54 protein-coding genes (2 of these 54 running past the window's edge) are annotated in these 55,756 nt (G+C 71.7%); 28 read left to right on the plus strand and 26 right to left on the minus strand.

The genetic code is table 11. The annotated features are described in order from the left end of the window. The 6 genes from ACLVWQ_RS09740 to ACLVWQ_RS09765 form a co-directional block, all read left to right on the plus strand. Nucleotides 1–319, plus strand: the 3' portion of a protein-coding gene (locus tag ACLVWQ_RS09740) for a phosphatidylglycerol lysyltransferase domain-containing protein (RefSeq protein ID WP_414108095.1). It extends 1,574 nt beyond the left edge of the window; 319 of the gene's 1,893 nt are visible here — the last part of the coding sequence; its start codon lies off the left edge, out of view; its stop codon occupies nt 317–319. Nucleotides 320–365: 46 nt separating this feature from the next. Further along, nucleotides 366–1,244, plus strand: coding sequence for a dihydropteroate synthase (folP, locus tag ACLVWQ_RS09745; protein WP_414107898.1), 879 nt, complete (start codon nt 366–368; stop codon nt 1,242–1,244). Continuing rightward, complete coding sequence (locus ACLVWQ_RS09750) at nt 1,241–1,744, plus strand: nuclear transport factor 2 family protein (RefSeq protein ID WP_414107899.1); 504 nt, start codon at nt 1,241–1,243, stop codon at nt 1,742–1,744. The genes folP and ACLVWQ_RS09750 overlap by 4 nt, the downstream gene beginning before the upstream one ends. 325 nt (nt 1,745–2,069) lie before the next feature. Next, entirely contained in the window at nt 2,070–2,429 is a 360-nt protein-coding gene (gene folB / locus ACLVWQ_RS09755; RefSeq protein ID WP_414107901.1) for a dihydroneopterin aldolase, read from the plus strand. Next, on the plus strand, nt 2,426–3,034 hold the full coding sequence (gene folK / locus ACLVWQ_RS09760) for a 2-amino-4-hydroxy-6-hydroxymethyldihydropteridine diphosphokinase (RefSeq protein ID WP_414107903.1): 609 nt from the start codon (nt 2,426–2,428) through the stop codon (nt 3,032–3,034). The genes folB and folK overlap by 4 nt, the downstream gene beginning before the upstream one ends. Nucleotides 3,035–3,076: 42 nt before the next feature. Further along, the gene (locus ACLVWQ_RS09765; RefSeq protein WP_414107904.1) at nt 3,077–3,562 is read left to right on the plus strand and encodes a DUF3180 domain-containing protein; all 486 of its coding nucleotides are present in this window, start codon (nt 3,077–3,079) and stop codon (nt 3,560–3,562) included. A gap of 3 nt (nt 3,563–3,565) precedes the next feature. On the opposite strand, the gene ACLVWQ_RS09770 is transcribed toward ACLVWQ_RS09765, so the two are convergent. From ACLVWQ_RS09770 to dacB, 7 genes are all read right to left on the minus strand, one after another. After that, on the minus strand, nt 3,566–4,444 hold the full coding sequence (locus tag ACLVWQ_RS09770) for a hypothetical protein (protein ID WP_414107905.1): 879 nt from the start codon (nt 4,442–4,444) through the stop codon (nt 3,566–3,568). Between the two features lie 183 nt (nt 4,445–4,627). Then, complete coding sequence (folE, locus tag ACLVWQ_RS09775) at nt 4,628–5,236, minus strand: GTP cyclohydrolase I FolE (protein ID WP_414107906.1); 609 nt, start codon at nt 5,234–5,236, stop codon at nt 4,628–4,630. 143 nt (nt 5,237–5,379) lie between these two features. Then, a complete protein-coding gene (gene ftsH, locus ACLVWQ_RS09780) occupies nt 5,380–7,422 on the minus strand; it encodes an ATP-dependent zinc metalloprotease FtsH (protein WP_414107907.1) in 2,043 nt (680 codons plus the stop codon). A 221-nt stretch (nt 7,423–7,643) separates the two neighbouring features. After that, the gene (gene hpt, locus ACLVWQ_RS09785; RefSeq protein ID WP_414108096.1) at nt 7,644–8,204 is read right to left on the minus strand and encodes a hypoxanthine phosphoribosyltransferase; all 561 of its coding nucleotides are present in this window, start codon (nt 8,202–8,204) and stop codon (nt 7,644–7,646) included. A 106-nt stretch (nt 8,205–8,310) separates the two neighbouring features. Beyond that, nucleotides 8,311–9,426, minus strand: a complete 1,116-nt coding sequence (gene tilS / locus ACLVWQ_RS09790; RefSeq protein ID WP_414107908.1) for a tRNA lysidine(34) synthetase TilS — start codon at nt 9,424–9,426, stop codon at nt 8,311–8,313. A gap of 172 nt (nt 9,427–9,598) precedes the next feature. Further along, nucleotides 9,599–10,723, minus strand: coding sequence for a zinc-dependent metalloprotease (locus tag ACLVWQ_RS09795; RefSeq protein WP_414107909.1), 1,125 nt, complete (start codon nt 10,721–10,723; stop codon nt 9,599–9,601). 535 nt (nt 10,724–11,258) lie between these two features. Further along, the gene (gene dacB, locus ACLVWQ_RS09800; protein WP_414107910.1) at nt 11,259–12,905 is read right to left on the minus strand and encodes a D-alanyl-D-alanine carboxypeptidase/D-alanyl-D-alanine-endopeptidase; all 1,647 of its coding nucleotides are present in this window, start codon (nt 12,903–12,905) and stop codon (nt 11,259–11,261) included. A 79-nt stretch (nt 12,906–12,984) separates the two neighbouring features. On the opposite strand from dacB, the gene ACLVWQ_RS09805 reads away from it, so the two are divergent. Together ACLVWQ_RS09805 and ACLVWQ_RS09810 are read left to right on the plus strand one after the other, a co-directional pair. Further along, a complete protein-coding gene (locus ACLVWQ_RS09805; RefSeq protein ID WP_033321679.1) occupies nt 12,985–13,476 on the plus strand; it encodes an inorganic diphosphatase in 492 nt (163 codons plus the stop codon). Nucleotides 13,477–13,608: 132 nt separating this feature from the next. Further along, entirely contained in the window at nt 13,609–15,276 is a 1,668-nt protein-coding gene (locus tag ACLVWQ_RS09810; protein WP_414107911.1) for a threonine/serine ThrE exporter family protein, read from the plus strand. A gap of 124 nt (nt 15,277–15,400) precedes the next feature. On the opposite strand, the gene ACLVWQ_RS09815 is transcribed toward ACLVWQ_RS09810, so the two are convergent. Further along, entirely contained in the window at nt 15,401–16,396 is a 996-nt protein-coding gene (locus tag ACLVWQ_RS09815; protein WP_414107912.1) for a DedA family protein, read from the minus strand. 142 nt (nt 16,397–16,538) lie between these two features. Between ACLVWQ_RS09815 and ACLVWQ_RS09820 the strand changes: the two genes are divergently transcribed. After that, on the plus strand, nt 16,539–16,904 hold the full coding sequence (locus tag ACLVWQ_RS09820; protein WP_414107913.1) for a YbjQ family protein: 366 nt from the start codon (nt 16,539–16,541) through the stop codon (nt 16,902–16,904). A 117-nt stretch (nt 16,905–17,021) separates the two neighbouring features. Further along, a complete protein-coding gene (locus ACLVWQ_RS09825) occupies nt 17,022–18,440 on the plus strand; it encodes a glutamate decarboxylase (RefSeq protein ID WP_414107914.1) in 1,419 nt (472 codons plus the stop codon). Between the two features lie 96 nt (nt 18,441–18,536). On the opposite strand, the gene ACLVWQ_RS09830 is transcribed toward ACLVWQ_RS09825, so the two are convergent. The 3 genes from ACLVWQ_RS09830 to ACLVWQ_RS09840 form a co-directional block, all read right to left on the minus strand. Continuing rightward, a complete protein-coding gene (locus ACLVWQ_RS09830; RefSeq protein ID WP_414107915.1) occupies nt 18,537–19,151 on the minus strand; it encodes a PadR family transcriptional regulator in 615 nt (204 codons plus the stop codon). A 94-nt stretch (nt 19,152–19,245) separates the two neighbouring features. Next, nucleotides 19,246–20,706 (minus strand): aldehyde dehydrogenase family protein, encoded by a 1,461-nt coding sequence (locus ACLVWQ_RS09835; RefSeq protein WP_414107916.1) that lies wholly within the window; start codon nt 20,704–20,706, stop codon nt 19,246–19,248. Between the two features lie 127 nt (nt 20,707–20,833). Then, entirely contained in the window at nt 20,834–21,658 is an 825-nt protein-coding gene (locus ACLVWQ_RS09840; protein WP_414108097.1) for a helix-turn-helix domain-containing protein, read from the minus strand. Nucleotides 21,659–22,000: 342 nt separating this feature from the next. On the opposite strand from ACLVWQ_RS09840, the gene ACLVWQ_RS09845 reads away from it, so the two are divergent. Then, nucleotides 22,001–22,498, plus strand: a complete 498-nt coding sequence (locus tag ACLVWQ_RS09845) for an ATP-binding protein (protein WP_414107918.1) — start codon at nt 22,001–22,003, stop codon at nt 22,496–22,498. Nucleotides 22,499–22,653: 155 nt separating this feature from the next. On the opposite strand, the gene ACLVWQ_RS09850 is transcribed toward ACLVWQ_RS09845, so the two are convergent. The 5 genes from ACLVWQ_RS09850 to rpmG all read right to left on the minus strand — a co-directional run bounded on the left by ACLVWQ_RS09850 (nt 22,654) and on the right by rpmG (nt 25,051). Next, nucleotides 22,654–22,872 (minus strand): DUF397 domain-containing protein, encoded by a 219-nt coding sequence (locus tag ACLVWQ_RS09850; RefSeq protein ID WP_414108098.1) that lies wholly within the window; start codon nt 22,870–22,872, stop codon nt 22,654–22,656. A 312-nt stretch (nt 22,873–23,184) separates the two neighbouring features. Beyond that, nucleotides 23,185–23,415: a 30S ribosomal protein S18 gene (gene rpsR, locus ACLVWQ_RS09855; protein ID WP_414107919.1), complete on the minus strand. Its 231-nt coding sequence runs from the start codon at nt 23,413–23,415 to the stop codon at nt 23,185–23,187. Between the two features lie 3 nt (nt 23,416–23,418). After that, complete coding sequence (locus ACLVWQ_RS09860) at nt 23,419–24,579, minus strand: GTP-binding protein (RefSeq protein WP_414107920.1); 1,161 nt, start codon at nt 24,577–24,579, stop codon at nt 23,419–23,421. Beyond that, nucleotides 24,579–24,881, minus strand: a complete 303-nt coding sequence (locus tag ACLVWQ_RS09865; RefSeq protein ID WP_414107922.1) for a type B 50S ribosomal protein L31 — start codon at nt 24,879–24,881, stop codon at nt 24,579–24,581. The genes ACLVWQ_RS09860 and ACLVWQ_RS09865 overlap by 1 nt, the downstream gene beginning before the upstream one ends. Nucleotides 24,882–24,886: 5 nt before the next feature. Then, a complete protein-coding gene (gene rpmG / locus ACLVWQ_RS09870) occupies nt 24,887–25,051 on the minus strand; it encodes a 50S ribosomal protein L33 (protein ID WP_100568502.1) in 165 nt (54 codons plus the stop codon). A gap of 76 nt (nt 25,052–25,127) precedes the next feature. On the opposite strand from rpmG, the gene rpmB reads away from it, so the two are divergent. From rpmB to ACLVWQ_RS09885, 3 genes are all read left to right on the plus strand, one after another. Then, a complete protein-coding gene (gene rpmB, locus ACLVWQ_RS09875; protein WP_414107924.1) occupies nt 25,128–25,364 on the plus strand; it encodes a 50S ribosomal protein L28 in 237 nt (78 codons plus the stop codon). Then, a complete protein-coding gene (rpsN, locus tag ACLVWQ_RS09880; RefSeq protein WP_414107925.1) occupies nt 25,364–25,669 on the plus strand; it encodes a 30S ribosomal protein S14 in 306 nt (101 codons plus the stop codon). The genes rpmB and rpsN overlap by 1 nt, the downstream gene beginning before the upstream one ends. A gap of 275 nt (nt 25,670–25,944) precedes the next feature. Further along, nucleotides 25,945–26,433 carry a hypothetical protein gene (locus ACLVWQ_RS09885; RefSeq protein WP_414107926.1) on the plus strand — a complete coding sequence of 163 codons (489 nt, stop codon included), beginning with the start codon at nt 25,945–25,947 and terminating at the stop codon, nt 26,431–26,433. On the opposite strand, the gene ACLVWQ_RS09890 is transcribed toward ACLVWQ_RS09885, so the two are convergent. After that, on the minus strand, nt 26,411–28,639 hold the full coding sequence (locus tag ACLVWQ_RS09890; protein WP_414107927.1) for an FUSC family protein: 2,229 nt from the start codon (nt 28,637–28,639) through the stop codon (nt 26,411–26,413). The genes ACLVWQ_RS09885 and ACLVWQ_RS09890 overlap by 23 nt on opposite strands. Before the next feature lie 165 nt (nt 28,640–28,804). Between ACLVWQ_RS09890 and ACLVWQ_RS09895 the strand changes: the two genes are divergently transcribed. After that, entirely contained in the window at nt 28,805–29,359 is a 555-nt protein-coding gene (locus ACLVWQ_RS09895; RefSeq protein ID WP_414107929.1) for a DUF4232 domain-containing protein, read from the plus strand. Between the two features lie 133 nt (nt 29,360–29,492). Here the strand turns inward: ACLVWQ_RS09895 and ACLVWQ_RS09900 are convergent, their stop codons facing one another. Both ACLVWQ_RS09900 and ACLVWQ_RS09905 read right to left on the minus strand, forming a co-directional pair. After that, nucleotides 29,493–29,720 (minus strand): hypothetical protein, encoded by a 228-nt coding sequence (locus tag ACLVWQ_RS09900; RefSeq protein ID WP_414107930.1) that lies wholly within the window; start codon nt 29,718–29,720, stop codon nt 29,493–29,495. A 189-nt stretch (nt 29,721–29,909) separates the two neighbouring features. Next, complete coding sequence (locus ACLVWQ_RS09905; RefSeq protein ID WP_414107931.1) at nt 29,910–31,160, minus strand: DUF2786 domain-containing protein; 1,251 nt, start codon at nt 31,158–31,160, stop codon at nt 29,910–29,912. A gap of 97 nt (nt 31,161–31,257) precedes the next feature. Between ACLVWQ_RS09905 and ACLVWQ_RS09910 the strand changes: the two genes are divergently transcribed. The 9 genes from ACLVWQ_RS09910 (at nt 31,258) to pcaB (ending at nt 43,964) form a co-directional block, all read left to right on the plus strand. Beyond that, entirely contained in the window at nt 31,258–31,989 is a 732-nt protein-coding gene (locus ACLVWQ_RS09910) for a Clp protease N-terminal domain-containing protein (RefSeq protein WP_414107932.1), read from the plus strand. Nucleotides 31,990–32,085: 96 nt separating this feature from the next. Then, on the plus strand, nt 32,086–33,813 hold the full coding sequence (locus ACLVWQ_RS09915; protein WP_414107933.1) for a bifunctional 3'-5' exonuclease/DNA polymerase: 1,728 nt from the start codon (nt 32,086–32,088) through the stop codon (nt 33,811–33,813). A gap of 205 nt (nt 33,814–34,018) precedes the next feature. Beyond that, complete coding sequence (locus ACLVWQ_RS09920) at nt 34,019–34,966, plus strand: M56 family metallopeptidase (protein ID WP_414107934.1); 948 nt, start codon at nt 34,019–34,021, stop codon at nt 34,964–34,966. A 126-nt stretch (nt 34,967–35,092) separates the two neighbouring features. Continuing rightward, nucleotides 35,093–36,079, plus strand: coding sequence for an NADPH:quinone reductase (locus ACLVWQ_RS09925; protein ID WP_414107936.1), 987 nt, complete (start codon nt 35,093–35,095; stop codon nt 36,077–36,079). An 818-nt stretch (nt 36,080–36,897) separates the two neighbouring features. Beyond that, nucleotides 36,898–37,440, plus strand: a complete 543-nt coding sequence (locus tag ACLVWQ_RS09930) for an SRPBCC family protein (protein WP_414107937.1) — start codon at nt 36,898–36,900, stop codon at nt 37,438–37,440. Between the two features lie 86 nt (nt 37,441–37,526). After that, entirely contained in the window at nt 37,527–39,098 is a 1,572-nt protein-coding gene (locus ACLVWQ_RS09935; protein WP_414107938.1) for a class I adenylate-forming enzyme family protein, read from the plus strand. A 113-nt stretch (nt 39,099–39,211) separates the two neighbouring features. Beyond that, the gene (locus tag ACLVWQ_RS09940; protein WP_414107939.1) at nt 39,212–40,480 is read left to right on the plus strand and encodes an FAD-dependent monooxygenase; all 1,269 of its coding nucleotides are present in this window, start codon (nt 39,212–39,214) and stop codon (nt 40,478–40,480) included. Further along, nucleotides 40,477–42,459, plus strand: coding sequence for an FAD/NAD(P)-binding protein (locus tag ACLVWQ_RS09945; RefSeq protein ID WP_414107940.1), 1,983 nt, complete (start codon nt 40,477–40,479; stop codon nt 42,457–42,459). Before ACLVWQ_RS09940 ends, ACLVWQ_RS09945 begins: the two co-directional genes overlap by 4 nt. After that, nucleotides 42,456–43,964, plus strand: a complete 1,509-nt coding sequence (pcaB, locus tag ACLVWQ_RS09950; protein WP_414107941.1) for a 3-carboxy-cis,cis-muconate cycloisomerase — start codon at nt 42,456–42,458, stop codon at nt 43,962–43,964. The genes ACLVWQ_RS09945 and pcaB overlap by 4 nt, the downstream gene beginning before the upstream one ends. Nucleotides 43,965–44,363: 399 nt before the next feature. Here pcaB and ACLVWQ_RS09955 read toward each other — a convergent pair whose 3' ends face one another. The 5 genes from ACLVWQ_RS09955 to ACLVWQ_RS09975 all read right to left on the minus strand — a co-directional run bounded on the left by ACLVWQ_RS09955 (nt 44,364) and on the right by ACLVWQ_RS09975 (nt 50,667). Beyond that, nucleotides 44,364–46,271, minus strand: coding sequence for an anthranilate synthase family protein (locus ACLVWQ_RS09955; protein WP_414107942.1), 1,908 nt, complete (start codon nt 46,269–46,271; stop codon nt 44,364–44,366). Continuing rightward, nucleotides 46,268–46,891 carry an isochorismatase family protein gene (locus tag ACLVWQ_RS09960; RefSeq protein ID WP_414107944.1) on the minus strand — a complete coding sequence of 208 codons (624 nt, stop codon included), beginning with the start codon at nt 46,889–46,891 and terminating at the stop codon, nt 46,268–46,270. Before ACLVWQ_RS09960 ends, ACLVWQ_RS09955 begins: the two co-directional genes overlap by 4 nt. A 119-nt stretch (nt 46,892–47,010) precedes the next feature. Further along, nucleotides 47,011–47,781 carry a 2,3-dihydro-2,3-dihydroxybenzoate dehydrogenase gene (locus tag ACLVWQ_RS09965; RefSeq protein ID WP_414107945.1) on the minus strand — a complete coding sequence of 257 codons (771 nt, stop codon included), beginning with the start codon at nt 47,779–47,781 and terminating at the stop codon, nt 47,011–47,013. A gap of 129 nt (nt 47,782–47,910) precedes the next feature. Beyond that, entirely contained in the window at nt 47,911–49,119 is a 1,209-nt protein-coding gene (locus tag ACLVWQ_RS09970; protein ID WP_414107946.1) for a 3-deoxy-7-phosphoheptulonate synthase, read from the minus strand. Nucleotides 49,120–49,512: 393 nt separating this feature from the next. Further along, on the minus strand, nt 49,513–50,667 hold the full coding sequence (locus tag ACLVWQ_RS09975) for an IS701 family transposase (RefSeq protein ID WP_414107947.1): 1,155 nt from the start codon (nt 50,665–50,667) through the stop codon (nt 49,513–49,515). A gap of 506 nt (nt 50,668–51,173) precedes the next feature. Between ACLVWQ_RS09975 and ACLVWQ_RS09980 the strand changes: the two genes are divergently transcribed. Continuing rightward, nucleotides 51,174–51,521: a hypothetical protein gene (locus ACLVWQ_RS09980; RefSeq protein ID WP_414107948.1), complete on the plus strand. Its 348-nt coding sequence runs from the start codon at nt 51,174–51,176 to the stop codon at nt 51,519–51,521. Between the two features lies 1 nt (nt 51,522). On the opposite strand, the gene ACLVWQ_RS09985 is transcribed toward ACLVWQ_RS09980, so the two are convergent. After that, nucleotides 51,523–52,170: an NAD(P)-dependent oxidoreductase gene (locus ACLVWQ_RS09985; protein ID WP_414108099.1), complete on the minus strand. Its 648-nt coding sequence runs from the start codon at nt 52,168–52,170 to the stop codon at nt 51,523–51,525. Between the two features lie 125 nt (nt 52,171–52,295). Between ACLVWQ_RS09985 and ACLVWQ_RS09990 the strand changes: the two genes are divergently transcribed. Both ACLVWQ_RS09990 and ACLVWQ_RS09995 read left to right on the plus strand, forming a co-directional pair. Continuing rightward, the gene (locus ACLVWQ_RS09990) at nt 52,296–53,078 is read left to right on the plus strand and encodes a TetR/AcrR family transcriptional regulator (RefSeq protein WP_414107949.1); all 783 of its coding nucleotides are present in this window, start codon (nt 52,296–52,298) and stop codon (nt 53,076–53,078) included. Between the two features lie 255 nt (nt 53,079–53,333). Then, entirely contained in the window at nt 53,334–54,335 is a 1,002-nt protein-coding gene (locus ACLVWQ_RS09995; protein ID WP_414107950.1) for a 3-oxoacyl-ACP synthase III family protein, read from the plus strand. A 290-nt stretch (nt 54,336–54,625) separates the two neighbouring features. On the opposite strand, the gene ACLVWQ_RS10000 is transcribed toward ACLVWQ_RS09995, so the two are convergent. Then, entirely contained in the window at nt 54,626–55,306 is a 681-nt protein-coding gene (locus tag ACLVWQ_RS10000) for an NAD(P)H-dependent oxidoreductase (protein WP_414107951.1), read from the minus strand. Between the two features lie 203 nt (nt 55,307–55,509). On the opposite strand from ACLVWQ_RS10000, the gene ACLVWQ_RS10005 reads away from it, so the two are divergent. Then, nucleotides 55,510–55,756: the 5' portion of a YybH family protein gene (locus ACLVWQ_RS10005; RefSeq protein WP_414107952.1), read on the plus strand. 158 nt of this gene lie beyond the right edge of the window; 247 of the gene's 405 nt are visible here — the first part of the coding sequence; it begins with the start codon at nt 55,510–55,512; its stop codon lies off the right edge, out of view.

The following is a 55,756-nucleotide window of genomic DNA, read 5'->3' on the forward strand; positions in this document are numbered from 1 at the left end:
GGCCCTGGCCCGCGGCGAGAAGATCGGCGCGGGCCCGGTCCTACGGGTCTGGCGCGGCCTGCTGCTGTTCCTGTCCCGCTGGTTCCAGATCGAGTCGCTCTACAAGTTCAACGCGAAGTTCCGCCCCGGCTGGGAGCCCCGCTTCGTCGTCTACCGCACCTCCCGCGACCTGCCCCGCATCGGCCTCGCGGCCCTGCGGGCCGAGGGCTTCGTGAGCCTGCCCCTGGCCCGCGCCCTGCCTCGCGTCCTGCGCCGCCGCCCCCGAGCGCCCCGCCCCTGCGCCCACGCCGTACCGGAACGCGGCATACGGGCGGCATGACCGAGCCCGTCCGGCCGGGCACCCCCTTGGGCCTAGGCTGGGCGGTATGAGCAAGAAGAGCGGGCGAGGCCAGGTCGCAGGGCTCCCGGCATGGGACCGCTGCGCGGTCATGGGCGTCGTGAACGTGACCCCCGATTCGTTCTCGGACGGCGGCCACTGGTTCGACACGACCGCCGCCGTCAAGCACGGCCTCGACCTGGTCGCGGAGGGCGCGGACCTGGTCGACGTGGGAGGCGAGTCCACCCGCCCCGGCGCCGCCCGCGTCGACGAGGCGGAGGAGCTCAAGCGCGTCATACCCGTCGTCCGCGGCCTCGCCGCCGAGGGCGTCATGGTCTCCGTCGACACGATGCGGGCGTCCGTCGCCGAGCGTTCGCTCGCCGCGGGTGCCGTCCTCGTCAACGACGTCAGCGGCGGACTCGGCGACCCCGCGATGATCCCGGCCGTCGCCGCCTCGGGCGCCCCCTTCGTGGTGATGCACTGGCGCGGCTTCCTCCAGGGCAGCACCGTGCGCGGCTCGTACGAGGACGTCGTCTCCGAGGTCGTCGACGAGCTGCACGCACGCGTGGAGGCCGTTCTGGCCGGCGGCGTCGCCCCGGACCGCGTCGTCGTCGACCCGGGCCTCGGTTTCTCCAAGGAGGCCGAGCACGACCTCGTCCTCCTCGCCCACCTGGACCGACTCCGGGAGATCGGGTACCCCGTGCTGGTGGCCGCGTCCCGCAAGCGGTTCCTCGGCCGCGTACTGGCGGGCCCGCAGGGTGCCCCGCCGCCCGCCCGCGAGCGGGACGCCGCCACCGCCGCGGTCTCCGCGCTCGCCGCCCACCAGGGCGCCTGGGCCGTCCGCGTCCACGAGGTACGGGCCACCGCCGACGCCGTCCGGGTCGCTCGGGCCGTGGAGGGCGCCAGGACCGCCGAGGGAGCCCGGTGAGCGCCCCGCACACGGACGTCGAGCAGGTCGAACTCGCCAACACCTCCTTCTACGAGTCCCTGGAGGAGGGCGACTTCGAAGGGCTGTCCGCGCTCTGGCTGACCCCGTCCGACCTGGGTCACGACGAGGAGTACCACGACCCGGCGCAGGCCGGCGAGATCTCCTGCGTCCACCCCGGCTGGCCGGTCCTCAACGGCCGCGGCGAGGTCCTGCGGTCGTACGCGCTGATCATGGCGAACACCGAGTACATCCAGTTCTTCCTGACCGACGTGCACGTCTCCGTCACCGGTGACACCGCCCTGGTGACCTGCACGGAGAACATCCTCAGCGGCGGCCCCCCGCCCGAGGACAGCGACGAACTCGGACCGCTCGTGGGCCAGCTCGTCGTCGCCACGAACGTGTTCCGCCGCACCTCGGACGGCTGGAAACTCTGGTCGCACCACGCCTCGCCGGTCCTGGCCGACACGGACGACGACGAGCCGGACGACCCGTCCCCCTGAGGTGTACGGGCCAACGGAGACGGCCGGTACCCGCCGTGTACGTTGGTGATCGTGGCGCCGGTCACGGGCCGGCACGCGGCACGGTCATATGACGGGAAGCGGTTACCGGTCGGCCGGTCCGGACATCATCGAGACACGGCGGGCGCGCCCGGTGTACCCCCGGTGTCCTGCCGGAGCACGTCCGGTGCACCCGTCCCGGCCGCCGCGTGGACACGGGGCCCCGTGGACCGGCCGTGTCAGTGCCCGCAGGTAGATTCGTTCGAGGCCGGTGTACCACCCGCACCTGTACGACCGGCCCTCACCGACAATTGCAGGAGTGATTCGCGTGGATCGTGTCGCGCTGCGCGGCCTCAGGGCCCGTGGTCACCACGGTGTCTTCCCCAAGGAACGCGAAGAGGGCCAGACCTTCATCGTGGACCTCACGCTGGGCCTGGACATCCGGCCCGCCGCGGCCGACGACGACCTCACGAAGACCGTGCACTACGGCATCGTGGCGGAGGAGGTCGTGGCCGTCGTCCAGGGTGAGCCGTTGAACCTCATCGAGACCCTCGCCGAGCTCATCGCCCAGACCTGTCTGAAGCACGAGGGGGTCCAGGAGGTCGAGGTGTGCGTCCACAAGCCGGACGCCCCGATCACGGTGCCCTTCGACGACGTGACCGTCACCATCACCCGGAGCCGAGTATGACCGCGTTCACCGAGGGCCAGAGCGACCCGACCGTCCAGCCGGTTCCCGCCTCCGTGGTGGAGCAGGTGGACGCCGCCGACACGACCCTCCACAACCCCAAGCGCGCCGTGATCGCCCTCGGCTCGAACCTCGGCAACCGCCTGGAGACCATCCAGGGCGCCATCGACGCCCTGGAGGACACCCCCGGTGTCCGCGTCAAAGCGGTCTCCCCGGTGTACGAGACGGAGCCGTGGGGCGTGGCGCCGGACAGCCAGCCGTCATACTTCAACGCGGTGATCGTCCTGAAGACGACCCTCCCGCCGTCCTCGCTCCTGGAGCGGGCCCACGCGGTCGAGGAGGCCTTCCACCGGGTGCGGGACGAGCACTGGGGCCCGCGCACGATCGACGTCGACATCGTGGCGTACGCGGACGTGGTCTCCGACGACCCGACGCTGACCCTGCCCCACCCGCGCGCCCACGAGCGCGCCTTCGTCCTCGCCCCCTGGAACGACGTGGAGCCCCAGGCCCAGCTGCCCGGCCGCGGCCTCGTGGCCCAGCTGCTCGACCTGGTCCCCCGTGACGGTGTCGCGCCCCGGGCCGACCTGGAACTCCAGCTGCCCGACTAGTCGTTAAGGTCAGGACGCAACCGCAACCGCGAGAGGAACTGAGTGAAAGAGCTGCGCATCAGGACGCTGGCAGCGGTGTTCCTCGTGGCCGGGGTGCTGTCCTGGGCAGGTGCCCGCCTGTGGAACTCGGTGGGCACGCTCCCCCGGGTGCCCCTGGCGGCCCCCGTCGTCCTGGCTCTGATCGCCGTGGTGCTGCTGGCCACGGCGCTGTCCCTGCGGACCCGGCTGAAGGCCCAGCGCGAGCGCCGCCCCGGCGCCAAGGGGGTCGACCCCATGATGGCCGCCCGCTCGGTCGTCTTCGGCCAGGCCAGCGCCCTGGTGGCCGCCCTGGTCTCCGGGATGTACGGCGGCACGGGAGCGTTCCTCCTGGAGTCCCTCGACATCCCCGCCCGCCGCGACCAGGCCATCTACGCGGGCTTCTCGGTCCTGGCAGGCATCGCCGTCATAGCGGCCGCCTTCTTCCTGGAACGAGTCTGCAAACTCCCGGAGGACGACGACACGAACGGCGCCGCGGCCCCGGCGTCGTAGTGGTCACCACGGCTGCCTGGCCAAGTGACCATTGACCAGGAAGCCGGGATGAGGGTCGAGCCGGAACGCATAGAGCGTGTACGGCTTGCTGCCGGCAGTCCGCGGACGCACTTCGCGGACCTGAACCCATGACGACTCTCTGAGCTGGAGCGGATGCCTCTCGGGTTTGAACGTGCCACGTGACGGCCAGCTGTCCATGACGACGAGGTGAGACGCCAGGCCGTTGGTTCGAGGTGTGAACCTCGCACCGACAACCTCGGACAGCTCCCTCAGGAACGGTACGTTCGCACTGACCAGGACCCGTCCGGCCCACCTCTTGCTTCGGTACCCGTCGCCGTCGGTATAGCCGTCCAGGAACCCCTCGAAGCTCTCCATGTCGGTGAGAACGACCCGTGGGAAGCCCTGCCGCATGTGGTGCGCGTCCCCGCCCACGTACTGACGCATCAGGTCCGCCAAATAGGAAGAGACGACGCGGACACGGAACCCCGGCGCTTCACGCCGCAGATACCCCGACGGACGAGTGACGGACTCGATCCGAGCATCCAGTCCCGTCACGCCGGTCAGGCACTTCGCATACCTCTCGGCGAATGATCTGTCGTTGACCACCAACGACACATAGTTCCTGCCGGTCGTCCCGTCCGAGCACGTGGCTCCGATCAGATAACCGAAGTCATAGCCGGGCCGCACGGTCAGCCGTGCACGGCAGAGTTTCCTCGCGGGGGTCCAGGCGAGAACAGTGCCCTCCGCGTCTCTTGCATGGACCCAGCCGTCAGGGGTGCCCAACAGCTGGTCCGACGAGACCGTGAACGTCACCTGATCGGTGACAACGTCCACGACCTCCCGTACATGGGTGGCCGCCACCTCCGTGACGGTCGTGCGCACTGTGCGTCCTCCGTCCAGCGTCCATAAACAGGACCCCACTCGGACGTCACACGCACGCGCCCGCCCGCCGACCACGTTGACCGTCTGCCTGCTGGGCAACCCGTACCCCATCGCGATCCTCCCTGTTCAGGGATCAACTCCGCTGATCGGGGACCGTATCGGGCACCACTGACATCTATCGGGTCAGCGCGCCATTATCAGACTCATCGCCTCGGATCGGGTCGTGGCATCTCGAAGCTGTCCACGCACCGCCGATGTCGTGGTCTTGGCTCCCGGCTTGCGGATGCCCCGCACAGACATGCACATGTGCTCGGCCTCGATGACGACGATCGCACCACGCGCCTCCAGGATCCGCGTCAGAGAGTCGGCGATCTGCGTGGTGAGCCGTTCCTGCACCTGCGGACGCCGGGCGAACACCTCGACGAGCCGGGCGAGCTTCGACAGGCCGGTGATCTTGCCGGTGCTCGCCGGGATGTACCCGACATGCGCCACGCCATGGAACGGCAGCAAGTGATGCTCGCACAGACTTACGATTTCGATGTCCTTCACCAGGACCATCTCGTCGTGCCCCAGGTCGAACGTCGTCGTCAGAACGTCCTCAGGCTCCTGCCACAGCCCTGCGAAGAGCTCTCGATACGCCCGCGCCACCCGCCCCGGTGTCTCGCGCAGCCCCTCGCGGTCCGGGTCCTCGCCGACCGCGATCAGCAGTTCCCGTACGGCGTTCTCGGCGCGCTTCTCGTCGAACTCGCCGATCCTGCCCTCGCCGCCGTCCAGCCTCACCGGGTCCGTCATCTGGTGCCTCGTTTCTGTGCCTCTCACACGTGGGGACCACGCGTACCGCGACCGGGCATACGAAGATGCCGTGCCCCCCAGGCTAGAACCTGGGGGGCACGGCATTCATTCCGGGCCTGGTGAGGCCACCGGGAGCCGGGTTGTCAGCTCTCCGGGGTGGGGTCCTCGGGGACCGCCTCGGTCTCCGGGAGCGCCTCCTTGGAGGTGTTGACGCTCGCGGTGATCGCGGGGCTCGAACCGTTCGTCCCGTTCGTCAGTGACAGCTCCCTGGGGGAGAGCACCGGCGGGCGGGTGGACGGCGTACGGCGGGAGGAGCCGGTCCACGCGGGGCGGGCCGGACGCTTGACGATGGGAGCGAAGACCTCGGCGATCTGCTCCTTGCTCAGCGTCTCCTTCTCCAGCAGCTGGAGCACCAGTGCGTCGAGCACGTCGCGGTTCTCGACCAGGATTTCCCAGGCCTCGTTGTGCGCGTTCTCGATGAGCTTCTTGACCTCTTCGTCGACGAGCGCGGCGACCTCTTCCGAGTAGTCGCGCGGGTGCGACATCTCCCGGCCCAGGAAGGGCTCGGTGTTGTCGCCGCCGAACTTGATGGCGCCGAGGCGCTCGGTCATGCCGTACTGCGTGACCATCGCGCGGGCCGTGGTGGTGGCCTTCTCGATGTCGTTCGCGGCACCGGTGGTCGGGTCGTGGAAGACAAGCTCCTCGGCCGCGCGCCCGCCCAGCATGTAGGCCAGCTGGTCGAGCATCTCGTTGCGGGTCGTGGAGTACTTGTCCTCGTCCGGCAGGACCATCGTGTAACCGAGAGCACGGCCCCTGGAGAGGATCGTGATCTTGTGGACCGGGTCGGAGTTCGGTGAGGCCGCCGCGACCAGGGCGTGTCCGCCCTCGTGGTACGCGGTGATCTTCTTCTCCTTGTCCGACATGATCCGGGTCCGCTTCTGCGGGCCCGCGACCACACGGTCGATCGCCTCGTCCAGCATCTCGTTGTCGACGAGCTTCAGGTTGCTGCGCGCGGTGAGGAGCGCGGCTTCGTTCAGCACGTTCGACAGGTCCGCTCCGGTGAAGCCGGGCGTGCGACGGGCGACGGCCGACAGGTCGACGTCCGGCGCGACCGGCTTGCCCTTCTGGTGGACCTTGAGGATCTCCAGACGGCCCAGCATGTCCGGGCGGTCGACCGCGATCTGGCGGTCGAAGCGGCCGGGACGCAGGAGGGCCGGGTCGAGGATGTCCGGTCGGTTCGTGGCGGCGATCAGGATCACGCCGCCCTTCACGTCGAAGCCGTCCATCTCGACGAGCAGCTGGTTCAGCGTCTGCTCGCGCTCGTCGTGACCGCCGCCGAGACCGGCGCCGCGATGGCGGCCGACCGCGTCGATCTCGTCCACGAAGACGATCGCCGGGGCGTTCGCCTTGGCCTGCTCGAACAGGTCACGGACTCGGGAGGCACCGACACCGACGAACATCTCGACGAAGTCGGAACCCGAGATCGAGTAGAAGGGAACGCCCGCCTCGCCCGCGACGGCGCGTGCGAGCAGCGTCTTGCCCGTACCGGGAGGCCCGTACAGGAGCACGCCCTTGGGGATCTTGGCGCCGACGGCCTGGAACTTCGCCGGCTCCTGGAGGAACTCCTTGATCTCGTGGAGTTCCTCGACGGCCTCGTCCGCGCCCGCCACGTCGGCGAACGTCGTCTTCGGGGTGTCCTTGGTGATGAGCTTCGCCTTGGACTTCCCGAACTGCATGACGCGGGAGCCGCCGCCCTGCATCTGGTTCATCAGGAACAGGAAGACGACGACGATGAGGACGAAGGGGAGCAGGGACAGCAGGATGCCGACGAACGCGTTCTGCTTGGTCGGCGAGACCGTGTAGCCGTCGGGGATCTGCTTGTTCTGGTACTTGTCCTGGAGGGTGGTGGCCAGGTTCACGCCCTGGTCGCCGATGTAGCTCGCCTGGATCTTCGAGCTTCCCTCGATCTTTTCGCCGTCTTTTAGTTCGGCCTTGATGATCTGCTCGTCGCCAGTGGTGATCTTGGCCTGTTTGACCTTGTTGTCACTGATCGCCTGGACGACCTGGCCTGTGTCCACCGTCTTGTAGCCGCCGGACGAGCCGACGACCTGCATCAACACGACCACGGCAAGGACGGCCAGCACGATCCACATGACCGGCCCACGGAAGTATCGCTTCACGTCCATCCATACGGAGCGGTGTCGCCCCGTCCCTCCTGCCATAGTGAGTTTGATAAGACTGTTCTTCGGACGGTACCCCAGCATTGTCACCCGAGGCCGCACGGTCCGGCTGACAAACCCCGTCCACGTATGCTCCAACGGCGCGAAAGCCGCTGGGGTTCCCGGCTGTCCTACAGGGGTTCGACCCCTGCGGGCCGGACGTCACCCGTCCAGCCGTCCAGGATGCCTCAGCCGCCGTAGACATGGGGCGCGAGCGTACCGACGAACGGGAGATTCCGGTACTTCTCCGCGTAGTCGAGGCCGTACCCGATGACGAATTCGTTCGGGATGTCGAAGCCGACCCACTCCACGTCGATCGCGACCTTCGCGGCCTCCGGCTTGCGCAGCAGTGTGCACACCTTGAGCGACGCGGGCTCGCGGGAGCCGAGGTTGGAGATCAGCCAGGACAGCGTCAGACCGGAGTCGATGATGTCCTCGACGATCAGGACGTGCTTGCCCTTGATGTCGGTGTCGAGGTCCTTGAGGATCCGCACCACTCCGGAGGACTGGGTGCCCGCGCCGTACGAGGAGACGGCCATCCAGTCCATGGTGACGGGGGTGGACAGGGCCCGGGCCAGGTCCGCCATGACCATCACGGCGCCCTTGAGGACACCGACGATCAGCAGGTCCTTGTCCGCGTACTCCGCGTCGATCTTCGCGGCCAGCTCGACCAGCTTCGCGTCGATCTCTTCCTTGGTGATGAGCACCGACTGGAGGTCGGTGCCCAGGTCTTTCGCGTCCACCCGCATCACTTTCGGTCGTCCCACCGGCTGCTTCCCGGCCCTCCGCGAGGAGGGGCCGTTCCCCGAAGGGGTTGCCCTTCGGGGGAGCCGCCGTCCGAAGGGCGACTCTTTCTCAGCCTTGCCGAATCACCAGTCTGCCACCCTGCCGCTGGGCGACGACTTTGCCCGGGAGGTTGATGCCTCCCTGGCCCCGCCAGCCCGTGATCAGCCGGTCGATCTCCTCGATGTGCCGGGCGAACAGCGAACCGGCGGGCGCCCCGGCCTCGATGGCGGCGCGGCGCAGGATGCGGCGGCGCACGGCGGGCGGCAGGGCGTACAGCTTGGCGCACTCCAGGAGGCCCGCCGCGTCCCGCACGGAGGCCTCGGCCTGACCGGCCCACGCGTCGAGTGCGTCGGCGTCGTCGCGGGACAGCTGGGCCGTGCGGGCGAGCGCCTCGACGACGCCCTTGCCGAGCGCCTTCTCCAGCGCGGGCAGCCCTTCGTGGCGCAGCCGGGAACGGGTGTACGCGGGGTCGGCGTTGTGCGGGTCGTCCCAGACGGGCAGCGACTGGACCATGCAGGCCTTGCGGGCGGTCTGCCGGTCCAGGTGCAGGAACGGGCGGCGGTAGCGGCGGTCGGCGCCAGGGCCTCCCGAGACGGCGGCCATGCCGGACAGGGAGCGGGTCCCGGAGCCGCGGGCGAGGCCGAGCAGGACGGTCTCGGCCTGGTCGTCGCGGGTGTGGCCGAGCAGGACGGCGGCGGCGCCGTGCCGCTCGGCCACCGCGTCCAGGGCCGCGTACCGGGCGTCGCGGGCGGCGGCTTCGGGGCCGCCGTCGCGGCCGACGGTGACCGCGACGGCCTCCGCGGGGGCCAGTCCCAGTTCGGTGAGCCGCAGGACGACCTCGTCGGCGCGCAGGTCGGACCCGGGTTGCAGACCGTGGTCCACGGTGACGCCGCCGGCGCGGATGGCGAGCTTGGGTGCTTCGAAGGCGAGGGCGGAGGCGAGCGCCATGGAGTCGGCGCCGCCCGAGCACGCGACGAGGACGAGCGGCGCGCGCGAGGGCGTGCCGGGGACTCGCTCAGGAGCGCGATCGGTGCGATCAGTGCGCTCGGATCGATCAGCGTGATCGGCGCGATCGGTGTGGTCGGCACGACCGGGAAGGTGATCGGGGACGTGATCGGTGAGGACGTCGTGGAGTACGCGGCGGACCGCCAGGCGTATCGCCGCGACCGCAGGATGGGGACCCATGTCCGGTTCCCTTCATGAAATTGTCGGGGGGTGAGCCCGGGATCGGTCACTCAGAGTGTCTCGATGGTGACAGAACCGGGCCGTTCCCCGAGCATCGCACGCCTACCCATGGCTCACGGTCCCTCGGACGGGTGATTGGAGGGGCGTTCGTCTGCCGTCGGCCGGATTCAGTTCACGACTCTGTCCTGCGGTGCACCCGCGCGACCCAGTCCGCCGGTTTGGCGATCTCCGACTTGGTGGGCAGCGTGTTCGGCGAGGTCCACACACGGTTGAACCCGTCCATGCCGACCTCGTCGACGACCGCGCGTACGAAACGCTCGCCGTCCCGGTACTGACGCAGTTTCGCGTCCAGGCCCAGGAGCTTGCGCAGGGCGAGGTCGAGGCGGGAGGCGCCGTGGGCCCGCCGCTGCTGGAACTTCTCCCGGATCTCGGCGACGGACGGCACCACCGCGGGGCCGACGCCGTCCATCACGAAGTCGGCGTGGCCCTCCAGGAGGGACATCACGGCGGTGAGCCGGGCGAGGATCTCCCGCTGGGCGGGGGTCTGCACGATCTCGACGAGGGAGCGCGACTCGTCGGCCTCCTCGCTCTCGGGCCGGTTGCCCGCGAGGGACTGGGCGGCCTCCCGGACCCGTTCCAGGACGGTCATGGGGTCGACCTCGGTCTCGCCCAGGAAAGACTGGATCTCGCCCTCGATGTGGTCACGCAGCCAGGGCACGGCCGTGAACTGCGTGCGGTGGGTCTCCTCGTGGAGGCAGACCCAGAGCCTGAAGTCGTGGGGCTGGACGTCGAGTTCGCGCTCCACGTGCACGATGTTCGGGGCCACCAGGAGGAGCCGGCCGCCGCCGTTCGCGCCGGCCGGGAGTTCCCGGGTGGCCGGGGCGAACGTCTCGTACTGGCCGAGCACCCTGGAGGACAGGAAGGACAGCAGCATGCCCAGCTCGACGCCGGTGACCTTGCCGCCGACGGCGCCGAGTACGGCGCCGCCCGGGGTGCTGCCGCGGCGTTCCTGCATCTTGTCGAGCAGCGGTTTGAGGACCTCCCGGAACCCGGCGACGTTCGCCCGGACCCAGCCAGGACGGTCGACCACGAGGACGGGGGTGTCGTGGAGTTCGTCGCCGCCCATCCGCGTGAAGCCGCGGACGTGCTCCTCCGACGCCTTGGCATGCCGGCGCAGCTCCGCGACGACGGCCCTGGCCTCGTCGCGGCTCACCTCTGGGCCCGGTCGTACGAGCCGGGTCGCGGTCGCCACCGCGAGATTCCAGTCGACCATCTCGGCACCACCGATGCTCGTCATGCAGTCAACCGTACGTGAGCGCTGCCGCTGGGGGCAGTGGTGGACCGCGGGGGTGCGGCTGCGTCGATCGGCTGCGGGTGCGCCGTGGCCGGGCGCGCAGTTCCCCGCGCCCCTTGGTGGGCGCTGCCCCTGACGGGCTCGTCAGAAGAGGCACCTGTGGCCCCAGCAGTGGGGGTGACGCTGCGCCGGACGGCCGCGGGTGCGCCGTGGCCGGGCGCGCAGTTCCCCGCGCCCCTTGGATGGCGCCGCCCCTCACAGGCTCGTCAGAAGAGGCACCTGTGGCCGCAGCAGTGGGGGTGGCGCTGCGTCGGACGGCTGCGGGTGCGCCGTGGCCGGGCGCGCAGTTCCCCGCGCCCCTTGGTGGGCGCTGCCCCTGACGGGCTCGTCAGAGGAGGCACCTGTGGCCGCAGCAGTGGGGGTGCGGCTGCGTCGATCGGCTGCGGGTGCGCTGTGGCCGGGCGCGCAGTTCCCCGCGCTCCTTGGTGGCCGGTGCTGCCCCCTCTGGCGCAGCGCCACTGACGGGGGCGGTGTGGGCTCAGTTGCAGCCGCAGGTTGCCAAGGTCGAGGCCAGGGTGTCCAGGGCCTGCTGGGTCGTTGTGGGGTTCGTGGGTGGGTCGGATTCGGTCAGGAAGGCGAAGGCCAGGAGGTGGCCGTCCTTGTCCACGACCGTGCCCGCCAGCGTGTGCACGCCGGTCAGGGTGCCCGTCTTGGCCCGTACGAGGCCGGTGCCGGGCTGTCCCGCGTACCGCGTGCTGAGGGTGCCGGTGAAGCCGGCGACGGGGAGGCCGGTGAGGACCGGGCGCAGCTCGGGGCGGTCCGGGTCCGCGGCCTTGGTCAGCAGGGCCGTGAGCAGGTCCGCGGTGAGCTTGTCCGCGCGGTCCAGGCCGCTGCCGTCCGCGAACCGCGCGCCCTTGAGCGGTAGCCCGAGCTTCTTCAGCTCGGCGCGGGTCGCCGCGGCGCCGCCGTCGAAGCTCGCCGGTTCGCCGGAGACGAGGGCGCTCTGGCGGGCGAGGGCCTCGGCGATGTCGTTGTCGCTGCTGGTCAGCATGCGTTCGACCAGGGCCGACAGGGGCGGCGACTGCACCTCGGCGAGGTCCTCGGCGCGGTCGGTCGCCTTGGAGTGGCCGGGCACGGTGGTCCGGACGCCGCGGTCCGCCAGGAACTCCGCGAACTTCTTCGCCGCGTCGGCCGCCGGGTCCGCGCTGCGGTCCGCGGGGCCGCTGGAGGAGTCGTCCAGGCGGCCCTCGTCGGCCATCAGGGCGGTGACCGGGGCGAGGTTGGTGTTGGGGCCGATGGGGTGCACCTCGCTTCCCTCGTACAGCGAGGTGTCGTACGAGAGCGTCACCTCGGGGGCCTTGCCGCCCTTGCCGCCGCCCTTGCCGCTGGTGCGGTTCTTGAGGGCGCGGGCCGTGTCGTCGGCCAGGGCGCGCAGGCTCGCGTCGCCGTTCGCCTGCGCGCGGGCGGTCAGCGTCGGGTCTCCGCCGCCGACGAGGACGACCTCCTCGGTGCCGGGTTCGAGGACCGTCCTGGTGGTGATGCGGTGGTCGGGGCCGGCCGCGCCGAGCGCCGCGACCGCCGTGGCGATCTTCGTGGTGGAGGCCGGGGTCAGCGGGTCGTCCGCCCCTCTGCCGAACAGACGTTCGCCGGTGGTCATGTCGACGACGGCGCCCGTACGGTCCGATCCCAGCGCGGGGTCGGCGAGCAGCGGTCCCAGGACGTCCGCCAGAGCACCCTCGCCGGGGGCGGGTACGGAGCCCTTGGCGCGGCCGAGACCGGCGAGCACGGACAGGGCGCTGGGTGCGGGCGCCGGCGCCTTTCCGGACGTACCGGGCACCTGGCCGTGATCTGTGCCACCTGCCCGCTCCCACGATGCGGCCCGGTCGCGCTCCGCCGTACGCTGACCGGTGGAGTCCCAGGGTCCGGTCGTGCTGACCACGGTGGCCGCGACGACGAGTCCTAGGGTGGCGGCGCCCGCCGTGAACTGCACGGTCGACAGCCGCCCGACCAACGGCCCGACAGCCTCCGTCGCCCGGCTGACCAGCGGCTTCACGGCTCCTGCGGCCCGGTCGAGCGGTGGCTTCACGGCCGCCGCGGCCCGCCCGAGTTGCGGTCTCACGGATCGCGCGATCCGCACCACATGCGGTCTCGCGGCCCGCCAAGCCTTCAGCTCTGGCACGACCACCAGCCCCTTTCGCGATCACACACCTGCGTGAGGGACACTTAACCACCAGAACTATGTGCTGATCATGGAGGAGCCACCGGTGGAGTTCGACGTCACGATCGAGATTCCGAAGGGTTCACGGAACAAGTACGAGGTGGACCACGAGACCGGTCGGATCCGTCTGGACCGTCGCCTCTTCACCTCGACCAGCTACCCGGCCGACTACGGCTTCGTCGAGAACACTCTCGGCGAGGACGGCGACCCGCTGGACGCCCTGGTCATCCTGGACGAGCCGACCTTCCCCGGTTGCCTCATCCAGTGCCGCACGATCGGCATGTTCCGTATGACGGACGAGGCCGGCGGCGACGACAAGCTGCTGTGCGTTCCCGCGCACGACCCGCGCGTGGAGCACCTGCGGGACATCCACCACGTGTCGGAGTTCGACCGTCTGGAGATCCAGCACTTCTTCGAGGTCTACAAGGACCTTGAGCCGGGCAAGTCCGTCGAGGGTGCCAACTGGGTGGGCCGTACGGACGCCGAGGCCGAGATCGAGCGGTCGTACAAGCGCTTCAAGGAGACCGGCGGTCACTGACCCCTCGTTCTCCTGCGGGCCGCGCGACCTCGACCGGGGCGCGCGGCCCGTTTGTGTGTCGGTTTGTGTGATGGTGCGCATACTGGGCGTACTGGAGGTGCGACCGGGAGCGGATGGGTGCGGGAGCAGTGGGTGACTGAGCCGGAGGCCGAGGACCGTAAGCCGCCGTCGGACGAGGCGCGCAGCGCGTTCGTCCCGCCGAGCGGTGTGGTGGCGCAGGCACCGCCGGTCGAGGAGGAGTCGTCGACGACGTCCGAGTTCGCGCTGCCCAGTGGTTACGACGTCTCGCAGACGCACACCAGCGCCGCCGCCGAGTCCGAGGGGTCGGCGTTCAGCACTCCGCGGACGTACGGCGGCTCCCGGCGGGCGCCGCTCGCCTTCACCCCGCCCGGGGGCATTCCGCGGGTCGATCTGACCACGGACACGCCCTGGCAGGACCGGATGCGCACGATGCTGCGCATGCCGGTCGCCGAGCGGCCCGTGCCGGAGATCGTGCAGAAGACGGAGGACGAGGGTCCGGCCGTGCCGCGCGTCCTCGACCTGACCCTGCGCGTCGGGGAGTTGCTGCTCGCGGGCGGTGAGGGCGCCGAGGACGTGGAGGCGGCGATGTTCGCCGTCTGCCGTTCCTACGGCCTCGACCGCTGCGAGCCGGGTGTCACCTTCACGCTGCTGTCCATCTCGTACCAGCCGTCGCTGGTCGACGATCCGGTGACCGCGTCGCGGACCGTGCGGCGCCGGGGCACCGACTACACGCGGCTGGCGGCCGTGTACCAGCTCGTCGACGACATCAGCGACGACGAGACCGAGGTGTCCCTGGAGGAGTCCTACCGGCGGCTCGCGGAGATCCGCCGCAACCGGCACCCGTACAGCGGCTGGGTGCTGACCCTCGCCACCGGGCTGCTCGCGGGCGCGGCCTCCGTGCTCGTCGGCGGTGATCTGATCGTGTTCGTCGCGGCGGCGGTCGGCGCGATGCTGGGCGACCGGCTGGCGTGGCTGTGCGCGGGGCGCGGGCTGCCGGAGTTCTACCAGTTCACGGTGGCCGCGATGCCGGCCGCCGCGATGGGTGCCGCGCTCACGGTGGCGCACGTCGACGTGCGGGCGTCCGCGGTGATCACCGGTGGGCTGTTCGCGCTGCTGCCCGGACGGGCGCTGGTGGCGGGCGTGCAGGACGGGCTGACCGGTTACTACATCACCGCGGCGGCCCGGCTCCTGGAGGTCATGTACTTCTACGTCGGCATCGTCATCGGGGTCCTGGTGATCCTGTACTTCGGTGTGACGCTGGGCGCCGAGCTCAACCCGGACGCGGCCCTGAAGTCCGCGCAGCGGCCCCTGTGGCAGATCGCCGCGTCGATGCTCCTGACGCTCGCCTTCGCGGTCCTGCTCCAGCAGGAACGATCCACCGTGCTGATAGTGACCCTCAACGGCGGGGTCGCGTGGAGCGTGTACGGCGCGATGCACTACGCGGGCGAGATCTCACCGGTCGCCTCGACGGCCGTGGCGGCCGGGCTGGTGGGGCTGTTCGGGCAGCTGATGTCGCGCTACCGGTTCGCGTCCGCGCTGCCGTACACGACCGCCGCGATCGGGCCGCTGCTGCCGGGCTCCGCCACGTACTTCGGGCTGCTCGCCATCGCCCAGAACGACGTGGACGAGGGGCTGGTGTCGCTCACCAAGGCGGCCGCGCTGGCGATGGCCATCGCGATCGGGATGAACCTGGGGTCGGAGATCTCCCGGCTGTTCCTGCGGCTGCCGGGGGCCACGGCGGGGGCGCGGCGGGCGGCGAAGCGCACCCGCGGGTTCTGAGGCGGGCGGGTTCCGAGGCGGGTCGGCCGACGGCCGGTGTTCGGCTGCCGGTCCGCCGTGGCCGGGCGCGCGGTTCCCCGCGCCCCTTCGGGGCACGGGGTTCGGGTTCGCCTACCCGGCCTGCTCAGTTCCTCGGGTACTCCTGGCCGTACGGGTACGGCTGCTGCGGGCTCTGCTGGTACTGCTGCTGGTCCTCGGGGTACTGCTGCTGGGGGTACTGGGGGGCGTACGGCTCGTTGCCGTACGGCTGCTGTTGGCCCTGCTGGTAGTAGTCCTGGCTCTGGTTGCCGTACTGGTCGTTCTGGTGGTTCTGGTCGCCGTAGCCCTGGTGCTGGTCGCCGTAGCCCTGGTTCTGCTGGTCGTACCGCTGGTCGTAGCCGTTCTGGTGGGTCTGCGGGATCTGGCGGAGCTGGGCGGTGCGGTCGTCCATGAGGGGGGCGGCCGAGGGCACGGGGGCGCTCTGGGGCTCGGAGGTCTGCGCCGTGTCGTTCTTCGACTTGTTCGACTTACCGCGGGCCCGCAGGAACTCGATGATGATCGGGACCACCGAGATGAAGACGATCAGGAGCAGGATCGGCTCGATGTTCTCGTGGACGAAGTCGATGCTGCCGAGCCAGGAGCCGAGCAGCGTGACACCGGCGCCCCAGAGGACGCCGCCGATCACGTTGAAGATCAGGAACGAGCGGTACTTCATGCCGCTGACGCCGGCGATGATCGGCGTGAACGTGCGCACGATGGGCACGAAACGGGCCAGTACCAGCGACTTCGGGCCGTGCTTCTCGAAGAACTCGTGTGCCTTGGTGACGTTCTCCTGCTTGAAGAGGCGGGAGTCCGGCCGGGTGAAGAGCGAAGGACCGACCTTCTTGCCGAACATGTAGCCCGCCTGGTCGCCGAGGATCGCGGCGACACAGATCAGGGCGATGGCGCCCCACAGCGGGAAGTCCAGGGTGTTGGCGGTGATCAGCATGCCCGCCGTGAACAGCAGCGAGTCACCCGGCAGGAAGAACCCGATGAGCAGGCCGGACTCGGCGAAGACGATCAGGAGCAAGCCCCAGATGCCGAACGAGTCGAGCAAGTAGTCCGGATCCATCCAGCTCGGGCCAAGGGCGAACGTCGTCACGATTCCGGGGCTCCTGGGGGTGGTGGATTCGGCGGCAGGCGCAGGTGTGGCCGACCAAAGTTATCAACGTGCCACGACGTGGCCAGGTTCCACTGGCTCCTACGGGATGCACTGTGCCCCGACTGGGACAAAGCTGTGAGCCATGGGTATCGAAGAATACGGCGGCGGTCAGGGCCCCGCGCCCGACGTGCTGGTCGTGACGACGAACGACGTACCCGGGTACCGGGTCGAGCAGGTCATCGGTGAGGTCTTCGGGCTGACCGTCCGCTCCAGGCATCTGGGCAGTCAGATCGGCGCGGGACTGAAGTCGATGATCGGCGGCGAGCTGAAGGGCCTCACCAAGACGCTGGTGGAGACCCGCAACCAGGCGATGGAACGGCTCGTCGAGCAGGCACGGGCGCGCGGCGCCAACGGTGTGCTGATGTTCCGGTTCGATGTGACGGAGGCGGCCGACGTCGGCACCGAGGTGTGCGCGTACGGCACGGCCGTGGTGATGGTGAAGGAATAGCGCGACCCTTGCGGTAAGGGGCGCCCGCCGTTGCGGACGCCCCTTACCGGGCGTCCGGGCGTCAGGATGTCCGTACGCACGGACATCCTGACGCCCGCCCCGAGGACAGGAGGCATCATGCCGCTGCACAAAGGCCCCGCGAAGTCCGACGACGACAGGTTCCCCTCGACCGTCAACCCCTTCTACGGGGAGGCGAATCCGGTCGGCGGGATGACGCAGGCCCCGCCGCAGCACCGGCTGCCCGAGGGACCGCTGACGCCCTCCACCGCCTACCAGCTGGTCCACGACGAGCTGATGCTGGACGGCAACTCGCGCCTCAACCTCGCGACCTTCGTCACCACGTGGATGGAGCCGCAGGCCGATGTGCTGCTCGGCGAGTGCCGGGACAAGAACATGATCGACAAGGACGAGTACCCGCGCACGGCCGAGCTGGAGCGCCGGTGCGTGGCGATGCTCGCCGACCTGTGGAACGCGCCGGATCCGTCCGCCGCGGTGGGCTGTTCGACGACGGGGTCCAGCGAGGCGTGCATGCTCGCGGGCATGGCCCTCAAGCGCCGCTGGACCAGGCGGAACGCGGACCGGTATCCGGGGCCGGGAGCCCGCCCGAACCTCGTCATGGGTATCAACGTGCAAGTTTGCTGGGAGAAGTTCTGCAACTTCTGGGAGGTGGAGGCGCGCCAGGTGCCCATGGAGGGCGACCGCTTCCACCTCGACCCGCGGGCCGCCGCCGAGCTGTGCGACGAGAACACCATCGGGGTCGTCGGCATCCTCGGCTCCACCTTCGACGGGTCGTACGAGCCGATCGCCGAACTCTGCTCCGCACTGGATGAGTTGCAGTCGCGAACGGGACTGGACATCCCCGTCCATGTGGACGGCGCGTCCGGCGCGATGGTCGCCCCCTTCGTGGACGAGGACCTGGTCTGGGACTTCCGGCTGCCGCGGGTCGCCTCGATCAACACCTCGGGGCACAAGTACGGGCTGGTCTACCCGGGCGTCGGCTGGGCGCTGTGGCGCTCGGCCGCCGAGCTGCCGGACGAGCTGGTCTTCCGGGTGAACTACCTGGGCGGCGACATGCCGACCTTCGCGCTCAACTTCTCCCGGCCCGGGGCCCAGGTGGTGGCGCAGTACTACACGTTCCTGCGCCTGGGCCGTGAGGGTTACCGGGCGGTCCAGCAGACGACCCGGGACGTGGCCCGGGGCCTCGCCGAGCGGATCGGGGCGATGGACGACTTCCGACTCCTCACCCGGGGCGACCAGTTGCCGGTGTTCGCCTTCACCACGGCCCCGGACGTCACGGCGTTCGACGTCTTCGACGTGTCGCGCCGCATGAGGGAGCGTGGCTGGCTGCTGCCCGCGTACACCTTCCCCGCCAACCGGGAGGACCTGTCCGTCCTGCGGGTGGTCTGCCGCAACGGCTTCTCGTCCGACCTGGCCCAGCTGTTCACGGAGGACCTGGCCCGCCTGCTGCCGGAACTGCGCCGCCAGCCGGGACCACTGGCACGGGACAAGGGGGCGGCGACGGGCTTCCACCACTGAGGAGAGCGCCCCCGGCTCGCCTCGCGCCGGCCCTCGTCGTCGCCGCCCCCGCCTGGGCGGCCTTCGTCGGTCCCCTCAAGCGCTCCGCGCGCTGACCTAGGCGTACGGGTTCTTCTCGCCCTCCGCGAGTACCCCCACGAACGGCTCACCTTCCTCGCCCGCGAAGCGGTACGCGCCGCCCTTGATGCGCTGGATCAGGCCGCGGGTCCACTCGGCGCCCGTGTCGGCGGAGTGGACCCAGAAGTTCATGATCTCGCCGATGTGACCGAGCTGTTCGGGGCCGTCCTCCGGTACGTAGTGCTCGGTGACGGCCGTGCGCCACTCCTCGATGCCGCGCACCCGCTCCTCCAGGAGGTCGAGCGCCTCATCTCGGCGGAGGTCCACCACGAAGCCGAGGGCCGCCGAGAGGATGTCCGGTTTCTGGTCGTACGAGGTCAGGGACGCGCGCAGGAGGGTGAAGTACTCCTGGGTGCCCTTCTGAGTGATCTCGTACTCCGTGCGCGGCGGGCCGCCGGCCGTGGAGGGCGCGATCTCGTGGGCGATCAGCATGCCCTGCTTCGCCATCTGCTTGAGCGCGTGATAGATCGAGCCCGGCTTGGCGTTGGACCACTCGTGCGCGCCCCAGTACTCCAGGTCGTTGCGCACTTGATAGCCATGGGCCCGGCCGTGCTGCCGTACGGCACCCAGGACGAGAAGGCGGATCGCTGACATGTTGTCAAGCGTAGGGTGCCCCCGCCCGCCCCGGGCGACTGGCCCGGCCGGTCCGGGCCCCGGAAGGGGGACCGGACGGGACCGGAGGCGGCGGTCAGAACGGGAAGAAGCTGCGGCCGTGCTGTACCGAGATCCACTTCTGGGTCGTGAACGCCTCCACCGTCGCCTCGCCGTTCAGGCGGCCGGTGCCCGAGGACTTCTCGCCGCCGAAGGCGACCAGCGGCTCGTCGTGCACGGTGCCGTCGTTCACGTGGAACATGCCCGTGTCGATCCGCTTGGCGAAGGAGACGCCGCGCTCGACGTCCGCGGTGTGCACGGCGCCGCTCAGTCCGTACGGGGTGTCGTTGACGATCCGGACCGCCTCCTCCTCGCCGTCGAACGGGACGAGGAGCGCCACGGGGCCGAAGATCTCCTGCCGGAGGATGGCGGAGTCGGCGGGCAGGCCCGTCAGGACCGTCGGCCCGACGAGGTTGTCGGTGGTGGTGCCGTGCACGAGGGCGGTCGCGCCCTGGGCGAGCGCCTGGTCCACGACGGCCGAGACGGCGTCCGCCTGCGAGGAGTTGATGAGCGGGCCGATGACGGTCTCCGGGTCGCTCGGGTCGCCGACCTTCAGCGTCCTGACCTTGGCGACGAACTTCTCGGTGAACTCCGCCTCGACGGACCGGTCCACCAGGACCCGGTTCGCCGCCATGCAGACCTGGCCCTGGTGCACGAACCGGCTGAAGACGGCGGCGTCCACGGCGTAGTCGACGTCCGCGTCGTCGAGTACCACCAGCGCGCTGTTGCCGCCCAGTTCGAGGACGGCGCGCTTGAAGTGCGAGGCGCAGACGGTGGCGACGTGGCGGCCGACCTTGTCGGAGCCGGTGAAGGAGATGACCTTCGGGACCGGGTGCTCGATGAACGCGTCGCCGATCTCCGCGATGTCGGTGATCACGACGTTGAGCAGACCGGCCGGCAGACCCGCGTCCTCGAAGATCTTCGCGACCAGGGAACCGCCCACGATCGGGGTGTTCTGGTGCGGCTTGAGGACCACGCCGTTGCCGAGCGCCAGGGCGGGCGCCACGGACTTCAGCGACAGCAGGAACGGGAAGTTGAAGGGGCTGATCACACCGACGACGCCGACCGGGACGCGGTAGAGGCGGTTCTCCTTGCCGTCACCGGGCGAGGGCAGGATCCTGCCCTCGGGCCGCAGCGCGAGGTTGACCGCCTCGCGCAGGAACTCCTTCGCGAGGTGCAGTTCGAAGCCGGCCTTCAGCCGCGTGCCGCCGAGCTCCGCGACGATCACCTCGGTGATCTCCGGCTCGCGCTCCTCGACGATCCGCAGGACCTTCTCGAACACGGCACGGCGCGTGTACGGGTTCGTCGCCGCCCAGTCCCGCTGGGCGCGGGCGGCGGCCCGGTAGGCCTGATCCACCTCGTCGGCGGTGGCTATCGTGATCGAGGCGAGCTTCTCGCCGTCGTAGGGATTGAAGTCGATGATGTCCCAGGAGCCGGTACCCGGTCGCCATCGGCCGTCGATGTACTGCTGAGCCAGGTCGGTGAAGTAGGACGACATGTGATCCCTCAATCCCCTTGCCGCGATCCCTTGTCACAGCCCCGTGCTGCCCAAGGCGACAGCCCGATCGACTTCACGCGCCTTCACGCGTCTTCACGGTCTGATCACGAGTCATCGTACTGACGTTTCAAGAGAGTTGGAGCAGTCCTCTGAGCAAGTCGCGGCTCTCGTCGGGGCCCGGACTGTCCTGCTGCAGCTCCTTCATCGCCTTCTCGTACTGGGCGACGTCCTCGCGCTTGTCCAGATACAGCGCGCTGGTGAGCTGCTCCAGATACACCACGTCGGACAGATCGGACTCGGGGAAGCTGAGCACCGTGAAGGCGCCGCTCTCCCCCGCGTGCCCGCCGAAGCTGAACGGCATGACCTGGAGCCGTACGTTGGGGCGCTGGGAGATGTCGATGAGGTGCTGGAGCTGACCGCGCATCACGTCCCGGTCGCCGTACGGCCGGCGCAGCGCGGCCTCGTCGAGGACCACGTGGAACTCGGGCGTGCTCTCCGAGACGAGGTACTTCTGGCGCTCCATGCGCAGCGCCACCCGCCGCTCGATGTCGGCCCCGCTCGCGCCCTTCATCCCGCGGGCGACGACGGCGCGCGCGTACGCCTCGGTCTGCAGCAGGCCGTGCACGAACTGGACCTCGTACGACCGGATCACGGCCGAAGCCCCCTCCAGGCCGACATAGGTCGGGAACCAGCTGGGCAGAACATCGGAGTAACTGTGCCACCAGCCCGCGACATTGGCCTCCTTGGCGAGCGACAGCAGTGACTTGCGCTCCGCCTCGTCGGCGATCCCGTACAGCGTCAGCAGATCCTCGACGTCCCTCGTCTTGAAGCTCACCCGGCCCAACTCCATACGGCTGATCTTCGATTCGGAGGCCCGGATCGAGTAACCGGCCTTCTCCCGGGTGATCGCACGCGATTCACGCAGCCGCCTCAGGTGCGAGCCGAGCAGCATGCGGCGTACCACCGATCCCGACTCCTGCGTACTCACGTTCGCCAGCCTCCCCAACCGTCTTCAAGGGCCGCAGTCTGCCACTAAAACACTTCAAGCAGTACTCGTTCGGTTACAGAAACGGCAAGCTTTCAAAGGAGATGCGTAGGAAACGACAAGGAGAAGACAAGCCAGACCCAGAAATGTGACGGCCGGATGGCGGAAAAAATGACCAAGAAGCGCCACGGGATGGTCAATTCGGGCGCGTGCACGTGCATCTGCCCTTGCATCTGCTGAACGCATTCGGAACGATGGTCTCGCGCCACCGCTGCATCGCAACGACCGCGAACCCCGGGAGTGCCTCGCATGGGGACGAATGGATCGACCGTGCTCGAGCCGTTAAGGCAGGGGCTTCCGCCACTGGATCCCTCGACCGTGTCCAACGCCGCCTCCTGCGCCCTCCCGCCCCGGTACGAAGCGGTGCGCGACGCCCGGCAGTTCACCCGCCGCACCCTGGACCAGTGGGACGTGGGCAACCGATTCGACGACGTCTGTCTGGTGGTCTCGGAACTCGTCACCAACGCGCTGCGGCACGCGCTGCCCGCGGACACCCCCCGCCCGGCCGACCAGGACCAGCCCGTGCGGCTGCACCTGATGCGGTGGACCGGGAGACTCGTGTGCGCGGTGCGCGACCCCAGTCACGACAGTCCGGTCGCGGGCGACTCCGACGACATCGCGGCGGAGTCGGGACGTGGCCTGTTCCTGGTGGAGTCCTTCGCCGACGGCTGGGGATGGCACCCGCTGGCCGGCTCGCTCAACGGCAAGGTCGTCTGGGCGCTGTTCCGGCTGGGATCTTCGGCGTGACGGACCGCGGCGCCTTTCGGCGTCGCGTTTCTACGCGCGTCCCGGGTGTCGGCGAAGGCTCCGGCTCCGGCTCCGGCGCACACTGAGCGGCGGCGTCCGCGACAGCCGCCGCGACGGCTCCGGCGGCCGCGAAGGCCCCCGCCGCCGGCCCGCCGTCAGCCCGCTATCAGGTGGTCGAACTCCCCGTCCTTGATGCCCAGGAGCATGGCCTCGATCTCCGCGCGCGTGTAGACGAGGGCCGGGCCCTCGGGGAAGCGCGAGTTGCGTACGGCCACCTCGCCGCCGGGCAGCCGGGCGAACTCCACGCAGGAACCCTGCGAGTTGCTGTGTCTGCTCTTCTGCCAGGCCGCCTCATGCAGCTCCGTGGCAGCCATGCCGTTGTACACGTCGTGGTCCACAGGTCGCTCCCCGGTGGTGCATTGGCGTCTGTTGCCATTGATGCAGTGGTCAACTGCACCGGATCATAGCTGTCTTCACATGCAGATGCATGGGCAGATGCACGTGCACGGGGGGTGTTCTCCTGGTTACACATTTGACGGTCGCGAAGCCCGAATCGTTCCCGCGCCACCCCCTGTCCATGGAAGAGACGCGCGCCGGGCCCCTCCTGTTCCGAAACGGCCCCGCCCTGCCCGATGAGTCACCGGGCAGGGCGGGGCCGCCTTGTACGCAGGGGCAGTTGGGGTCGGCTATCTCGACGCGTACGGCAGCAGGGCCATCTCGCGGGCGTTCTTGATCGCACGGGCCAGCCGGCGCTGCTGACGGGCGGAGACCCGGGTGACCCTGCGACTGCGAATCTTTCCGCGGTCGGAGATGAACCTCCGCAGCAGGTCCGTGTCCTTGTAGTCGATGTACGTGATCTTCGCCGCGTCCAGCGGATTGGGACGGGGCGTCGGCTTGCGGCCGGGGTCACGGGCCATGGGTCAGACCTCCAGGAGGGTGTCGAAGGCGGGCCGGAGCCGCTGCCAGGCGGTGCGGCCCCCGGCGTACTCCGCGTCGGTCAACAGGCAGGACTCCAGGAGGAGTTCGAGTCCGTCGCGGTCCAGGCCCGGCGAGGTGAAGACGAGGTGCTGGCAGCGGTCGCCGTGCTCCGGGTGCCAGTCGAGCGCGGCGGCGGCCCGGCGCACCGGGGGAACCAGGTCCCACGCCGCGTCCGGCAGGGACGCCATCCACGGCCCGGCGCCCTCCACGCACAGGGCGCCGCCGGCCGCGTCCCAGTGCAGCAGGGTGTCGGGCCGGTCCGCGAGCCAGAACCGCCCCCGGCTGCGGGCGGCGGAGCAGGTCAGGTCCTCCAGCGCCGCGTACAGCCGCTCCGGGTGGAACGGCCGGCACCGGTGCCATACGAGGGTGGCGACCCCGCACTCGTCGGCCTCGGCCGGCAAGAGCGCGCAGGCCGGGTGCTGGGCCGCGGCGGCGGCCTCCACGTCGAACCCGGCGAGGGCGGCGTCCGCGAGCGCCGAGGACGCGATCGGTGGAGCGGTGCCTGCGTCCGCGGCGGCCGGGATCGGTACCCGGCGGGCCGTCGGGTGGAGCTGGGCCAGCAGGGCGTGGTCCTCGTCGTCGGCCTCCGCCGAGTCGACGAGGGCCAGGACCGGGGCGTACTCCAGTTGCCGGGCGAAGGTGTCGGCGACGGTGCGCTGGTCGGTCGCGGCCGCGGCGAGGCCCACGTCGGCGAGGTCGTCGCCGTTGCCCAGGCAGGGCAGCACCAGGGCGGGGTCGACCGCGGTGATCACGCCGGTGAGGCGGAGTCCGGCGCCCGCGACCACCTCGGCCATCGCCTTGGGCTCGACCGAGTCCCAGAGCTCGACGACCGCCAGGCGGGTCAGACCGTCCGCCGCGAGCCGCTCCAGCTCCGGGACCAGGTCCTCGCGCAGCGCGCAGCACGCGCAGTCGTTGACCAGCGGAGCCTCACCGGCCGAGACGATGCCGGTGCGGTCGCGGACCGTGCGGACGACCGTCCCCTCCACGGCCGTCGCGAGGTCGTGGTGCAGCGCCACGGCACCCGGCACCTCGGCGAGCAGCCGCTCCACCGTCTGCCTGCGCGCATCGGCGTGCAGCCCGCCGACGACGGCGACGGACAGCATCAGCGGCCCCCGCTCTCACTGTCGCGCCCGCTGCCGTACCCACTGCCGCTCCCGCCGTCGCGCCTGCCGAAGCGGCGCTCGAAGCGCTCCACTCGGCCGGCCGTGTCCAGGACGCGGGCCGTGCCCGTGTAGAAGGGGTGGCTCACGTTCGAGATCTCGACGTCGACGACCGGGTACGTGTTGCCGTCCTCCCACTCGATCGTCTTCTCGCTCGTCATGGTCGAGCCGGTCAGGAAGGCGTGGTTCGCGGCCCGGTCCCGGAAGACGACGGGCCCGTACGCCGGGTGGATTCCCTCGCGCATGACGCTCAGCGCTCCTCTCGGAAGTCGACGTGCCGGCCTGCGACCGGGTCGTACTTGCGCAGGGTCAGCCGGTCGGGGTCGTTGCGGCGGTTCTTGCGGGTGACGTACGTGTAGCCGGTCCCGGCCGTGGACCGGAGTTTGACGACCGGGCGGAGTTCGTTGCGTGCCATGTGGCTAGTATATGAAAACGAATCCCATTACCAATAACCCCAAGACAGGGAAAGACAGAGAGGTACGTCACTCACCATGTCCGCGCACTGCATGCTGACCGGGGCCCGGCCGGGCTTCGGCAACGCCATCTCCCACTCGCACCGGCGTACGTCGCGCCGCTTCGACCCCAACATCCAGAGCAAGCGCTACTGGCTGCCGAGCGAGGGCCGGTACGTACGGCTGAAGCTGAGCACCAAGGGCATCAAGACGGTCGACGTCCTCGGCGTCGAGGCCGCCGTGGCCCGGATCCGCGCCCGTGGGGTGAGGGTCTGATGGCCAAGAAGAGCAAGATCGCGAAGAACGAGAAGCGCCGGGAGATCGTCGCCCGGTACGCCGCGCGCCGGGCGGAGCTGAAGGAGATCGTCCGCCGCCCCTCCTCGACGGACGCCGAACGGCTGGACGCCAGGCGGGAGTTGGAGCGCCAGCCGCGCGACGCCAGCGCCACGCGCGTACGCAACCGGGACAGCGTGGACGGACGGCCGCGCGGGTATCTGCGGACGTTCGGGCTGTCGCGCGTGAATCTGCGCGAGCAGGCGCACAAGGGGTTCCTGCCGGGGGTGCGGAAGTCCTCCTGGTAGGCGCGAGCGTCGGCGGCGGGGGTCCGGCTGGGGTGTCGGCGGCGGGTGTGTGGGGGCGGGTGTGTGGGGGCGGGCCGCGCGGTTCCCCGCGCCCCTTTCGGGGCGCGCCCGTCGCCCAGGAGGCCGAAAGGAACGGCTGATAGCTTGCTGCGGTCGTTCCGGTGGCATCGGCGCCACCGGCGACTCGTCCGGCCAGACCCCTGGGGGCTTCAGTGAATTCGGCGACTTCGGCGACTTCGGCCATCCGCTCTCGCGAGCGGGGGCGGATCACGGCCGTGGCGGCGGCGTTGACTGCCGCGCTCGTCCTGACCACGGGGTGCAGCGGTGACGGCGACGACGGTGGCGGTGACTCGCCCTCCGGGACGAGCGCGGCGCCGACCGGGTCGGCGGACACCGGCGGGAGCTCCGGTGACGGCTCCAGCGACAGCTCCGGTGGCGGTACGGCCAAGGCCGACGCGTTGGAGGGCAGCTGGCTGACCACCAAGGACGGCAAGGCCGTGGCCCTGATGATCACCGGCGAGCAGGCCGCGCTGTTCTCGACGAGCGGGTCCGTGTGCAGCGGCGGCGCCGAGGAGAGCGGGGGCATGCGGATGCTCGCGCTGAAGTGCACCGACGGGAACAAGGACCGCGCCGAGGGCATGGTCGACTCCGTCAGCTCCACGACCCTGAAGGTCACCTGGGAAGGCTTCGGCGAGGAGACGTACACCAGGTCCGAGGGCGGGAGCCTGCCGTCCGGGCTGCCTACGGCGAGTCCGGGTTCCTGACACCGCCGGCTTCGGCTTCTCGGGCGGCGGAGTCCGGCGGGTCCGCCGGGTCCGGCGGCCTCGTGGACGATCCCGTCCCGTCGAGCGTCATGGGCAGTACGGCGCTGTCGAGGGCCTCGGACAACTCGATGAGGGCGTCGAGGACGCGGAGCGCGGCGTCGCGTACGAACGTGTCGTTGTCGGGGGTGGCGGGCGCCCCGGGGTTCCCGCTCGTCACCTCGGCGTCCTCCGCGTCCCAGGCCTCCACCGCGGTGCGTACCGCGTCCCACGTGGGGATCCGGCGCTCGCGGACGGCCTTGGCGCCCTGCTCGGTGGTCTCGCGCAGGGCCTCGGCGAGCGCGGCGGCTCTCGGGACCGGACTCGCGCCGCGTTCCGGGAGATGGGCCTCCAGGAGCATCGCGAAACGGCCCAGTTGGGCCACCGCGTCCTCGGCGTCGTCGGCGGCGGTCCTGGACAGGCCCCGGTGGCGGACCGGCTCGGCGGTGGCCCGCGCCACGGCGGTGTGCCAGGACGCGCGGGCGGTGCGCGCGGTGAGCAGGGCCTCCCGTACGTCCGCCGCGTTCCGCAGCGCCGGGTCGGCGTAGGCGTCGAAGACCACCGCCGCGTAACTGCCCTGCGCCGCCAGCCAGTCCGCGAGACGGGTGCGCAGGCGCGGGGTCTCCCACGCCGGGTAGACGGCGTACGCGAGCATCGCCAGCAGTCCGCCGAGCAGGGTCAGCACGACCCGTTCGGGCACGGTCTGGGTCCACTGTTCGCCGCCCATGCCGAGCAGGAAGACGACGTACGCCGCGATACAGCCCTGGGCGGCGAACTGGCCCGTGCGCATGAGCAGGTACATCAGCGCGGCGCTCGCCACGGCGAGGGTGCCGGAGAGGTACGTGCCCGGGTCGGCCAGCCGCACCACGGCCGTTGCCACGGCCACGCCGACGACGGTGCCGCCGAGGCGCGCCACCGCCCGGCTGTACGTCTGGGAGAAGTCCGGGCGCATGACCATGACCGAGGTCAGCGGGGCCCAGTAGCCGTGGCCGAGGGGGAGCACGGAGCCGAGGACGTAGCCGGCGGCGGCGACCGCGGACACGCGTGTGGCGTGGCGGGTGATGGGGGAAGCCGTGCGGAGTTCCTTGCGCATGGACGTGAGCGCGGTCGGGATCAGGGTGAGGAGGGTGGGGCGGCTGCGGGAGCGGAGCGACGGGTCCTGGGCCTTCTCCCGGTCCTTCGGGGTGTTGCCGCCGGCCGTTTCCAGCACGTCCTGGAGGAGGGTGTCGAGGCGGGCCGCCGCACGGTAGGGGCGGCCGGTGAGGATGCTGCCGGTGTCCGGGGTGCGGAAGGTCGCCAGGGCCGCGGCCGGGACGTTCACGCGCTCGCCCCGGCGGATCGCGTGGGCCGCCACGTCGAGGACGGCACCGGCGGCGGCGAGCAGTTCACGGACGCGGTCGCGGGCGTGACCGTCCACCGGGACGCCCGTCGCCGGGTCGGCGAGGGAGGCGAGGACCGGGCGGATGCGCTCGGCGACACCGCGGGCGCCGTGGAGTTCGGCGGGCCGGCGGCGGGCCTGGCGGGGGGTGACGGCGGCCGCGTTGCGGGCCTCCATCAGGGGCAGCGGGTCGAAGGGCGCGACGGGGTCGTGGCGCAGGCGGCGCGCGTAGTCCGCCTCGGCGGCCAGGGCGTCGGCGAGCGCGTCACGGTGGGCGCCCCAGCGCCGTACGGGGAACACCACGATCAGCGCCGCCTGGACGACACCGCCCAGGATCATCATGGCGGCGTGGCCCGCGGCCTGGGCGACGGAGGTCGGCAGGGTGACCGTGACCAGCATGATCGCCACGTTCGAGGTCGCGATCAGGCCGATGGTCGGGCCCGCGGCCCAGCTCATCCCCGCCACGAACGTCCACACCACGAGCAGCGCGAGGAAGAGCGGCTCCTGGGAGACCGTGAGGTAGGCGAGGAACGTGGACACGGCGAGGCTCGTGCCGGAGGCCAGGGCCAGTTCGGGGCGGGGGCGCCAGCTGCGCTGGAACGTCGCGATCGCCGCCTGGAACGCGCCGAACGCCGAACTCGCGGCCACGGCGGGACCGAAGACCCACAGGCTCACCGCGATCACGATCGCGAGCCCCACCGCTCCGCGTACCGCGACGAGGGGTTCGAGCCGTGTCCGCTCCACGGCGAGCCCCGAGCGCGCGGTGTCCTTAAGCGCTCGTCGCCAGCTCACCGCGCCAGCGTACGGGAGGGCGCGGAGCGGGCGGGGCATCCGGCGCCGGGCAGGCGGGGAGGGTCGGCCGGCGGTGGAATCCGGGGGCGGCGGACCGCATGATGATCTACGGACACAGCGCGGCGACTTCAGCGCCGACTCGACTCGAAGGCCAGAGGAAAACCCATGCGCACCCTGCCCACAGCCGTCACCGCACTCGCGGCGACGCTCGCTCTGACCCTGACCGCCTGTGGCGGCGACGACGGTGGCGGCGGTGACGAGAAGACCGGCGGCAAGGAGAAGGCCGGTTCCTCCACGGCCTGCGCGGCCGGCGAACTGGGTCAGGAGGTCGTCGCCAGCGAGGCCCCGGCCGCGGGCGACACCGGAACCGTCTCCGTGACGCTCACCAACGACTCCGGTGCCGACTGCACGCTGGAGGGCTTCCCCACCGTCGGCCTCGACGCCGGCGGCACCGCCCTGCCCGTCGCTCAGGAGAAGTCCGCGGAGCCGGAGAAGCTGACCGTGAAGCAGGACGAGACGGCCGGTTTCACGATCACGTACGTACGAGGGCCCGCGGGTGACGCCGCCGAGAGCGCCGCCGTGAAGAGCGTGAAGTTCGCACTGCCCGGCGCCGCCGCCGACGCCGGTCTGTCCTTCGCCTGGAAGTACGGCGAGGTGGCCCTGCGCGGCGCGGGTGAGCCGGACGCGTCGGTGACGCCGCTCCAGCGGGCGGGCGACTGACGGGAAGCCGCGTTTCGGCTCGGGCGAAGCGTGCGGGGGACGGCCGGTGGGACCGTCCCCCGCACAAAGGCGCCGTGGTGCGTCGGGCGCTGTGCTTCGTCAGGCGCTGTGGTGCGTCGGGCGCTGTGGTGCGTCAGCGTCCGAAGGTGTTGCCGAACTGCGCCTGCCCGAACTCGCCCGCCCAGTGGGACTCCACACAGCCGTTGCCGTAGAAGGCGTGGCCGCCGCCCGCGCCCGCGATCTGGCCGCAGGCCCGGAAGTCGCCCTCGTTGCGGTGGCCGTCGTGGTCGGTGGCGAGGGCCGAGCCGGCACTGCCCAGGATCGCGGCGGCCGCGAAGACGCCGGCAAGGATGGTACGCATACGCATGGTTGCTCCCGATGGAGAGGTGTGGAGAGGTGTACGGACGCATGAGCGGGATGTCCGGCCGCGCGATCGCACGCCCTCACCGCCCTTGCACTCAGGATCATGGCGGGCGGTTCCGTCGACACGCACAAATGACCCAAACGTGGGCCCGTCGGGCACGTGGCTCGGGCGGCTCGGGCGACCGAGTCAGGGGCGGCGCAGTGGCGGACGTGCCCTCACCTGGGCGCGGTCGGCCGCGGCGGAGCCCTCCTCCCAGCCGGCCGCGTCGTTCACCCCGCGCATCCTGGTCGTGACGGTGTCGGGGAACATGCGCTCCGCCTCGTCCGTGACCGCGGCGTCGCGCGCCGCGAGGACCGGCAGCAGCTCCCCCTCCGTGGCGGCCGCCTCCCCGTCGTCCGTGGCGGAGGAGGTGGCGGTGGCCTGGCCCTCGGCGACGTCGGCCGCGTCGGCGAGCCGATCGCCGATGCGATGCGCGTACGCGGCGAGGAATGACTGCCGGAAGGACTTCGTACGCTTCCTGCCGCCCGCGCGCTGGGCCGCCTCCGCCTTCGTCATCGCGGCCGTAGCCTGCACGAGGAGCGAGGTGTAGAGGAGTTCGACCGCCTCCAGGTCGGGCTCGAAGCCGACGACGGTGGAGAAGCCGAACCCCTCGTTCCACACCGCACGGCAGCGGTTCGCCCCGGCCACCGCGGCGAGGAGGACCGCCTTGGCGGTCTCGTACGGCGCGTCGACGCCGATGCGGCAGGCACCGGGCGCGTCCTTGGACTGCGTGCGGGACGCGAGCAGCGCCTCGTCGATGCTGTGCCGCGCCATCAGCTCCTGGGCCTTGGCGCTCAGCGCCTCCGCCTCCTCCGGGAAACCGGTCGCCTCCGCCTTGGCGAGGAGGGCGCGGATACGGGTGAGCATGCGGGCGGCCGGGGTTCCGCGCGGGACGGCGGCTCCCGCGGACGCGCGGGGAGCACGGGATGCGCCGGGTACGCCGGATATGTGCGCGTCCAGCGGTTCCAGGGAGGGCAGGCGCAGCAGCAGGCGGTACAGCTCCAGGGCGGCGGTCGCGTACGAGAAGCGGTCCGTGCGGGGCGCTCCCGGCCCGGTGTCGGACCCGTCCGGCCCGTTCGTCGCGTGCAGTTCGTCGAGTTGTGCCGCCCAGCGTGGGCCCCGGGGGGCGCGGTCCCGGCCGGCCTCGGCGAGGACCAGCTCCGTCACGAGGCGTTCGTGCACGTCGTCCAGCTCGCGCCGCACGATCCGTACGACATCGGCGGGCTGCCAGCCGCGCCGCCAGGCCGCCGCGACGAACTCCTCGCCGCGGCGCGCGAGTTCGGCGTCGGAGGCGGGGTCGGCGGCGAGCAGGGAGGCGCCGGTGTCGAGGGCCGCGTCGGAGTCGGCGTAGAGGGCGGCTGCGAAGGCGCGCTCCACCGTGGTGGACGTACTACTCATGCGTCGATCGTGTCATGGGCGGGGGCCTGTCCTGGGCGCCCGAACAAGGTGTCAACGCGAGGTTGACACCCCCACACTGTCAACCTACGGTTGACACATGACCACGAATCCACGAGCCACCACCTCCGTACGCCTCGACGACCTCATCGAGGCCATCAAGAAGGTCCACGAAGACGCCCTCGACCAGCTCCAGGACGCGGTGATCGCCGCGGACCACCTCGGCGACGTGGCCGATCACCTGATCGGGCACTTCGTGGACCAGGCCCGGCGCTCGGGCGCGTCCTGGACCGACATCGGCAGGAGCATGGGGGTCACCCGGCAGGCGGCCCAGAAGCGGTTCGTACCGAAGGCCGAGTCGGACCTCGACCCGAGCCAGGGCTTCAGCCGCTACACACCACGGGCCAGGAACGTGGTGATCGCCTCCCAGAACGAGGCCAAGAACGCGGGCAACGACATGATCCGCACCGAGCACCTGGTCCTCGGCCTGATCGCCGACCCGGCGGGGCTCGGGGCGCAGGCGGTCACCGCACAGGGCGTCACCCTGGACGCGGTGCGCGAGGCCGCGACCGCCGCCCTGCCGCCGCGCGCCGCGGACGTGCCCGCGCTCATCCCCTTCGACAGCAACGCCAAGAAATCCCTCGAACTCACCTTCCGCGAGGCCCTGCGCCTGGGCCACAACTACATCGGTACGGAGCACCTCCTGCTCGCCCTGCTGGAGCACGAGGCCGGCGCGGGCCTCCTCAGCGGGCTCGGCGTCGACAAGACGGCGGCCGAGGCGAACATCGCGAAGGCGCTGGAGAAGGTACGGGAGTCCCTCCAGGAGGACTGAGGAACTGGCGGGACGGGCGGGACTGAGGAGCCGGCAGGGCCGCCCTGAACACGCGTTTCGGGACCGTTGTCAGACCCTCCTGCGAGACTCGGAATCATGACCGACCGGTGGGCCCTCGCGCCGGCCGAGGACGGCGGCGCCGAGCTCGCCCCCCTCGGCCCCGACGGGCTGCCCGCCGGACCGCTCCTGCGGGAGCCGGACCTCGCCGAGTCGGTCCGCTCCCGGCCGGACGTCACCCGCTGGGTGTGGCGGGCGACGGCGGAGGTCTACCCACGGCTGCGCGCCGAGGGCGTCCGCGTGGAGCGGTGTTACGACCTGGAGGCGGCCGAGACCCTCCTGCTCGGCCACGAGGGGCGGCTCGGCGAGCCCCGTTCCGCCGCCGCGGCCCTGGCGAGGCTGCGCGGCGGCCCCGTACCGCCCGATCCCCCGCACCGCTCGGCCGAGCCCGGCTCGCAGTCCTCCCTCTTCGAGCCGCGCCCCGTCCACGTACCGCTGGCCCAGCTCATCGAGGTGTACGAGCACCAGCAGCGAAGACACGACGCGACCGCGCACCCCGAGCGGATGCGGCTGCTCACCGCCTCCGAGTCGGCGGGCATGCTCGTGGCCGCCGAGATGAACGAGACCGGGCTGCCGTGGAGCACGGACGTGCACCGCGAGGTCCTGCACGACCTGCTCGGCGAGCGGTACACGGGCGGCGGTGAGCCACGGCGGCTCGCCGAGCTGACGGAGGAGGTGTCGGCCGCGTTCGGGCGCCGGGTGCGGCCCGATCTGCCCGCGGACGTCGTCAAGGCCTTCGCGCAGGCCGGGATCAAGGTGAGGTCCACGCGCCGCTGGGAGATCGAGACCATCGACCACCCGGCCGTGAAGCCGCTGATCGAGTACAAGAAGCTGTACCGGATCTGGGTCGCCCACGGCTGGTCGTGGCTCCAGGACTGGGTGCGGGACGGGCGGTTCAGACCGGAGTACCAGGCGGGCGGCACCGTCACCGGCCGCTGGGTGACCAACGGCGGCGGCGCGCTGCAGATCCCCAAGGTCATACGCAGGGCCGCGGTCGCCGACCCCGGCTGGCGGCTCGTCGTGGCGGACGCCGACCAGATGGAGCCGCGCGTCCTGGCCGCGATCTCCCGCGACCCCGGCCTGATGGAGGTGGCGGGACGGGAGAGCGACCTCTACCAGGCCGTCTCCGACCGGGCCTTCTCCGGCGACCGCGCGCAGGCGAAGCTCGCCGTCCTCGGCGCGATCTACGGCCAGACGTCCGGCGACGGCCTCAAGAACCTCGCGCTGCTGCGCCGCCGCTTCCCCAGGGCCGTGGCGTACGTGGACGACGCGGCGCGGGCGGGCGAGGAGGGCCGGCTCGTACGGACCTGGCTGGGCCGCACCTGCCCACCGGCGGCCGGGTCCGAGTCCGCCGGGGAGGAGGCGGGGATCCCGGACAGCGAGGAGACGGGTGGCCGGGTGGAAGGGGAAGGGGAAGGGGACAGGGAAGGCGCCGGTGCCGCCCAGGACTGGGTGCCGGGGTACGCGTCGAGCAACTCCCGCGCCCGGGGCCGCTTCGCGCGAAACTTCGTGGTGCAGGGCAGCGCCGCCGACTGGACCCTTCTCGTCCTCGCCGGGCTCCGCCGGACCTGCCGGGACATGGCTGCCGAACTGGTCTTCTTCCAGCACGACGAGGTGATGGTGCACTGCCCGGCGGAGGAGGCCGACCGGGTGGTCGAGGCGATCAGGGAGGCGGCGGAGCTGGCGGGACGGCTGACGTTCGGGGAGACGCCGGTGCGGTTCCCGTTCACGACGGCGGTGGTGGAGTGCTACGCGGACGCGAAGTGACCGGTCCCACGGCCCCCCTCCGTCACCGGATCACCCGTGCCGCGCGGCACTCTCGCGGCCCCGGTGGCGGGTAGCGTGTCCCCGACCCGGCGACCGAGCGGGCGGAGCGGGTCGAGCGGACTGAACAGACCGAACGGGTCGCACGGACCACACGGATCGCACGGGCCACAGTGGCCACCGGGACCGAGGGGAAGGGGCCCACACCATGACCGTATCCATCTCCCTCATGCTGATGGCGGTCGTCGCCCTGACCGCCGCGGTCGCGGCCCCCCGCGTCCTGACCCGCGCCTCCTGGCCCGAGCGGGAACCCGTACTCGCGCTGTGGGTGTGGCAGTGTCTGGTCGCCACGGTCCTGCTGTGCTGTCTGGCATCGCTCCTGCTGAGCGCCTCCGCCGTCTTCCACACCGTGCGCGCCCATGTCTTCGCGCCCGCGCCGGCCTCCGTCACCGCGGCGTACGACCTGGCCGCCGCCCCGGCCTGGACCACCGCGCTGACACTCCTGCTGGCCGGCGGCGCCGCCTGGACCACGGCCATGCTCGCCCGCGAGGTGGTCGAGGCCCGCAGGCGCGGCCACCTGCGCCGCGAGCACCTGCGCGAACGCGCCCCCGAGCTGCCGCCGGGCCTGCCGGCCTCGCGCGGCCCGCTCCTCGTGCTGGAGGACGAGTACCCGGACGCCTGGTGGATGCCGGGCAGCCCGCCCCAGCTGGTCGTCACCACGGGCGCCCTGCACCGCCTCACCGCTCACCAGCTGGACGCCATCCAGGCCCATGAGCTCGGCCACGCGCGCGCCCACCACGACTGGCTGCTGCACCTCTCCCAGGCGCTGGCCGGCGGCTTCCCCGGCATCCCGGTCTTCAGCCACTTCCGCGACCAGACCCACCGCCTCGTCGAACTCTCCGCCGACGACACGGCATCGCGCCGCTGCGGGCACCGCACCACCGCGCTGGCCCTCATCGAGCTGAACCAGCACCGGGGCGTACTCTCCTGCGCCACCCCCAGGCCCCTGCTCCACCAGCGCGTGGAACGCCTCCTGGACCCCCCGCCCCGCCTCACCAGATCCCGCCGCACGGGCACGACGACGGCGGCGGCCCTGGCCCCGCTCGTGCCGTTGCTCATCGCTTTCGGGCCGGCGTTGGCGACGTTGGCGACTTAGCGGACGACGCTCACCTTGAATCGGTGCGGGGTGCGGGGTGCGGTCGGCCGGTTGGTCGGCTCGGTCGTGACAAAGTGACCCGGCGTGCCCGGCGGGCGAGCCGCCCGTGGTGTCACCATGTGGCCCATGCAGGCTGCGTACATCGATGACTTCGGGCCGCCGGAGACCATTCGCCACGGCGAACTGCCGCCTCCCGTGCCGGGGCCGGCGGATGTCCTGGTCGACACCCTCGCCGTCTCCGTCAACCCGGTGGACACCTTCGTCCGGGCCGGTACGTGGCGGACGCGGGTGACCTTCCCGTTCGTGATCGGCCGCGATCTCGTGGGCACGGTCGCCGCCGTGGGGCCCGGTGCGGCCGGGTTCTCCGTCGGCGACCGGGTCTGGTGCAACAGCCTCGGGCACGACGGCCGGCAGGGTGCCGCGGCCGAGCAGGCCGTGGTGCCGGCGGACCGTCTGTACCACCTGGCCGACGCGGTGCGGCCGACGGACGCGGTGGCCGTGTTCCATCCGGCGGCCACGGGGTATCTCGCGCTGTTCACCCACGGCCGGCTCCGGGCCGGCCAGACCGTCCTCGTCGCGGGCGCCGGCGGCAACGTGGGCGGCGCGATGGTCGTACTCGCCGCCGAAGCCGGTGCGCGGGTGCTCGCCACCGCCCGGCCCGAGGACGAGGAGCACTGTCTGCGGCTCGGTGCGACGGCGGTCGTCGACTACCGCGATCCCCGGCTCCGGGAGCGCGTCCGGGACCTGTCGCCGCACGGTGTCGACCTGATCGTCGACACCTCCGGGCACAACGACATGGAGACCGCGGTCGAGTTGCTGGCCTTCCGCGGCCGTGTCGTGCTCCTCGCCGGTCTCCGGTCACGGCCGGTGCTTCCGGTCGGCCCGCTCTACCTCAAGGACGGCTCCGTCACCGGCTTCGTCATCTCGCGCGCCACCACCGCCGAACTCGCCGACGCCGCACGCACCCTCAACCGGCTGCTGTCGACCGGGCTGCTGCGGGCCCGAGCGGTGGAGGAGCAGCCGCTGAGCACCGCGTCCGAGGCCCACGCCCGGCTGGAACGGGGCGAGTTGCACGGCAGACGGATCGTGCTGCTCCCGGACCGACTGACCTGAAGGCCGGTGTGTGACGCTCACCCGTCCACAGCGCGCGCCCTGAAGACGGGGTGCGTGAAGCTCGCACGTCCCAAGAGGCGCGTGTGCTGAAGGCCGCGCGCCTGAGGCCGCGCGCCCGGGACCGCGTGCCTGAACGAACCCACCGGGTCCGAGGCGGCCGGTCCCGGAGCAACAGGTCCGGGGAGGCGGGTCCCAGGCGCCGGATCCGGGGCGGCCCATCCAAGGTGGCCGACCCGAGGCGGCCGGTCCGAAGTGGTGGGTCCGAGGCGCCAGGTCCAGGGCGGCCGACCCCAGACGCCGGGTCCGAGACGGCCGATCCCGGAGCGACAGGTCCGGGGAGGCCGGCCCAGGCACCAGGTCCGAGGCGGCCGGTCCGAGGCCGCCGGTCCAAGACAGCCGGTCCGAAGTGGCGGTCAGAGGCGGCCGGTCCGGGGCAACAGGTCCAGGGAGGGCCGGCCCAGGCACCGGGTCCGGAGCAACAGGTCCGAGGCGGCCAGCCCGAAGTGGCAGGTCCGAGGCGCCGGATCCAAGGCGGCCGATCCGGGGCGGCCGATCCGGGGCGCCGGGTCCAGGGCGGCCAGGTCCGGAGGAACAAGTCCAGGGAGGCGGGTCCCAGGCGCCAGGTCCGGAGCGCCAGGTCCGGAGCGGCCGATCCGAGGTAGCCGGTTCAGCCCCAAGCAGCCGGTTCAGCCCGGGGCCCGCGGTGCGCCTCCCTCCCCCTTCCCTGCTCCTCCCCTGCTCCTCCCCCCAAGGCCGACTTGACGGACCCGGGTGACCGTCGTTGACCCGTTCCTGCTCCGCTGGTCACGCTCTCGACCATGACGCATACCGAAGCCGAGCAAGCCACGCTCTTCCGGATCAGTGCCCGGACCGAGGTCGCCGCCTCGGCGGCCGACGCGTACGCCGTCGTCAGCGATCTGCCGCGCTGCGGCGAGTGGAGCACCGAGTGCAGGGGCGGGACCTGGATCTCCGGGACGCCCTCGGCGGTGGGCGCGGTCTTCCGGGGGGAGAACCACCGCGCCGAGGACGTGGTCGCCTGGGCGCCCGTCGTGCGCGGCGAGTGGACCACCGAGGCGGAGGTCGTCACGGCCGAGCCCGGCCGCTCCTTCCGCTGGGCGATGCGCGACAGCGCCGGCCGGCGCCAGGAGAGCGTCTGGGGCTTCGACATCGAGGCCACCGACCACGGCTGCGCCGTGACGCACCACTTCCGGATGGGAGCGCCCACCGAAGGCATCCGCGGTATCACCGCCGGCATGGACGCCACGGAACGCCGGCGCTTCTTCAGCGACTGGTCGGCCAAGGTGAACGCCGACATGACCGCCACCGTCCACCGCGTCAAAGCGGTGATCGAGGCCGACTGACCAGCGGGACGCAGGACGCCCGTCCTGGAACCCGAGACCCCCGAGAACCCGAGTTCTCCGCAGCGACCGGCGAGAGGGTGCACACCATGCTGCTGCAGCGCATAGGAAACCGTGGAATCAGGCTGGGAACGCTCTTCGACCGCGCCGCGTCCCGGCATCCCGCGAACGTCATGATCTTCGACCACGACCTGGACGTGGCACCGGAACTCGGCCGCCGGGCCACCGTCGCGGAAATGGCGGACCTCGTCGCGGACCAGGCCTCCCGGCTGTGGGCGGCCGGGGTGCGCCCCGGTGAACGCGTCGTGATCCACAAGTCCGACAGCTTCGACATCACCCTGCTCGCCTGCGCGGTCGCCCGTACCGGCGCGGTACCGGTGCTGCTCTCCCCGCAGCTCGACGGCGGCACCGTGGCCGAGCTGGTGCGCCGGGCCGACCAGCCCCACCTCCTGACCGACGGGGCGAAGCTGGCGCAGGAGCTTCCCGACTCGGTCTTCGGCCTGGCCCGGAGCGTCCTGCTCACCTCAGGCCGGCACGAGCGCGCCGCCGAACTCGCGGGCTTCGCGGGGGCCCGGCGCGTCGACCCGGTCACCATGCCGCCCGACCACCCCACGTTGATCACGCACACCTCCGGGACGACCGGAGTGCCCAAGCTGGCGGTGCACACCGGGCGCACCCTGCAAGCGCGGTACCGCCCGCAGCGGCTGGCGATCGCGCCCGTGATCCGCAAGCGGGAGACCATCGCGATCCATGTCTCCTTCGTGCACTCCCGGCTGTTCACCGCGCTCGCCATCTCCCTGCTCAACGGCTTCCCGATCGTCGTGCTCAACGACTCGGACCCGGCGCGGGCCGCCGACCTCTTCGCGCGGCTGCGCCCCGGCATCCTCGAGGCCCACCCCAACGCGTTCATGCGCTGGGAGGAACTGGCCGACGACCCGCGCCACCCGCTCGGCAACGTGAAGCTGTTCAGCAGCACCTTCGACGCCATCCACCCGCGCACGGTCCACCGGCTGCTGCGCGCCTCCCGGCGCAGGGCACCGCTCTTCGGCCAGCTGTACGGGCAGAGCGAGGTGGGTCCCACCGTGGTGCGTGCCTTCACCGGGCGGCACCGGCCGGACGCGGACGGGCGGTGTGTCGGCGTGCCCTTCCCCGGGATGACCGACGTCCGGGTGGTCAGCCGCGACGGACAGCCGCCCTCGGAGCGGAACCCCGGTCACATCGAGGTGCGCAGCGACGGCCGGATCATCACGTACCTGGGTGAATCCGAGCGCTACGGACGGCAGTTGAACGACGGCTGGTGGCGCATGGGTGACGTGGGCTACCGGACCAGGTGGGGCTGCCTCCATCTGCTCGACCGCGAGGTGGACCTGATCCCGGGGTTCGGCAGCACGCTCGCGGCCGAGGACGCCCTGCTGGCGAGGCTCGGCCGGCTCTCCGAGGTGATCATCGTGCCGAACGGGGACGGTGCCGCCGTACCGGTGGTGTGCACCAAGGACGACGAGCCCGTGAGCCCGGAGGAGTGGCGCGGGGCCGTGGCCGGGCTGCCCCCGATGGCCGACCCGGTGCACTGGCGGCTGGCCGACCTGCCGCAGACCGCGACCACGAAGATCAAGCGGCTCGAACTGGCGAAGCTGCTGACAGCCACCGCCCAGTCCGAGTGATCGGACGGCCGGATGAGCGGACGGCCGAATGAGCGGACGGCCGAATGACCAGGGCCGTCGAAATGACCCGACACCCGACAGTCGAGTGGCCTGACGGCCGGACAGGGGCGGACATGGCGAGGATGATCATCGTCGGGGGCGGTATCGGCGGACTCGCCGCGGCCGTCGCCGTCGCCCGGCGCGGGCACCGCGCGGTCGTACTGGAACGCTCCGCCGACTTCGCCGAGATCGGCGCCGGGATCCAGCTGGCGCCCAACGGATTGCACGCGCTCGACCGGCTCGGTCTCGGCGAGGCCGTACGCGGCTGCGCGGTGCACATCGACGAACTGCGGTTCATGGACGGGGTGAGCGGCGAGCACGTGGTGAGCATGCCGCTCACCGGCGCCTACCGCCGCCGCTTCGGCAGTCCGTACGTCGTCGTCCACCGCGGCGAGCTGTACCGGCTGCTGCTGGACTCCTGCCGCCGCTCGGGCGCGATCGAGCTGCGTGCCCACAGCAGGGCCACCGGCTACCGCCAGGACGCCACCAGCGCGACCGTGCTCCTGGCGGACGGGACGCGGGTCACCGGCGACGCGGTGATCGGGGCCGACGGGATCCGGTCGGCGATCCGCGCCCAGCTCGTCGGCGACGGCGAACCCCGCGTGGCCGGCATCACCGTGTACCGGACGGTGGTCCCGATGGAGCGGGTCCCCGAGGAGCTCCGGTGGAACGCCGTGACCTGGTGGGCCGGTCCTGGCCGGCACTTCGTGCACTACGCGATCGCCGGCGGCCGGTACCTCAACCTCGCTCCGAGCATCGAGAACGGGGTCACCGAGGCCTTCGCCGGCGTACCCGTGGCGGCGCCCGAGGTGCTGGGCGCGTTCGCCGGTCTCGGTGCCACGGCCCGCCGGCTCCTGGCCCTGGGCGAGGAGTGGAAGTCGTGGTCGCTGGTCGACCGCGATCCGGTGGACCGCTGGACCGACGGCCGGGTGACGCTGCTCGGCGACGCCGCCCACCCGATGCTGCACTACGCCGCCCAGGGCGCCTGCCAGGCCCTGGAGGACGCCGTACTCCTCGGCGAGCTGCTCGACGTACCGCCGGACGCGGACGTCGGCGAGCGGTTCGAGAAGTACGCCGCCGAACGGCGGGAACGTACCGCCCGGTTGACGCTCGCCGCGCGGGCGAGCACCCGCCTGTGGCACCCCGCCGGGCCAGACGCGAAAGCGAGGAACGAGATGCTGTCGGCCATGTCCGCGACGGAACTCCACGATCACGTCGCGTGGATGCACGACGCCCACGGCGCCCACGCCGCCCGCGTAACCACTGAGACCCACGGAACCGACGGGACCGGTGAGGCACGCGGGACCCGCAGGACACTCGGTGCCCGGGGTGCGTGGACATGAGCGGCGGACATCTCGAAGTGTGCGTCGTCGGGGCCGGCCCCCGGGGACTGTGCGTCCTGGAGCGGCTGTGCGCCAACGAGCGCGCGGCACCGTCCCGCGCGTCGGTCACCGTGCACGTCGTCGACCCGGCCGCCCCGGGCGCCGGGGCCGTGTGGCGGACGGACCAGTCGCACCACCTGCTCACCAACACCGTGGCCTCGCAGATCACCGTGTACACCGACGCCGAGACCCGGATCGAGGGCCCGACGGAGCCGGGTCCGAGCCTGTACGAGTGGGCACGGGGCGTGGCCCGCCGGAGCGACCCCGACGAGGCCGGCGAGGAACTCCTCGGCGAGGCACGCGCGCTGGGCCCCGACTCCTATCCCACCCGCGCCCTGTACGGGCAGTACCTGCGGGTCTGCTTCCGGCGGGTGGTCGCCCACGCTCCGGAGCACGTCACCGTGCGGGTGCACCGCTCGCGGGCGGTGGCGATGGCGGACACCAGCGGTACGCCCGGTGGACCGCAGGGCATCCGGCTGGCGGACGGCACGCGGATCCACGGCCTGGACGCCGTGGTGCTGGCCCTGGGGCACCTCCCCGCGCAGTTGACGGCCCGCCAGGAACGGACCGCCAGCCTGGCCCGCATCCACCACCTCACCTATGTCACCCCGGCCAACCCGGCCGACGTCGACACGGAGTTCGCGGCGCCCGGCGAGCCGGTGCTGCTGCGCGGTCTTGGCCTGAACTTCTTCGACTACATGGCGCTGTTCACCGTCGGCCGCGAAGGCGTCTTCGAGCGGACCGGGGACGGTCCGGGCCGGCTGGTCTACCGGCCGTCGGGCCGGGAGCCGAAGCTGTACGCCAGTTCGCGTCGAGGAGTTCCGTACCACGCGCGCGGCGAGAACGAGAAGGGCGCGTTCGGCCGGCACACCCCGCGGCTGCTGACCCCACCGGTGATCGCACGGCTGCGCGGGCGGGCGGCGGCCGAGGACGGCGAGCGCGTGCGCTTCGAGACGGACGTGTGGCCGCTGATCGCCGCGGAGGTGGAGAGCGTCTACTACGGGACGCTGCTGTCCTCGCGGGGAACCGACCCCGAGCCGTTCGTCTCGGCCTACCTGCCGGCGTCGCCGCCGCGGCGGGCGGCGCTCCTGGACGAGTACGGTGTCGGCCCCGGCGTCCGCTGGGACTGGGACCGCCTGGCCCGGCCCTGGCTCGGCCGTGACTTCGCCGACCGCGCGGAGTTCCGCGCCTGGCTGCTGGAGTACCTGCGGCGGGACGTGCGGGAGGCGCGGGCCGGGAACGTGAGCAGCCCGCTGAAGGCCGCGCTGGACGTGCTGCGGGACCTGCGCAACGAGGTGCGGTCGGCCGTCGACCACGGCGGTCTGGAGGGCGGATCCCATCTCAACGAACTGGAGGGCTGGTACACGCCGCTCAACGCCTTCCTCTCCATCGGCCCGCCGGTCTCCCGGATCGAGGAGCTGACCGCGCTGATCGAGGCGGGCGTCCTGGAGCTCACCGGGCCCGGCACACAGGTGTGGATCGACACCGAGCAGCCGGCGTTCGTCGCCCGCTCGGCCCTCGTCCCCGGAGCGCCGGTGCTGTCCCGGCATCTGATCGAGGCCCGGCTGCCGCTGCCCGACGTGCGCCGCACCGCCGATCCCCTGCTGCGGCATCTGCTGCTCACCGAGCAGTGCCGCCCGTACCGCATCGACGGCGACTGCGGGGTCAGTCACGAGACCGGCGGCCTGGCCGTCACCGAGCGGCCGTGCCGGGTCGTCGACGGGCAGGGCCGCGCCCATCCGCGGCGGTTCGCCTACGGCGTCCCCACCGAGTCGGTGCACTGGGTGACGGCCGCCGGGGTCCGGCCCGGCGTCGACTCGGTGACGCTGGGGGACGGCGACGCGATCGCGCGCGCCGTGCTGTCCCTGGCCCCGGCACGGCGGGCCGTGGAGCGGCGCGTCGTGGCCGAGGACGCGCCTCTCACGGGAGTGATCGTATGACCGACGTACGCATCGAGTCCGCCGACCGCACCGAGGACACCGAGGACACCAACCCCGTCGACTCCGTCGGTTGCGTCGACTCCGGGCTGCTGTCCCCGGTCCGCGCGGGCACGCCCGCGGAGGCCGCGGTGTCCGACACCGCCTGGCTGCAGGCCGTGCTGGACGCCGAGGCCGCGCTGGCCAGGGCCCAGGCCCGGCTCGGCACGGTGCCCCGTACCGCGGCCGAGGCGATCACCCGGGCCGCCCGTGCCGACCGGTTCGAGCTGCGGGCGATCGCGGTCGGGGCGCGGGAGACCGCCAACCCCGTGGTCGGTGTGGTGCGGGCGCTCACCGACGCGGTCGGGGCGGTGGACCCGGCGGCGGCCGAGTACGTGCACCGGGGCTCCACCAGCCAGGACGTCTTCGACACGGGGATGATGCTGGTGGCGCGGCGCGCCCTGCGGCTGATCCTGCCGGACCTGGCGGAGACGGCCGCGGCGCTGGCGCGGCTGGCCGCCGAGCACCGGGACACGCCCATGGCGGGGCGGACCCTGGCCCTGCACGCGGTGCCGACGACGTTCGGCCTGAAGGCGGCGGGCTGGCGGCAGTTGGTCCTCGACGCCGCCCACCGGCTCGCCGTCGTGGACGCGACGCTGCCGGTGGCGCTCGGCGGCGCGGCGGGAACACTGGCCGGCTATCTGGCCTCGGCCGGGCTCACGGGGCCGGCGGCCGACGCGTATCCCGACCGGCTGGTCGAGGCCTTCGCCGAGGAGACCGGACTGGCCCAGCCGGTGCTGCCCTGGCACGCGCTGCGTTCGCCGGTGGCCGACCTCGGTGCGGCCCTGGCGTTCACCTGCGGTGCGCTGGGGAAGATCGCGGTCGATGTGCAGTCCCTGGCCAGGACCGAGGTCGCCGAGGTCGCCGAGCCGGGCGGGCCCGGCCGGGGCAGGTCCTCGGCCATGCCGCACAAGCGCAATCCGGTCCTGGCCACCCTGCTGCGCAGTGCGGCGCTCCAGGTGCCGCCCATGGCCGCCGGGCTGACGCAGTGCCTGGTCTCGGAGGACGAGCGTTCCGCGGGCGGCTGGCACGCGGAGTGGCTGCCGCTGCGCGAATGTCTCCGGCTGACCGGCGGTTCCGCCCATACGGCGGTGGAGCTGGCCCGTGGTCTGACGGTGAGTCCCCGACGGATGCGGGAGAACCTGGAGCTGACCGGTTCCCGGATCGTCGCCGAGCGCGTCGCCGCTGTCCTGGCCCCGCTGCGGGGCGTCGCGGAGGCCAGGCGCCTGCTCGACGACGCGTCCCGGGAGGCCGGGGAGACCGGCCGGCCGCTGGCGGAGGTCCTCGGCGCGGTGCCCGGTCTGGGGCTCGGCACCGCGGAACTGACGGCGCTGTGCGATCCGACCGGCTACACCGGCGCCGCGGGCACGCTCGTCGACCGAGCACTGCGCGCCGCCGCCCCTTCCCCACACACGCACCCCACACCGGGCAACCCACCGCCCCCGACAGCAGCGGGTCCCACAACCTGACCGCCGCGGCGCCCGACGCCCGACGCCCATGGTCCGACCGCCGCCGCAGGACGAGCGGCGGGGTCCGGTCAACACCGCGGATCAACACCGCGGGAGGAGCGACGGGGGACGAGCGACGGGATCCGACCGGCCCGGCCCGACCGACACGGCTGACCGACTCCGCACGACGACCGACGCGATCCGGCCGACGCCGCTGACCAACCCCACACGCCTAACGACACGGTGTCCGACAGCCCGGTCCGACCGGTGCCGCACGACGACCGGCGCAGTCCCGATCGGCTCCACGCGACGGTCGACGGGAACGGCCGGGCGGGTTCTCCACCCGGCCGGCCGTTCCGGTCCGTTCGTGGTGCCTCGTCCCCTCGCTCCCCGTTCTTCCCTCGCGTCACGCGTCACGCGTCACGCGTCGGCGACGTGGGTCAGCAGCTCCGCGAGGATCCGTACGCCGTCCCTGGTGAGCACCGACTCCGCGTGGAACTGCACGGAGGCGAAGTGCGGCCCGCGGAGTGCGTACACCTCGCCGGTCTCCCGGTCCCGGCTCAGCTCCACCTGTCCCACGCCCGCGCACTCGGTCTTGTCCTCGCTCCACCGGGCCTCGAACGTGTTGTAGAAGCCGACCGACTCGCGCGCCCCGAAGAGGTCGATCTCCCGCTGCGTGCCCTGGTTGGGAACGTCCCTGCGGAACAGGTCGAACCCCAGCCGGTCGCACAGCACCTGGTGGCTGAAGCACACGGCGAGGAAGGGCCGGCGCCCGGTCAGCAGCGTGTCGACGACCGCGCGCAGCCGGGCAGTCTTCGGCTCGGCGGCGGCCCGCGGATCACCGGGGCCCGGACCGAGGACCACGAAGTCGTGGTCCTCGCAGGAGTACGCCTCGTCGAACCTGCGCACCGTCACGGCCAGCCCCAGAGCGGCCAGTTGCTGGCCGAGCATCGCGGTGAAGGAGTCCTCCGCGTCGACGACCAGGACGTTCGCGCCGTCCAGGGCCGCGACCCTGGGCACCTGAAGACCGTACCCGTCGAGCCAGAAGCGGGCGATCGGCGCGTTGCGTTCGGCGAGCGCCGTACGGACGCGGGGATGGTCGGCGTACCGGAAGGACCGCCCGCCCTCCAGCGCGGCGAGCAGCCCGGCCGCCTTCGCCCTCGTCTCCGCCGCCTCGGCGACCGGGTCGGAGTGGCGCACGAGAGTCGCTCCGACCCCGATACCGAGCCGCCCGCCGCCGTCTATCTCGGCGGTGCGGATCAGGATGGCGGAGTCCAGCGTGTGCGCGTCCGCCTCGTCCCGGCCCATCAGCGCGAGGACGCCGCTGTAGTAGCCGCGGCCCTCCGGCTCGTACCGCTCGATCACCCGGCAGGCGCTCTCCAGGGGGCTCCCGGTGACCGTGGGGGCGAGGAGCGTCTCGCGCAGGATCTCCCGCGGGTCACGGTCGCTGCGTCCCTCGATGAGGTACTCGGTGTGCGCCAGGCGCGTCATCTCCTTCAGGTAGGGGCCCACCACCCGGCCGCCACCCTCGCAGATGCGCGCCATCATCTTCAGTTCCTCGTCGAGGACCATGTACAGCTCGTCGGTCTCCTTCTGGTCCGCGAGGAACTCCAGCACCCCGGGCAGCGCGGGCCCGCTGGGCGGATAGCGGTAGGTCCCGCTGATCGGGTTCATCACGGCTGTGCCGCCGTCGAGGCTCACATGCCGTTCCGGTGAGGCGCCGACGAGCGTACGCGTGCCGGTGTGCACCAAGTAGGTCCAGTACGCGCCGGACTCGGTCTCCAGCAGGCTGCGGAAGAAGGACAGCGCGCTGCCCAGCGTGTAGTCCCGGATCTGGGCCCGGTACGTACGCCGGATGACGAAGTTCGCGCCCTGCCCGGTGCCGATCTCGTGCGCGAGCACGTCGCGCACCGTGGCGGTGTACGTCCGGTCGTCCGGTACGAAGCGGCCGTCCACCAGTTCCGTGGGCACCCGGGGCAGCCGGGGCAGCGCCTCGGCGAGCGGCAGCGTGTCCTGTTCGGCCACGCGCAGCGCGAGCAGCGGGGTGCCGTCGTCGACGCCTGCGTACCCGCGCTCACGGATCTGCCGGTACGGCACCAGGGCCAGGACGTCGTGCCGGGCACCGGTGCCGGGCCGGGCGCCGGTCCCGGGCCGGGCGCCGCCGCCCGCGGACCGCTCCGGGAGCGGGATCGCGGCGAGTTCGGGCCAGGCGTCGACCTCGCCGACCAGCACGTCGAGCCGGTCCCCGCCGCCCGCCGTCGAACGGTGGATCAGCGCGAAGGGCGGTGCCTGCGCCGCCAGCACCCTGTCCAGGAGGTCGGGGGTCACGCGAGGACCTCCTCGACCGTGGTGACGACGGCGCAGGAGCGCGCCGCGTGGTCGAGGGCCGTCCGGTGGCGCGCGGCCGAGAAGTCGGCGACGGCGTCGCCCACCAGGAACGTCTCGATGTCGTTGCTGAACGCGTCGACGGCGGTCGTCAGGACGCCCAGGTGGGCGTAGACCCCGCAGAGGATCAGCTGGTCGCGTCCGCCGGCGCGCATCCGTTCCAGCAGCCCCGAGCGGAAGAACGCGCTGTAGCGCCACTTGGTGAACACCCAGTCGTCGGGGCCGGGCGCCAGCTCCTCCGTGACGGCCCGGTGCCCGGAGTCCCCCGTCATGCCGGAGCCCCAGAAGTCCTTCAGGAGCCCGCGGTCGGCGTCGCTCATGTCGCCGGGCTGCGCGGTGTACGCGACGGGCACGCCGAGCGCGGCACAGTTCTCGCGCAGCCGGGCGATGTTGTGCACCAGCGGCCGCCTGAGGAGCGGGGGCAGCGCGCGGAGGAAGTAGTTCTGCATGTCGTGCACGAGCAGCACCGCGCGCTCCGGCTCGGCGTGCCAGGGCGCGACGGCTCCGGGCAGCTCGCCGGCGCCCGGCAGTTCGTAGGGTTCGATGAGGGGTAGGCCGGTCATGGGAGTCCTGCCTTTCGAGGCGTGGGCCGTACACGGTCTGTCCGGCGCGGTCTGTCCGGCACGGGTGTCCTGCTCGGTCAGTTCTGCGCGGTCTGTCCTGCGCCGTCTGTCCTGTCGGCCTACACGCCGAGCGTGGCGCCGCCGTCGACCGTGAGGCTGTGCAGGGTGATGTGCGCGGCCCGGTCGGAGAGCAGGAAGACGACGGCGTCGGCGATGTCGTCGGGCCGGGCCAGTTTCCGGAGCGGGATCCCCACGCGGTATTCCTCGGGCGCGCCGTCGAGGGTGCCGCGCGGTCCGCTCTCGTCGTGCCACATCGAGGTGAGCATCGGGGTGTCGGTGGAGCCGGGAGCCACCAGGTTGCAGCGGATCCCGTACTCGGCGACCTCCAGTCCGAGGCACTTGGTGAACATCGTGGCGGCGGCCTTCGACGCCGCGTAGGCGGCCATGTGTGTGCGCGCCGTGCCGGCCGCGTTGGACGCGACCGTGACGACGGCGCCCCTGCGGCGCGGCACCATCCGGTTGACGACCGCCTGCGACATCGCGAAGACGCCGGTGGCGTTGACCGCGAGGGTGCTGTCCCAGTCGTCGGCGGACAGCAGGCGGGCCTCGCCCAGGCGGAGCACACCGGCGGTGTTGACGAGGTGGTCCAACGGCCCGAGGCGCTGTTCGACGCGGTCGACCACGCGGTCGACCTCGGTCCGGTCGGTGACGTCGGCGGGGAAGGCCTCTGCGGTGAGTCCGTCGGCGGCCAGTTTGCGCACCATCCGGAGCAACGCGTCGGCGTTCCGGTCCACCGCGGCGACCTTCGTGCCGTGCTCGGCGAGCGCCCGGACCACCGCGCCGCCGATCCCGCCCGCTGCTCCGGTGACCAGAGCGATCTTGCCCTCCATGTGCCTCCTCCTTCACTCGGTTCCTTCACTCGGTCCTTCGTCCGGCCCCTCGCGCCGTTCCTCCGCGCCGTTCCTTCGCCCAAGAGGTCGCCGGCTCACCCCGGGGCCAGGTGTCACGCGCCCCAGGTGTCACGCGCCCCAGGCCGCGACGACGGACACCGCCTGATCCGGGCGGAGCCGCGGGTCGCAGAGGCTGGTGTACGTCTCACGCACCTGGTCGGCGGCGGAGGCGGCGGCGGACGGATTCGGGGCGCACTCGGTCACGTCGTCCGGCGTGGTCTCCAGGTGCAGACCGCCGGCGACCCCGCCGGACGCCCGGACCGCGGCCCGGAAGTCCCGCACCTCCTGGGTGATCCACTCCACGTAACGGGTCTTGCGTCCGTCCGCGGTGGTGACGGTGTTGGCGTGCATCGGGTCGCACAGCCAGATGACGGGGTGCCCGGCGGCGCGCACCGCCGACACCAGCGGCGGCAGCCGGCGCGCGGCGAGCTGGGCGCCCATCCGGGCGATCAGGGTGAGCCTGCCCGGCTCCCGGCCGGGGTCCAACCGCTCGCACAGCGCGAGCAGTTCACCGACGGTCATGCCCGGCCCCGCCTTGCAGGCGACCGGGTTGGCCACCGCGGAGAGCAGGGCCACGTGGGCCCCGTCGACCTGCCGGGTGCGGTCGCCGATCCACGGCCAGTGCGTGGAGGCCAGGTACGGCGTGCCCGCGGGATCCCGCCGCACCAGGGGGAGTTCGTAGTCCAGTACGAGCGCCTCGTGGCTGGTCCATACCGGCGGCCCGGCCGATGGCCCGGCCCACGGCCCTGCCGACGGCTCGGCCCGGCCGCGGCGCCCGCCGAGGTGGCGCAGGACGTCGCCGGACGCCCGGTAGCACGTCACCATGCGCTGCGGATCGGGCCGCCTGGCCAGCGGGTCCGGCTCGGGGCTGTTGACCATGTGCCCTCGGTAGACGGGGAGTTCGACGTCGCCGACCCATTCCGTGGGCTTGGACCGCGGCTTGCCGAACTGCCCCGCCATCCGTCCGACGCGGACCACCGGACGACGGGTGGCCGCCGTCAGCTCGGCCGCGAGCGCGTCGAGCAGGCCCGTTCTGCGGGCGACATGGTCCGCGGTGCACTCCGCCGGGTCCTCCGCGCAGTCGCCCGCCTGCACCACATGGGCGGCACCGGAGGCCACGGAGGCCAGGGCCGAGCGCAGTGCGCGTACGTCCTCGGATCCGACGAGTGCCGGAGCGCGCAGGAGCCGCCGCCGTACCCGTCGCAGCTCCTCCTCGTCGTCCCACCGCGGCTGTTGGCAGGCCGGCTTCGATCCGAGTTCGAGCACGGGGTTGTCCACTGATCTCTCCTGTGGGGATGACCGGGTGCGCAGATGGGTCACGCGGATGGGTCGCGCGGATGGGTGAGGGGAGGCAGCGGCGCGGAGCTCCGCGGGGGTGTCCGGCAGGAGCGCGGGCACAGCCCCCGCTCCTGCCGCCCTGCTCCGGCCGTCCCGCTCCGGCCGCCGTGTGCGGTCGCGGAGCGGGACGGCCGCGCCCCCTGGTGCGGAACCGGGTGATCGGTCGCCGCCGCGTCGTCCGGCGCCCGGACAGCCGTCAAGACGTACGAGACGTGCGAGACGTGCGAGACGTACGAGACGCCTCGACAGCCGTCCGGTGGAGAACCGGTCCTGCGATGAGACCGATCCTGTGGTGCGGGGCAGGAGCCCGACAACACGCGGCTCGGCACTTCGTCAGGTGCCGTGCCGCGCCCCCGCCGCCTCCTGCCAGTCCGTGACATCCGCCGAGGCGAGCACGGACACCGCGTGCGCGGCCGACGCCAGGGTCATGTGCCGGTGCCAGCCCTCGAACGACCGGCCCACGTAGTCCTCGATGCCCACGGTCTTGGACACCTGCGCGTAGTCGTGCTCGACGCGGTCCAGCAGTGTGCACAGCGCGAGCAGGGCGGCCGGCTGCGCACGTGTCAGGTCGGTGACCCACAGCTGCGGGGCGTCCTGCTGCCTGCTCGACTCGGACAGGGCGATCAGCGTCAGGGGCCGTGCCGCTCCCGACCGCCGCATGCTCGGCCTCGCCGAGCCCAGGCGCACGGTCACGGTCGCCAGCTGTCCCGTCCGCAGACCGCCGCCGGGGCCGGGCCGGAGCCAACGGACGGGGCGCCGGGAGCCGTTGCAGGCCCGCGCGGCCTCCCACGCCTGCATCCTCGTGGACCCCTGGTACCCGGTCAGCGCCGGGTCGGTGACGACGAGCGGAAGCGATTCGTCGATGCGCGACATCAAGGGGATGCCCCGCCTGCCCAGCCGGTTCACGATCGCGGGCACGTCCATGGCCCGTGCGTCCAGCACCACCGGGCGTACCGGCATCGCCCACTTCGTCATCATCTCGACGCAGAGTTTGGCGGCCCTGTCGGTCACGGGCTCCACCTCGGCGCTGTCCGGGATGGACGCCCGGCTCCGGCGCGATCCGTCGTCGATCCAGACCCGCGGCAGATGGAGGTCCCAGTCCACCGGGCTGCTCCGCCTGCCGGAGGCGGCCCAGACGCTGACCGCCTGCTGGGCGTTGAGCACCCGGCCCTCGGCCGGTACGAAGCGGCGGTCGACACCGACGGAGTGCTGGCCGGCCTTGCGGATCACCGTGTTCTGCACCACCCAGGCCTCCACGGGAAGCCGCGGTACCAGATACCGGGTCAGGGCCTGGCGCACCGGCATCCAGTCCCAGGTGGACTCGCTGATGAAATGGTGCAGGCTCTGGTCTACCGCTCGCCCTCCGATGAGATTCGCGATATTCCTGATGGATTTGCGCCCGGTGACCTTCAGCAGCCCTTTTACGTACGTCACGCCTTTCTTGCGCTGGTCGGCTCTGGGCAGGGACGCGAAAAGGGACGTCGACATTTCCTGGAGTAAATCATCACTTACGCCTTCGTCGGGCGAGCGACTTACTCCCCTTATTCCACTGTGAACGGTGACCAGCGGCAATGGCACTGCAGTACCCCCGTACATACGACTCTCGTCAGGCAGATGGCGCCCTCGAATGGATCGTGCAGTTTCCCCGTGCACCTTGGCGACACGCGCGTACCGGGGGCGGCTCTCCGTGACCTCCGCCGGGCGCAGGGCGTTGCGATCTTCCGGCGGAAGCTGATCACGCCATGCGGACGAGCCCGAATCGCGGCACCACGTGTCCGAGCCCGCCCCCTTCCTGCGGTTGCCATAAAGCTGCCAAAGCAGATGTGATTTTATGGGCCCGTGCGGCGTTCCTCCACGGTGAGGATTGACATCTGTCACCTCGCTCACCGAAGAGGCACAACGCACCGTCGGGAACTCGTCGGCACCACCGGACATGACGGACTGTTACCGGCCCGATTGACAGCGATCTCACGGGTGGCCTCACCCTCATGGGCATGGACATCACCGGGAAAAGAAAAGCGGAATCACCGGAACCGGCGGACGGCAATTCCGGTCGTCCAGGGCCGACGGAGCAGGCCGACGATCAACTCGGCCCCGCGGAATACAGCTTTCCGACCGGCCTGACGACGCCCCAGGCATTCGACACCTACACCCTGGCCGGACCATTGCTCTGGGACGCGGACGGCGACCTGGACCCATGGGCCGACGACCTGCCGCCGTCCTCACCAGCGTCCTCACCGCCGTCGTCACCGTCACCGTCACCGTCACCGTCATCGGCGCCGTCACCGTCGTCGGCGCAGGCCCAGTCGCAGACGCAGGCACCGCCTCAGCGAGAGCCGTGAATCAGCGACGGTCGCTGGACGTCACGTACACGGTGTCGCGCACCGGGCCGCACCGCACCGTCCGGCGGAGGAGCAGATGGGCGAGATCACCGCGGGACGTCCAGGCGCCGGGCAGGGCGTGCGGGGAGGTCCGGTAGTCGGTGGGGCTCACGCCGATCAGACGGCCGGCCCTGACGAGGGTCCAGTCCAGCGCGCTGCCCCGGACGATGTCCTCCATGCGCCCCATGTCCCTGTGCACACCGAGCATCCGCGCCTGGAAGACGCGGCGCCGCACCTCCCGGCGCCACAGCGCCCGCCCCGGGCCCGACCCCGACCCCGCGCCCGGGTCGAGCCCCGCGGAGCTGACGCACACCAGACGCCGCGTCCCGTGACCGGCCATCGACCTGACGATATGGGCCGTGCCCTCCGAGTAGACCGTGACGGGTCTCCTGGTCGGGGGCACGCCGATGACCGAGATCACCGCGTCATGGCCCGCCACGACCCAGTCCACCGCTTCGGCGTCCCGTACGTCGACCTCGGCCACCTGCAACCCCCGGTCGTAGAACGGGAACTCCCGAGGCCGCCGGGCGATGGCCGTGACCGAGTGCCCCGCCGCGACGGCCATGGCGGCGACCAGACGCCCCGTGGCACCGTTGGCGCCGAACACCACGAGCTTCAAGAGACCTCCCGCTCGAACCATGTTCCAGTACCCGTACGACGTTCGGTGCGATAGATCAACGTACTACCCTGGTCGGGCAGTTGAGCATGAGAGCCGGAGAGGCTGGTGGCACCGTCGTGAACAAGCCACGGGGGAACGATTCGGCGGACCCGGACCCGGACCCGGACCCGGGCCTGGACTCGCACTCGGCCCCGGACTCGGACTCGGACTCGGACTCGGCGCACAGCGTCTGGCTGCGCCCGCCGGTTCCGCCCGCGGTACCGCCGCTGACCCTGGAGCGCATCACCGAGGGGGCGGTCGCGCTGCTGGACGAGGAGGGCATGGACCGGCTGACCATGCGTCATCTCGCGGAGCGGCTCGGCGTCGGCACCACCACGCTCTACTGGCACATCAAGACCAAGGCCGACGTGATCGACCTGGCGATCGACGCCATCTTCGGCGAGACCCCGCTGCCCGACGGGGACTCCGGTGACTGGCGCGAGAACATCGTCACCCTCCTTTCGGACTGCCGGGCCACGCTCCTGCGGCACCCTTGGTCGGCCGCCCTGCCCCTGCGTCAACGGCCCTCGATCGGACCGAACTTCCTCGCCTGGATGGAGTTCCTGCAAGCCTGCCTGGTACGTGTCGGCTTCCGGGGCCAGGCGGCCACGGCGGCGTGCTGGCTGCTGTACAGCCACCTCCAGGGGTCCACCGCCAGCCAGTCCAGCCTGCGCTGGTCCGACTCCGAACGCACGGCGGCACAACAGCAGTTGCACCACCACCGGGACACCTATCCGACGCTGGCGGCGCACGACTACCTGCTCGACGACGACTGGGAGCAGAACTTCCACCTGGGACTGCGGTACGCGCTCGACGGCCTCCAGGCCCAGATCGACCTCCGCCGGCGACCCGTCACATGACACGCCGACGACCGGTCACCTGACAGACCCTCGGAGTTCCGGTGGACCGCGCGGGCGCGCGCCCACTGTCCTGATGTCTGTGATCCGTCGCATCCGGCCGACCGTCCCGTACGGCGTCGGGCCGGTGCGTGACGGAGGCGCCGGACGGCGCCGAACAGACGGCACACCGACACCGGAGCCGGGATCCGACCCGTTCCCGTCGTGTCCGGCCCGGAGCGGGTGGCCGTACCCATCAGGACGACAGGGGAGCAGACCATGATCACATGTGGTGCGGTCACCGGAGGCCCCGGAATCCTCGGCACGGGCTCCTACGTGCCGAGCCGGGTCATCGACAACAAGGACATCAGCGACCTGGTCGGGGTGTCGGAGGAAGCCATCTGGCGCAAGACGGCGATCCGCGAGCGGCGCTGGGCCAAGCCCGAGGAGGCGACGTCGGATCTCGCCGTCGCCGCCGCCAGGGCCGCTCTCGAACAGGCCGGCCTCAGCGCCTCCGAGCTGTCCGTCGTCATCGTGGCGACCTCCACGCCCGACCACCCGCAGCCACCGACCGCGAGTGTCGTGGCGGACGAACTCGGCGCGGGCCACGGCACCGCGGCCTTCGACGTCAACACGGTGTGCAGCGGCTTCACCTACGCCCTGCCGGTCGCCGAACGGCTCCTGGCAGGCGCCGAACAGGGCTACGCGCTGGTCGTCGGCGCCGACGTCTACTCACGCATTCTGGACCTCGGCGACCCCCGCACCGCCCTGCTGTTCGGCGACGGCGCCGGCGCGGTCGTCCTGGGCCCGGGTGAGCGGCGCCGGCTGCGGTCCACCCGGCTGGCCGGCTTCGGCGCGACACGTGACCTCATCCAGGTCCGCGCGGGCGGCAGCCGCCTGCCGGCCACGGAGGAGACGCTACGGGCAGGGCTGCAGCACTTCTCGATGGACGGGCGGGGCGTGAGCGACTTCATCGAGACCGTGGTGGTCCCCGGCATCCGGGAGTTCCTCGCGGACAACGGGGTACGGCCCGACGAGCTCGCGCACTTCGTACCGCACCAGGCCAACGGAAGGATCCTGGAGACGGTCGCCGAGAGCCTGGGGATCCCGTCCGGGCGGATGGCCACCACGGTCACCCGGTACGGCAACACGGGTGCCGCGTCGGTGCCCATCACGCTGGACCACCTGAGCCGTTCGGGCGCAGTGGCCGAGGGCGATCTGCTGCTCCTCGCCGCGTTCGGCGGGGGCATGTCCATGGGGCTGACGCTGATCACCTGCTGAACGAACCGCCGCCCGGCTCCTCTTCGACCGCGACTGCGACTGCCACTGCGGCGGGGACGGGGAGCCGGGCGGCGGTGATCCGACGATGGACCGGGTGTGCGCGGTTGTCCGACGACGGAAACGGAGTCGGGAACGTAAGCGGAAACGTAGGCGGAAACAGAAACGGAAAAAGGCTGGGCACACGCAACGACCGGCCCGCTCGGGGCCGGTCGCTGTCCGTCGTCACGCGCTCTTCCGCTCGGCCTCTCGCCTCTCAGTCCGGCGACAGGTAGCAACGGGTAGCGACAGGTTCAGTCCATCGACAGGTGGGGGAACTTCCTGGCGAGGTCCTCCAGGCTGACGTACTTGATGGCCGACTCCGTCTGCCGGAGCCCGATCTGGTAGGCGGTGGCGACCTCCACGACACGCTGCGTCTGGTACTCGATCGCCCTGAGGTTGTCCTCGTGCACCTCGCTCGCCAGATGCCGGGAGATGCTGCACGTGCCGTACGGCGAACCGTTGTGCTCCGAGCCCAGGATCTCGACGCTCGATCCGTTCGGCACGATGAGCGAACCCCAGTGGCACAGCGAGTTGTGCAGGGCCAGGATCGCCGTCTGCTGGCCCGCGTGGGCGGCGGACCCCGAGGCGAACACGGTGACGGCCTTGTTCACCAGCATGCCCGGGATGGCGACCGGGCCGGAGTGGTCGATGAAGTTCAGGATCTGCGGGGCCGGCAGCCCGAAGTGGACCGGAGTGCCGATCATGATGGCGTCCGCCCAGACCAGATCGTCCAGGGTGGCGACGGGCAGGTCGGCGGTGGCGGCGCCGACCTCGTCGTACGCCTCCCTGTCGAGCACCATCGGGTCCGGGAGCTCGCCGACCTTGAACAGCTTCGGCTCGGCGCCCGCCTTCTCGGCGGCCTCGGCGGCGGCCGCCGCCAGCTGGAACACGTTGCCGCTCCGGGAATGGAAGATGATGGCTACCTTGATCATGGGCACTCCTCGCCACTCGTCTTTTCGGTCACCACGTCACGATCGATACGAGCGGCATCATGAGTTCCGGGAAACCGGTAAGCACAGCCGGGGGCCGCACAGTTCGTCAGGTCGCAAGAACTCCGGCACTCCGCGGACGACGACCTGACAGACTGGCCGGTGCCGGGTTGAGCGCGTTCCCGTGACACCGGTGTGCTGTCCCCATGGTGAATTCAACCGACCAGTCGACGGCCCTTCCGACAGACCTCGTGCGACTTCCCTCGGCATTCTCGGAGGCTTTCAACGCCGGCAATCTCGAAGTCCTGAAGATGCTTTTCGACCCGCACGCCATGCGCGTCCTGTCCCCCGGCAGATTCCAGGCCGGCGAGCAGCTCTGGGAGTCGAGCGACGAATCGCTCGCCCACCGGCTGCCCATCAGCCTGAAGGTGCGGCACGCCTACACGGTCGGTG

The sequence above is a fragment of the Streptomyces sp. CWNU-52B genome, from assembly GCF_047444975.1.
Taxonomy (GTDB): Bacteria; Actinomycetota; Actinomycetes; order Streptomycetales; family Streptomycetaceae; genus Streptomyces.

Coding starts and splice junctions, on each gene's coding strand:
- folP (WP_414107898.1), top strand. CDS start 366: ATGAGCAAGAAGAGCGGGCGAGGCCAGGTCGCAGGGCTCCCGGCATGG.
- folK (WP_414107903.1), top strand. CDS start 2,426: ATGACCGCGTTCACCGAGGGCCAGAGCGACCCGACCGTCCAGCCGGTT.
- folE (WP_414107906.1), bottom strand. CDS start 5,236: ATGACGGACCCGGTGAGGCTGGACGGCGGCGAGGGCAGGATCGGCGAG.
- ftsH (WP_414107907.1), bottom strand. CDS start 7,422: ATGGACGTGAAGCGATACTTCCGTGGGCCGGTCATGTGGATCGTGCTG.
- hpt (WP_414108096.1), bottom strand. CDS start 8,204: ATGCGGGTGGACGCGAAAGACCTGGGCACCGACCTCCAGTCGGTGCTC.
- tilS (WP_414107908.1), bottom strand. CDS start 9,426: ATGGGTCCCCATCCTGCGGTCGCGGCGATACGCCTGGCGGTCCGCCGC.
- ACLVWQ_RS09795 (WP_414107909.1), bottom strand. CDS start 10,723: ATGACGAGCATCGGTGGTGCCGAGATGGTCGACTGGAATCTCGCGGTG.
- ACLVWQ_RS09820 (WP_414107913.1), top strand. CDS start 16,539: ATGGGTATCGAAGAATACGGCGGCGGTCAGGGCCCCGCGCCCGACGTG.
- ACLVWQ_RS09825 (WP_414107914.1), top strand. CDS start 17,022: ATGCCGCTGCACAAAGGCCCCGCGAAGTCCGACGACGACAGGTTCCCC.
- ACLVWQ_RS09830 (WP_414107915.1), bottom strand. CDS start 19,151: ATGTCAGCGATCCGCCTTCTCGTCCTGGGTGCCGTACGGCAGCACGGC.
- ACLVWQ_RS09835 (WP_414107916.1), bottom strand. CDS start 20,706: ATGTCGTCCTACTTCACCGACCTGGCTCAGCAGTACATCGACGGCCGA.
- ACLVWQ_RS09840 (WP_414108097.1), bottom strand. CDS start 21,658: ATGCTGCTCGGCTCGCACCTGAGGCGGCTGCGTGAATCGCGTGCGATC.
- ACLVWQ_RS09845 (WP_414107918.1), top strand. CDS start 22,001: ATGGGGACGAATGGATCGACCGTGCTCGAGCCGTTAAGGCAGGGGCTT.
- ACLVWQ_RS09850 (WP_414108098.1), bottom strand. CDS start 22,872: ATGGCTGCCACGGAGCTGCATGAGGCGGCCTGGCAGAAGAGCAGACAC.
- rpsR (WP_414107919.1), bottom strand. CDS start 23,415: ATGGCCCGTGACCCCGGCCGCAAGCCGACGCCCCGTCCCAATCCGCTG.
- ACLVWQ_RS09860 (WP_414107920.1), bottom strand. CDS start 24,579: ATGCTGTCCGTCGCCGTCGTCGGCGGGCTGCACGCCGATGCGCGCAGG.
- ACLVWQ_RS09865 (WP_414107922.1), bottom strand. CDS start 24,881: ATGCGCGAGGGAATCCACCCGGCGTACGGGCCCGTCGTCTTCCGGGAC.
- rpmG (WP_100568502.1), bottom strand. CDS start 25,051: ATGGCACGCAACGAACTCCGCCCGGTCGTCAAACTCCGGTCCACGGCC.
- rpmB (WP_414107924.1), top strand. CDS start 25,128: ATGTCCGCGCACTGCATGCTGACCGGGGCCCGGCCGGGCTTCGGCAAC.
- rpsN (WP_414107925.1), top strand. CDS start 25,364: ATGGCCAAGAAGAGCAAGATCGCGAAGAACGAGAAGCGCCGGGAGATC.
- ACLVWQ_RS09895 (WP_414107929.1), top strand. CDS start 28,805: ATGCGCACCCTGCCCACAGCCGTCACCGCACTCGCGGCGACGCTCGCT.
- ACLVWQ_RS09900 (WP_414107930.1), bottom strand. CDS start 29,720: ATGCGTACCATCCTTGCCGGCGTCTTCGCGGCCGCCGCGATCCTGGGC.
- ACLVWQ_RS09905 (WP_414107931.1), bottom strand. CDS start 31,160: ATGAGTAGTACGTCCACCACGGTGGAGCGCGCCTTCGCAGCCGCCCTC.
- ACLVWQ_RS09910 (WP_414107932.1), top strand. CDS start 31,258: ATGACCACGAATCCACGAGCCACCACCTCCGTACGCCTCGACGACCTC.
- ACLVWQ_RS09915 (WP_414107933.1), top strand. CDS start 32,086: ATGACCGACCGGTGGGCCCTCGCGCCGGCCGAGGACGGCGGCGCCGAG.
- ACLVWQ_RS09920 (WP_414107934.1), top strand. CDS start 34,019: ATGACCGTATCCATCTCCCTCATGCTGATGGCGGTCGTCGCCCTGACC.
- ACLVWQ_RS09925 (WP_414107936.1), top strand. CDS start 35,093: ATGCAGGCTGCGTACATCGATGACTTCGGGCCGCCGGAGACCATTCGC.
- ACLVWQ_RS09930 (WP_414107937.1), top strand. CDS start 36,898: ATGACGCATACCGAAGCCGAGCAAGCCACGCTCTTCCGGATCAGTGCC.
- ACLVWQ_RS09935 (WP_414107938.1), top strand. CDS start 37,527: ATGCTGCTGCAGCGCATAGGAAACCGTGGAATCAGGCTGGGAACGCTC.
- ACLVWQ_RS09940 (WP_414107939.1), top strand. CDS start 39,212: ATGGCGAGGATGATCATCGTCGGGGGCGGTATCGGCGGACTCGCCGCG.
- ACLVWQ_RS09945 (WP_414107940.1), top strand. CDS start 40,477: ATGAGCGGCGGACATCTCGAAGTGTGCGTCGTCGGGGCCGGCCCCCGG.
- pcaB (WP_414107941.1), top strand. CDS start 42,456: ATGACCGACGTACGCATCGAGTCCGCCGACCGCACCGAGGACACCGAG.
- ACLVWQ_RS09960 (WP_414107944.1), bottom strand. CDS start 46,891: ATGACCGGCCTACCCCTCATCGAACCCTACGAACTGCCGGGCGCCGGC.
- ACLVWQ_RS09965 (WP_414107945.1), bottom strand. CDS start 47,781: ATGGAGGGCAAGATCGCTCTGGTCACCGGAGCAGCGGGCGGGATCGGC.
- ACLVWQ_RS09975 (WP_414107947.1), bottom strand. CDS start 50,667: ATGTCGACGTCCCTTTTCGCGTCCCTGCCCAGAGCCGACCAGCGCAAG.
- ACLVWQ_RS09980 (WP_414107948.1), top strand. CDS start 51,174: ATGGACATCACCGGGAAAAGAAAAGCGGAATCACCGGAACCGGCGGAC.
- ACLVWQ_RS09995 (WP_414107950.1), top strand. CDS start 53,334: ATGATCACATGTGGTGCGGTCACCGGAGGCCCCGGAATCCTCGGCACG.
- ACLVWQ_RS10000 (WP_414107951.1), bottom strand. CDS start 55,306: ATGATCAAGGTAGCCATCATCTTCCATTCCCGGAGCGGCAACGTGTTC.